General features: G+C 70.3%; 55 protein-coding genes and 1 pseudogene (1 of these 56 only partly in view). 28 read left to right on the top strand and 28 right to left on the bottom strand.

Annotated features, from left to right (window positions below; translation table 11 throughout):
• The 4 genes from CW359_RS45420 to CW359_RS24400 all read right to left on the bottom strand — a co-directional run.
• Positions 1-867, bottom strand: partial view of a hypothetical protein gene (locus tag CW359_RS45420; RefSeq protein WP_157968630.1) — the 5' portion only. It extends 411 nt beyond the left edge of the window; 867 of the gene's 1,278 nt are visible here — the first part of the coding sequence; the start codon lies at positions 865-867; the stop codon falls past the left edge of the window.
• Positions 864-1,445, bottom strand: a complete 582-nt coding sequence (locus tag CW359_RS24405) for an RNA polymerase sigma factor (protein ID WP_157968629.1) — start codon at positions 1,443-1,445, stop codon at positions 864-866. Before CW359_RS24405 ends, CW359_RS45420 begins: the two co-directional genes overlap by 4 nt.
• Entirely contained in the window at positions 1,442-1,693 is a 252-nt protein-coding gene (locus CW359_RS45415; RefSeq protein WP_157968628.1) for a hypothetical protein, read from the bottom strand. The genes CW359_RS24405 and CW359_RS45415 overlap by 4 nt, the downstream gene beginning before the upstream one ends.
• A 119-nt stretch (positions 1,694-1,812) precedes the next feature.
• Positions 1,813-2,274 carry a hypothetical protein gene (locus tag CW359_RS24400; protein WP_105972246.1) on the bottom strand — a complete coding sequence of 154 codons (462 nt, stop codon included), beginning with the start codon at positions 2,272-2,274 and terminating at the stop codon, positions 1,813-1,815.
• A gap of 478 nt (positions 2,275-2,752) precedes the next feature.
• Here CW359_RS24400 and CW359_RS24390 point away from each other — a divergent pair, with 478 nt between their 5' ends.
• From CW359_RS24390 to CW359_RS24375, 4 genes are all read left to right on the top strand, one after another.
• Positions 2,753-3,694, top strand: a complete 942-nt coding sequence (locus CW359_RS24390) for a DUF4232 domain-containing protein (protein WP_105972244.1) — start codon at positions 2,753-2,755, stop codon at positions 3,692-3,694.
• Between the two features lie 252 nt (positions 3,695-3,946).
• A complete protein-coding gene (locus CW359_RS24385; protein ID WP_232838571.1) occupies positions 3,947-4,324 on the top strand; it encodes a DUF6281 family protein in 378 nt (125 codons plus the stop codon).
• A gap of 139 nt (positions 4,325-4,463) precedes the next feature.
• Positions 4,464-4,988, top strand: a complete 525-nt coding sequence (locus CW359_RS24380) for a P-loop nucleotide/nucleoside kinase family protein (protein ID WP_105972243.1) — start codon at positions 4,464-4,466, stop codon at positions 4,986-4,988.
• A gap of 70 nt (positions 4,989-5,058) precedes the next feature.
• On the top strand, positions 5,059-5,454 hold the full coding sequence (locus tag CW359_RS24375; protein WP_105972242.1) for a type II toxin-antitoxin system RelE/ParE family toxin: 396 nt from the start codon (positions 5,059-5,061) through the stop codon (positions 5,452-5,454).
• 212 nt (positions 5,455-5,666) lie between these two features.
• Here CW359_RS24375 and CW359_RS24370 read toward each other — a convergent pair whose 3' ends face one another.
• From CW359_RS24370 to CW359_RS24355, 4 genes and pseudogenes are all read right to left on the bottom strand, one after another.
• A complete protein-coding gene (locus CW359_RS24370; RefSeq protein WP_105972340.1) occupies positions 5,667-6,257 on the bottom strand; it encodes a TetR/AcrR family transcriptional regulator in 591 nt (196 codons plus the stop codon).
• A 51-nt stretch (positions 6,258-6,308) separates the two neighbouring features.
• The gene (locus CW359_RS24365; RefSeq protein WP_232838570.1) at positions 6,309-7,391 is read right to left on the bottom strand and encodes an SMP-30/gluconolactonase/LRE family protein; all 1,083 of its coding nucleotides are present in this window, start codon (positions 7,389-7,391) and stop codon (positions 6,309-6,311) included.
• Between the two features lie 126 nt (positions 7,392-7,517).
• Positions 7,518-8,333: an oxidoreductase gene (locus CW359_RS24360; RefSeq protein WP_105972241.1), complete on the bottom strand. Its 816-nt coding sequence runs from the start codon at positions 8,331-8,333 to the stop codon at positions 7,518-7,520.
• A 391-nt stretch (positions 8,334-8,724) separates the two neighbouring features.
• A pseudogene (locus CW359_RS24355) lies at positions 8,725-8,937 on the bottom strand (prevent-host-death protein); the annotation flags it as partial.
• A gap of 178 nt (positions 8,938-9,115) precedes the next feature.
• Here CW359_RS24355 and CW359_RS24350 point away from each other — a divergent pair.
• On the top strand, positions 9,116-9,988 hold the full coding sequence (locus tag CW359_RS24350; protein ID WP_105972240.1) for an IclR family transcriptional regulator: 873 nt from the start codon (positions 9,116-9,118) through the stop codon (positions 9,986-9,988).
• 51 nt (positions 9,989-10,039) lie between these two features.
• Here the strand turns inward: CW359_RS24350 and CW359_RS24345 are convergent, their stop codons facing one another.
• Positions 10,040-10,543, bottom strand: coding sequence for a cupin domain-containing protein (locus CW359_RS24345; protein ID WP_105972239.1), 504 nt, complete (start codon positions 10,541-10,543; stop codon positions 10,040-10,042).
• 99 nt (positions 10,544-10,642) lie between these two features.
• Here CW359_RS24345 and CW359_RS24340 point away from each other — a divergent pair, with 99 nt between their 5' ends.
• A complete protein-coding gene (locus CW359_RS24340; RefSeq protein WP_232838569.1) occupies positions 10,643-11,125 on the top strand; it encodes a cupin domain-containing protein in 483 nt (160 codons plus the stop codon).
• 40 nt (positions 11,126-11,165) lie between these two features.
• Here CW359_RS24340 and CW359_RS24335 read toward each other — a convergent pair whose 3' ends face one another.
• A complete protein-coding gene (locus tag CW359_RS24335) occupies positions 11,166-12,608 on the bottom strand; it encodes an aromatic ring-hydroxylating oxygenase subunit alpha (RefSeq protein ID WP_232838568.1) in 1,443 nt (480 codons plus the stop codon).
• 54 nt (positions 12,609-12,662) lie between these two features.
• Positions 12,663-12,950: a ferredoxin gene (locus CW359_RS24330; protein ID WP_105972238.1), complete on the bottom strand. Its 288-nt coding sequence runs from the start codon at positions 12,948-12,950 to the stop codon at positions 12,663-12,665.
• Positions 12,951-13,181: 231 nt separating this feature from the next.
• Between CW359_RS24330 and CW359_RS24325 the strand changes: the two genes are divergently transcribed.
• Together CW359_RS24325 and CW359_RS24320 are read left to right on the top strand one after the other, a co-directional pair.
• Positions 13,182-14,765 carry an MFS transporter gene (locus CW359_RS24325; RefSeq protein ID WP_105972237.1) on the top strand — a complete coding sequence of 528 codons (1,584 nt, stop codon included), beginning with the start codon at positions 13,182-13,184 and terminating at the stop codon, positions 14,763-14,765.
• A 72-nt stretch (positions 14,766-14,837) separates the two neighbouring features.
• The gene (locus CW359_RS24320; protein ID WP_232838567.1) at positions 14,838-15,848 is read left to right on the top strand and encodes an NAD(P)/FAD-dependent oxidoreductase; all 1,011 of its coding nucleotides are present in this window, start codon (positions 14,838-14,840) and stop codon (positions 15,846-15,848) included.
• A 49-nt stretch (positions 15,849-15,897) separates the two neighbouring features.
• Here the strand turns inward: CW359_RS24320 and CW359_RS24315 are convergent, their stop codons facing one another.
• Positions 15,898-17,487, bottom strand: coding sequence for an FAD-dependent oxidoreductase (locus CW359_RS24315; protein ID WP_105972236.1), 1,590 nt, complete (start codon positions 17,485-17,487; stop codon positions 15,898-15,900).
• A complete protein-coding gene (locus tag CW359_RS24310) occupies positions 17,484-18,017 on the bottom strand; it encodes a VOC family protein (RefSeq protein ID WP_105972235.1) in 534 nt (177 codons plus the stop codon). The genes CW359_RS24315 and CW359_RS24310 overlap by 4 nt, the downstream gene beginning before the upstream one ends.
• A gap of 303 nt (positions 18,018-18,320) precedes the next feature.
• On the opposite strand from CW359_RS24310, the gene CW359_RS24305 reads away from it, so the two are divergent.
• The 5 genes from CW359_RS24305 (at position 18,321) to cpt (ending at position 21,670) form a co-directional block, all read left to right on the top strand.
• Positions 18,321-18,716, top strand: a complete 396-nt coding sequence (locus CW359_RS24305) for a DUF86 domain-containing protein (RefSeq protein WP_232838566.1) — start codon at positions 18,321-18,323, stop codon at positions 18,714-18,716.
• 22 nt (positions 18,717-18,738) lie between these two features.
• A complete protein-coding gene (locus tag CW359_RS24300; protein WP_105972233.1) occupies positions 18,739-19,440 on the top strand; it encodes a class I SAM-dependent methyltransferase in 702 nt (233 codons plus the stop codon).
• Positions 19,441-19,524: 84 nt separating this feature from the next.
• Complete coding sequence (locus CW359_RS24295; protein ID WP_105972232.1) at positions 19,525-20,106, top strand: carboxymuconolactone decarboxylase family protein; 582 nt, start codon at positions 19,525-19,527, stop codon at positions 20,104-20,106.
• The gene (locus tag CW359_RS24290; RefSeq protein ID WP_105972231.1) at positions 20,103-20,969 is read left to right on the top strand and encodes an RNA polymerase sigma-70 factor; all 867 of its coding nucleotides are present in this window, start codon (positions 20,103-20,105) and stop codon (positions 20,967-20,969) included. Before CW359_RS24295 ends, CW359_RS24290 begins: the two co-directional genes overlap by 4 nt.
• A gap of 86 nt (positions 20,970-21,055) precedes the next feature.
• Positions 21,056-21,670, top strand: a complete 615-nt coding sequence (gene cpt / locus CW359_RS24285; protein WP_105972230.1) for a chloramphenicol phosphotransferase CPT — start codon at positions 21,056-21,058, stop codon at positions 21,668-21,670.
• Here the strand turns inward: cpt and CW359_RS47150 are convergent.
• The 3 genes from CW359_RS47150 to CW359_RS24270 all read right to left on the bottom strand — a co-directional run bounded on the left by CW359_RS47150 (position 21,633) and on the right by CW359_RS24270 (position 25,714).
• Positions 21,633-22,190 (bottom strand): hypothetical protein, encoded by a 558-nt coding sequence (locus CW359_RS47150; RefSeq protein WP_105972229.1) that lies wholly within the window; start codon positions 22,188-22,190, stop codon positions 21,633-21,635. The genes cpt and CW359_RS47150 overlap by 38 nt on opposite strands.
• A 120-nt stretch (positions 22,191-22,310) precedes the next feature.
• Positions 22,311-24,515: a glycoside hydrolase family 3 N-terminal domain-containing protein gene (locus CW359_RS24275; RefSeq protein ID WP_198655371.1), complete on the bottom strand. Its 2,205-nt coding sequence runs from the start codon at positions 24,513-24,515 to the stop codon at positions 22,311-22,313.
• An 86-nt stretch (positions 24,516-24,601) separates the two neighbouring features.
• A complete protein-coding gene (locus CW359_RS24270; protein WP_105972227.1) occupies positions 24,602-25,714 on the bottom strand; it encodes a BadF/BadG/BcrA/BcrD ATPase family protein in 1,113 nt (370 codons plus the stop codon).
• 97 nt (positions 25,715-25,811) lie between these two features.
• Here CW359_RS24270 and CW359_RS24265 point away from each other — a divergent pair, with 97 nt between their 5' ends.
• Positions 25,812-27,047 carry a glycoside hydrolase 5 family protein gene (locus CW359_RS24265; protein ID WP_105972226.1) on the top strand — a complete coding sequence of 412 codons (1,236 nt, stop codon included), beginning with the start codon at positions 25,812-25,814 and terminating at the stop codon, positions 27,045-27,047.
• A gap of 126 nt (positions 27,048-27,173) precedes the next feature.
• Here the strand turns inward: CW359_RS24265 and nagZ are convergent, their stop codons facing one another.
• Positions 27,174-28,664, bottom strand: a complete 1,491-nt coding sequence (gene nagZ / locus CW359_RS24260; RefSeq protein WP_105972225.1) for a beta-N-acetylhexosaminidase — start codon at positions 28,662-28,664, stop codon at positions 27,174-27,176.
• Between the two features lie 202 nt (positions 28,665-28,866).
• On the opposite strand from nagZ, the gene CW359_RS24255 reads away from it, so the two are divergent.
• The 3 genes from CW359_RS24255 (at position 28,867) to CW359_RS24245 (ending at position 31,338) form a co-directional block, all read left to right on the top strand.
• On the top strand, positions 28,867-30,234 hold the full coding sequence (locus CW359_RS24255) for a histidine-type phosphatase (protein WP_105972224.1): 1,368 nt from the start codon (positions 28,867-28,869) through the stop codon (positions 30,232-30,234).
• A 71-nt stretch (positions 30,235-30,305) separates the two neighbouring features.
• Positions 30,306-30,731, top strand: a complete 426-nt coding sequence (locus CW359_RS24250) for a DUF6153 family protein (RefSeq protein WP_105972223.1) — start codon at positions 30,306-30,308, stop codon at positions 30,729-30,731.
• A gap of 58 nt (positions 30,732-30,789) precedes the next feature.
• Positions 30,790-31,338 (top strand): DUF305 domain-containing protein, encoded by a 549-nt coding sequence (locus CW359_RS24245; RefSeq protein ID WP_105972222.1) that lies wholly within the window; start codon positions 30,790-30,792, stop codon positions 31,336-31,338.
• Between the two features lie 212 nt (positions 31,339-31,550).
• On the opposite strand, the gene CW359_RS24240 is transcribed toward CW359_RS24245, so the two are convergent.
• The 4 genes from CW359_RS24240 to CW359_RS24225 are packed head-to-tail and all read right to left on the bottom strand — an operon-like array spanning position 31,551 to position 35,464.
• On the bottom strand, positions 31,551-32,951 hold the full coding sequence (locus CW359_RS24240; RefSeq protein WP_105972221.1) for a HAMP domain-containing sensor histidine kinase: 1,401 nt from the start codon (positions 32,949-32,951) through the stop codon (positions 31,551-31,553).
• Positions 32,952-33,686 carry a response regulator transcription factor gene (locus CW359_RS24235; protein WP_105972220.1) on the bottom strand — a complete coding sequence of 245 codons (735 nt, stop codon included), beginning with the start codon at positions 33,684-33,686 and terminating at the stop codon, positions 32,952-32,954.
• A gap of 54 nt (positions 33,687-33,740) precedes the next feature.
• Positions 33,741-34,337 carry an FMN reductase gene (locus tag CW359_RS24230; protein ID WP_105972219.1) on the bottom strand — a complete coding sequence of 199 codons (597 nt, stop codon included), beginning with the start codon at positions 34,335-34,337 and terminating at the stop codon, positions 33,741-33,743.
• Positions 34,334-35,464, bottom strand: a complete 1,131-nt coding sequence (locus CW359_RS24225) for an LLM class flavin-dependent oxidoreductase (protein ID WP_105972218.1) — start codon at positions 35,462-35,464, stop codon at positions 34,334-34,336. The genes CW359_RS24230 and CW359_RS24225 overlap by 4 nt, the downstream gene beginning before the upstream one ends.
• A 148-nt stretch (positions 35,465-35,612) precedes the next feature.
• Here CW359_RS24225 and CW359_RS24220 point away from each other — a divergent pair, with 148 nt between their 5' ends.
• Positions 35,613-36,374, top strand: coding sequence for an SDR family oxidoreductase (locus tag CW359_RS24220; RefSeq protein WP_198655366.1), 762 nt, complete (start codon positions 35,613-35,615; stop codon positions 36,372-36,374).
• Between the two features lie 22 nt (positions 36,375-36,396).
• On the opposite strand, the gene CW359_RS24215 is transcribed toward CW359_RS24220, so the two are convergent.
• Positions 36,397-36,825: a hypothetical protein gene (locus CW359_RS24215; RefSeq protein WP_105972334.1), complete on the bottom strand. Its 429-nt coding sequence runs from the start codon at positions 36,823-36,825 to the stop codon at positions 36,397-36,399.
• Positions 36,826-36,983: 158 nt separating this feature from the next.
• Between CW359_RS24215 and CW359_RS24210 the strand changes: the two genes are divergently transcribed.
• The gene (locus tag CW359_RS24210) at positions 36,984-37,319 is read left to right on the top strand and encodes a YnfA family protein (protein ID WP_105972217.1); all 336 of its coding nucleotides are present in this window, start codon (positions 36,984-36,986) and stop codon (positions 37,317-37,319) included.
• Positions 37,320-37,442: 123 nt separating this feature from the next.
• Positions 37,443-38,225 (top strand): SDR family NAD(P)-dependent oxidoreductase, encoded by a 783-nt coding sequence (locus CW359_RS24205; RefSeq protein WP_105972216.1) that lies wholly within the window; start codon positions 37,443-37,445, stop codon positions 38,223-38,225.
• A gap of 48 nt (positions 38,226-38,273) precedes the next feature.
• On the opposite strand, the gene CW359_RS24200 is transcribed toward CW359_RS24205, so the two are convergent.
• Positions 38,274-39,467, bottom strand: a complete 1,194-nt coding sequence (locus CW359_RS24200) for an RtcB family protein (protein WP_105972215.1) — start codon at positions 39,465-39,467, stop codon at positions 38,274-38,276.
• Between the two features lie 224 nt (positions 39,468-39,691).
• Between CW359_RS24200 and CW359_RS45410 the strand changes: the two genes are divergently transcribed.
• From CW359_RS45410 to CW359_RS24185, 3 genes are all read left to right on the top strand, one after another.
• Positions 39,692-40,534, top strand: coding sequence for a DUF3558 domain-containing protein (locus CW359_RS45410; RefSeq protein ID WP_157968627.1), 843 nt, complete (start codon positions 39,692-39,694; stop codon positions 40,532-40,534).
• A 151-nt stretch (positions 40,535-40,685) separates the two neighbouring features.
• A complete protein-coding gene (locus CW359_RS24190; protein ID WP_232838564.1) occupies positions 40,686-41,606 on the top strand; it encodes a DUF3558 domain-containing protein in 921 nt (306 codons plus the stop codon).
• Positions 41,607-41,685: 79 nt separating this feature from the next.
• Entirely contained in the window at positions 41,686-43,038 is a 1,353-nt protein-coding gene (locus tag CW359_RS24185) for a DUF2637 domain-containing protein (RefSeq protein ID WP_105972213.1), read from the top strand.
• Positions 43,039-43,142: 104 nt separating this feature from the next.
• Here the strand turns inward: CW359_RS24185 and lysS are convergent, their stop codons facing one another.
• A complete protein-coding gene (gene lysS, locus CW359_RS24180) occupies positions 43,143-44,888 on the bottom strand; it encodes a lysine--tRNA ligase (RefSeq protein ID WP_105972212.1) in 1,746 nt (581 codons plus the stop codon).
• A 261-nt stretch (positions 44,889-45,149) separates the two neighbouring features.
• Between lysS and hemB the strand changes: the two genes are divergently transcribed.
• Positions 45,150-46,139 (top strand): porphobilinogen synthase, encoded by a 990-nt coding sequence (gene hemB, locus CW359_RS24175; RefSeq protein WP_105972211.1) that lies wholly within the window; start codon positions 45,150-45,152, stop codon positions 46,137-46,139.
• Here the strand turns inward: hemB and CW359_RS45925 are convergent.
• Positions 46,106-46,270 carry a hypothetical protein gene (locus CW359_RS45925; RefSeq protein WP_198655365.1) on the bottom strand — a complete coding sequence of 55 codons (165 nt, stop codon included), beginning with the start codon at positions 46,268-46,270 and terminating at the stop codon, positions 46,106-46,108. The genes hemB and CW359_RS45925 overlap by 34 nt on opposite strands.
• 355 nt (positions 46,271-46,625) lie before the next feature.
• Here CW359_RS45925 and CW359_RS24170 point away from each other — a divergent pair, with 355 nt between their 5' ends.
• Positions 46,626-47,528 carry an SAM-dependent methyltransferase gene (locus CW359_RS24170; RefSeq protein ID WP_105972210.1) on the top strand — a complete coding sequence of 301 codons (903 nt, stop codon included), beginning with the start codon at positions 46,626-46,628 and terminating at the stop codon, positions 47,526-47,528.
• A gap of 107 nt (positions 47,529-47,635) precedes the next feature.
• Here CW359_RS24170 and CW359_RS24165 read toward each other — a convergent pair whose 3' ends face one another.
• Positions 47,636-48,388, bottom strand: a complete 753-nt coding sequence (locus tag CW359_RS24165) for a dienelactone hydrolase family protein (RefSeq protein WP_105972209.1) — start codon at positions 48,386-48,388, stop codon at positions 47,636-47,638.
• A 180-nt stretch (positions 48,389-48,568) separates the two neighbouring features.
• Positions 48,569-49,387: a DUF4253 domain-containing protein gene (locus CW359_RS24160; RefSeq protein WP_105972208.1), complete on the bottom strand. Its 819-nt coding sequence runs from the start codon at positions 49,385-49,387 to the stop codon at positions 48,569-48,571.
• 380 nt (positions 49,388-49,767) lie between these two features.
• On the opposite strand from CW359_RS24160, the gene CW359_RS24155 reads away from it, so the two are divergent.
• From CW359_RS24155 to CW359_RS47145, 3 genes are all read left to right on the top strand, one after another.
• Positions 49,768-50,136 carry a DUF805 domain-containing protein gene (locus CW359_RS24155; RefSeq protein WP_105972207.1) on the top strand — a complete coding sequence of 123 codons (369 nt, stop codon included), beginning with the start codon at positions 49,768-49,770 and terminating at the stop codon, positions 50,134-50,136.
• 283 nt (positions 50,137-50,419) lie between these two features.
• Positions 50,420-52,393, top strand: coding sequence for a P-loop ATPase, Sll1717 family (locus CW359_RS24150; protein WP_105972206.1), 1,974 nt, complete (start codon positions 50,420-50,422; stop codon positions 52,391-52,393).
• 165 nt (positions 52,394-52,558) lie between these two features.
• Complete coding sequence (locus CW359_RS47145; protein WP_112410742.1) at positions 52,559-54,160, top strand: serine/threonine-protein kinase; 1,602 nt, start codon at positions 52,559-52,561, stop codon at positions 54,158-54,160.
• 33 nt (positions 54,161-54,193) lie between these two features.
• On the opposite strand, the gene argS is transcribed toward CW359_RS47145, so the two are convergent.
• Positions 54,194-55,972, bottom strand: a complete 1,779-nt coding sequence (gene argS / locus CW359_RS24140; protein ID WP_105972205.1) for an arginine--tRNA ligase — start codon at positions 55,970-55,972, stop codon at positions 54,194-54,196.
• Between the last annotated feature and the right edge of the window lie 437 nt (positions 55,973-56,409).

Below are 56,409 nucleotides of genomic sequence, written 5' to 3'. Positions count from 1 at the left end.
GTCGACGACGCGGGCGGACGCGCGGGCATGGGCTCGGTCGAGGGCACGGGCGAGATCGTGGGCGCAGGGGCGAGCCAGGGCGTGCTCGTGGTCGAGGGCGTGATTGAGATCGTGGACGAGGACGCGGGCACGGGCGAGGTCGTCGGCGCGGGTCAGGTCATACGTGCGGGCCAGGTCGAGGGCGTGGGCCAGCTGGAGGGCATGGGTCAGGTCGAAGGTGCGGGCACGGATGCCGGCGAGGTCGTGGTCGAGAACGCGTACGTGGGCGAGGTCGAGATCCTCGGCGAGGTCGTGGGCGAGGCTGCGGGCGAGGTCGAGGGCGCGGGCGTGCGCCAGGTCGAGGTTGAAGACCAGGGCGTGGGCAAGGTCGCCCATGTGGGTGACGTCGAGGGCGAGGCCACGGGCGAGGACGAAGGTGTGGAACGCGCGGGTGACGTCGGGGTGGGTGCGCAGTTGCAGACGGGTCTGCGGGCTGACGGACAGCAGGAGTTGCTCGGCCGCCGAGGAACCGGTGCCGGTTTCGGTGCCAGTGTCCGCCGTGCTCGGCTCCGGTCGGGCGGGAGGCTCGGGGGGAGTTGGAGACTCGGGCGGAGCCGTGGGAAGCACCTCGCGCAGACCCGCCTCGACGTCGAGGACGGCGTCGAGGTCGTCGGTCATGGCGGCGGGGCGGGACTGGAGCAGCACCTCGCGCAGCCCGGCTTCGACATCGAGGAAGGCGCCGAGGTCGTGCGTGAGGACACGCTGCCGGTCGAGCCAGCGGTCCACGGCCTGATCGTCGATGACCTGATCGCCGGTGCCGGTCTCAAGGCGCTCGTGCAAGTGCTCGTACTTGTGCCCATGCTCGTACTCATGCTCGTGCTCGGTCACTGCTCCTCCTCCCCGTGGGCGATCATCGCGGCGATCGCGCGACGGGCCTTCTTGAGGCTGGCCCGTACCGCGTCGGAGGTCAGTCCGAGCTGCTCGGCGATCTCCGAGGGGGTGAACTCGCTGATGGTCCAGGCGAGGACCTGCCGTTGCCGGGGCGGCAGCGCCGGGAGCTGCCGCAGCACGTCGTGCCTGGCCTCCCATTCCGCCACGGCGTTCGGCCGCAGCAGCGGCGACAGCGGATCGGGCAGCGGATCGGCGGGCTCCTCCCGGACCCGGGTGGCCTGCCGGATGTACGCGCGTGAGGCGACCGTATGGACCCAGGCCCGGGGCGTACGAATCCCGGTCCAACCGCGGTACGCCTTGGTCATGGTGTCCTGGGCGATGTCCGCGGCCTCCGGCAACGAGGCGCCCTGGTTGACCAGGAACCCGGTCAGATCGCGGATGGTCCGGCGGTAGAAGTCGGAGAACTCCTCGTCCAGGGTGAGGCGTTCGTGGATGCGCCGGTCGAGGGCGGCGTGGTCGGCCTCCGGTGCGGCGGCGCGGGGATCGACACCGTCCGCCGGTTCGTGGGTGTTCACTCGTCCCCCTCCCGCGTGCGGGCCGGTCCACAGGTCAGCTCCACCCTCAACCGGCCCCCGTCGTCCCGATGTTCGTCGACCTTGAGCTGGCCTCCCGCGGCCACCGCCTCGACGGTACCGGCGAGGTACTGCCGTTGCGCCTGCTCGTGCCGTACCCGCCAGCGCAGCCGCAACCACAGGCTGAACAGGGCACATGCCTGGCTGACGACGATCGAGACGACGGTGACAGCGGCGGTGGCCGGGTCCATGGATGTCTCCCCACTCGTACGGGTCCCGGGGCCGGACGTCCGGCCCGTCATGGGGGAGAGCCCGGAACCCCCGACTCCGTGAACCCGTTCTCGGCAACCGTCGCCGAGCAGCGAGGCCGCTACCGCCGTTCCTCGTGGACAGTCATGTCACCGGCGGACTGGAAGACCCGGCCGTGATCCCTGGCGTGCGCGTTCATGACGACCGTGGCGGCGCCGGAGGCGTCCCCACCCTGCGCGCGCTGCGCGGCTGCCCACTCCAGGAGAGCCTCCAACTGGGCGGCTGCTTCCTCACGTTCGACGTCGTCGAGACCGTCGAGAAAATCTTCGATACGGGTCTGCCACACGGTCTCCTGCCGCGCGACCGCCCGTGCGTCCCCGGAGTCACCTGCGGCCCCGGCGGCCTGTTCGAGTTCCGTACGGGTCCGGTCGAGCCGTTCGAGGACGGCTTGCTGCGACTGCCCTTCCCGGCCCAGGAGTTGAGCCACCCGGGCCCGCAACCCCTCCCAGGCATCACTGCCCGCCGCCTGCACGATCGCCCCGCCCCCGGCCGCGGCGAGCGCCGCCAACGCTTCGGCCAACATGAATGTCCTCCTCAGCAGTGAACAGCCGAGCCGCAGAACTACAGCCCCGCTGAACGGACCGTAGCGTCCGACCAGTCGTCCCCACCGACCTTCGGCGAAATCGCGCATACAACCCGAATTCGGCTCCCGCCGGTTCGGGTACGGCCGCGAGACACGGCCGCGAGCTACGGCTCCGACGGGCTACGACGCATACCGCGTCACCTCGGTCACCCGGCACTTGATCTTCACGTCGATCGTGTCCAGGCCCTGCGCCGTCTCCTCCGCCCGCTGCCCGGGCGCGAGGTTGTCGACCGCCGCGAAGCACGACGAACACCGCGAACACTCCGAGACAACTGAACCGATGATCTTCCCCGCGCTGCAAGACCCCGCACGGGCCCGCACTGCTGCTGACTCGCGCCGTCGAACTTGTGACACCCCCGTGGCCGGAACTATGGCCTCCATCACACACAGAGAGTTCGCGCACTGATCGGATGACCGGATGCGCAGACCCACCCCCCTCCGCCCGTCCTTCGCCAGCACCGCCCCCCTCCTGTCGGCTCTCGCCGCCACCGCTCTGCTGCTCACGGCCTGCGGGACGGAGAACTCCGGCGCCGGGAACTCCGGCGCCGGTACGGCCGTACCGCCGTCTGCCGCGCAGGTCGACGATCCGGGCAAGGACGGCGTACGTATCACCTCGCTGACCCTCCCGTCGCCCTCGCCCTCGCCCACCCGCAGCTACTCAGTCTCCGCCGACAGCCTCGCCACGGACTCGGGGGTCGTCGCCGGCTACGAGGTCACCAACACGGGCACCGAGGCCATGACCTACTCGGTCGTCTTCACCTTCATGAGCGGTGACGGCGGGGCCGTGACCAACCAGACGGCGACCGTGCGCGACGTCGATCCCGGCAAGACCGTGCGGGGCACTGTCCGAGCGGGGCAACTGCCGTCCGCCGCACCGCGGGTGACGCAGGCCAAGGTGCTCCAGGTGACCAAGGTCCCCGCGGGCGAGGCGCCGACCGAACCGGGCACCTGCCCCGCGTCCGGGGTCCGGGTCAGCGCCGACGAGGGCGACGCGGCCATGGGGCTGCGTCTCGACAACTGCGGCACGCGTGACTACACCGTCAAGGGCTACCCGCTGCTGGAGCTGTTGGACAACGACCTCAAGCCTGTCGACAGCGTCGAGATCCTCGACGGCAGCGGCGAGATCACCACCGGCGCCGGGCCCGACGAGCAGCCCCGTCCCGTCACGCTCGGACCCGGCGAGTCGGCCACCGCCGCCCTGGTCTGGCGCAACACCACCGGGTCCGGCACGCCGGTGAACGTGCCCTATGTGCGGGTCCGGGCGAAGGCCGGTGCCGCCCCGGTGACGGTGACCCCGAACCTCGATCTCGGAACCACCGGAAAGCTCGGGGTCAGACCGTGGGAGAAAGCGGAGCGCTAGGTGTTCTGTCCTCGGCATCCCCCAGCCAAGAGGCAAGAGGGGAGGAACCAGAGGAACCGGACGAGGGCGTTCACAACACACTTGCCGCGGCCTCGAAGCCGGCGTCCGTCCGCACGAACGAAAACATCCTCCGCTCCGTCGGTACTCATGAGGAAGGTGGGGACAGTCGGCAGGAGCCGCGTCCTCACGTCTCGTCTCTCGCCTCTCGCCGCATTCATCCGGAGGATGTCAATGAGCTGGGTCGGACGATCCATGAGCGTTGTACTGGCAGTCGCCGCCATGGCGTCGGCCGCGTGCACATCGCAGGGAAGCAGTACCGATGAGGGGTCGTCGTCCTGCGCCTACCAGATCCTGTACGAAGGCCGCACCTACCAGGACGTCGCCGACGCGGAGTTCACCATCGGCGAGCAGCTCGGCAACGCCACCCTGCCGGCGTGCGACGACACCGGTGGCCAGGACGAAACCGGCGGGTCAGGCACAAAGCTGACCGTGTACGCGGTGGACGGCATCTCCCCGAAGACGGCCGTCGCGGTCGGAGAGACACCGGAGGGAGCCATACTCGTCGCTGTCCCCTCCGGCACCGAGCTTCCGCCCGCCGTGAGGAAGCTGATCGACGGCTCACGACAGTGACGGTGACGGTGGCAGTGAGGCGAGGTCAGGTGAGACGAGGTCGCGCTCGTCGCCATGCCGTCGAGGCGCGAAAAGGTCCCGACGATCTTCGCGTAAGAAAGCAGTTGCCCTCCCTTTCGTTTCCTTGAACGATCCGTGCGTGACGACGTTGTTCCTGATTGTCGGCCTGCCAGGGGCCGGAAAGACCACGAGGGCTCGGCAACTGGCCAAGGAGCACAACGCGCTGCGGCTGACGCCGGACGAGTGGATGCTCCCGCTGTTCGGCGATCCGCAGCCTGCCGGGAAGCGCGATGTGCTGGAAGGACGGCTGCTCTGGCTCGGCCTGGAGGCGCTGAGGGTCGGCACCGACGTGATCCTGGACTACAGCTGCTGGTCCCGTGACGAGAGGTCCGCGATCCGCTGGCTGGTGGGGAACGCGGGTGCGTCCTGTCGCATGGTGTACATGCCGGTGTCCCCTGAGACCCAGAGCGCTCGGGTCGCCCATCGCCAGTCGACCGCCCCGGAGCAGACCTTCCGGATGAGCGAGGCGGACCTCTCGCACGGGAGAACGCTGTTCGAGGAACCCGACGTCACGGAACTCGACGGACACGAGGTGGGCGATCCACCTCCTGGCTGGCCGGGTTGGCCTGAGTGGGCCGCGGATCGGTGGCCGTCGCTCGCGTGACTGTCGGCCCCACTGTCGACCTGCGGCGCATCCGCTTGCCCGAAATATTAGGACGTGCTGATTTTCCGATGTGGCCGGACCCTATGAGCTGAGGTTCTTCGAAGATGCACTGGACTGGATCAAGACGCTCGCGAAAGAAGACCCGGACAGTCATCTACACGTGATAGCCGCACTGGAACGGCTCCAAATGGTGGGTCCAGCGCTGCGCCGCCCGACTGTCGGCGCGATCGAAAGAAGCCGTTACCGCAGCATGCGGGAACTGCGTCCACGCAACGGCGGGACGGTCAGCATTCGGATGCTGTTCGTGTTCGGCCCCGAGCGTCGAGCCATCTTTCTTGTGGTCGCGAGATGGACCTGCTCCGCCTGGATGCGCGCCGCATCCAGCTCGGACGGGGGATTCTGGCCTGTGGCCAGCGAGTCCACGAATGCGATCGCTTCCGGGCTCAGTTCAACAGCAGCGCGGTAAGACATTTAGCACCTCCATGGCGCTATTTGGGTATACCGGCCCGCCAGGACCAGTCTCGCCAGGGTTTGTCAGCGGTGTTAGTGGAGTGGTCGGCGTGGCCGATCTCGTCTGCCACGGCGCGGGCGACCTCGACGGCGAAGCGGATGCGGTTTCGAGGGAGCCGCCGACCTCGTTCGACCGAACCAGCTGCTGATCGGTACGCGGATGGCGTCTCAGTTGTGCTGCTCGACATCCAGCAGTGCGAGGGCGTTGCGCACGCCCTGTTCGAGGAGTTGGTCGGCGAGCCGCCGGTCGGTCAGGGCACGGGAGAGCTGCAGCGTCCCGGCCATCATGCCGAGGAGGCCCAGTGCCCGCAGACGTGCCGATGGTGGATCGTGGGGTGCCAGGCGGGCGGCGAAGCCGTCGATGAGGACCAGCGCGCCGTCGGTATAGGCCTGCCGGGTGGGATCCGTGGAGCGTGCGATCTCGTCGAGCAGGGCGGCGTTGGGGCAGCCGTCCTCGATGTTGTCGCGCTGCTCGGGGGAGAAGTACCAGCGCACGATCTGTTCGAGTCCGGCCCGGCCGGGTGCCGCCTGCGCGACGATGCTCTCGTGCTGGGCGCGCATCTGGTCGGCGACCGCGGTGGCGACGAGTTCGTCCTTGGAGGGGAAGTAGGCGTAGAAGGTGCCGTTGGTCAGGCCCGCGTCCTTCATGAGCGTGGCGACGCCGGAGCCGTCGATGCCGTTGCGCTTGAGTCGGCGGCCGGCCGTCGCGATGATCCGCTGCCGTGTCTCCTGCTTGTGTTCTTTCGTGTACCGCACGATGTGTTCCTCCATGGCAGCCGGGTTTGTGCCCCGGCTGCCGTGCTGGTCGGGTCAGTGGGCCGCGCCTGCGAGGAGAGCGGGGAAGTTGATCCTGGCGGTCTGCAGTTTCGGGTCGTGGGGCTCGGGGACTCCGCCGTCGGTGATGTACAGCTTGTTGCCGCGGACCGCGGTCGCGGAGGGCGAGGCGAGACCGTCCGCGCTGGTCATGACGGGCTTGTAGGTGCCGTTGGGGTAGATGACCACGACCCTGTCGGGGCCGTTGTTCGAGGAGGAGCCGTTCTGCGCCGCGAACACGACGTCGGAGTGGGGGGTGAGGAAGCTGATGTCGTCGATGTTGGGCAGGCCGCCGGTGACCTGTCGGATGGGGCCTGCCGTGCCGGTGGCGGTGACCGGGATCCGCAGCAGGGTGCCCTTGTTGAAGTTGGTGGCCCACAGGGCGCCGTTGTGGAACCTGAGCCCGTTGGCGCCGATCGGCAGGGCTTCGGTGGGTACCGGCGCGAGAGCGGCGTCGGTCAGCCACGGGGTCGGTGATCCGCCCGAGACGGGAACGGACCAGATGACGCCCTTGAGGCTGTCCGCGATATAGAGGGTGCGTCCGGCCGTATCGATGGCCAGCCCGTTGGGGCCCGCGTCGGCCGGCAGAGCGGCGATCCGCCGCGGAGTACCGTCCGCACCCAGCGTGTACACGCCGTTCCTGGCCGCGTTGCCCGGGGCCCACACGCTGTAGTAGACGCTGCCGTCACTGCCGCGGGTGTTGCCGCTGATCGCCTCGCCCACCTGCCCGCCGGCCAGCACCGTGCGCTCTCCGGACACGGAGATACGCATCAGCTGCGGCCCGTGGGTGCGCTCGCACACCGCGCAGCTGCCGAGCAAGGACAGGGTCACCGAGCCGTCGGGGTTCACGGTGATGTTCTCCGGGATCTCGCCGGCGGCGAAGTCGAACGTCGCCGCGGTCCGGACGTCGGTGACAACGGATCCGCGGTTCGAGTGGCCCGTCCACGCGGACGCGGACGGCGCCGACACCAGGACGGCAGCCGTCGCGGTGACCGCCAGCGCGATGCCGACGTTCCTCTTCAGGAAACGCCGAGCGCGCGATGCACTGCGCCGGGCCGTTTGCTGGTGCTGCTGCTGCATGACTCTCCTCGGTGATTCAACGAGTGACTGATCGATGGACTTGCGGGGACATCAGGGATGTCAGTGACGTCGCGCACGGCGGAGACATCCGGGTGGAATCGGCGCCTTTGAAGCCGGACCGGGATGTCAGTCGGGCAGGCGGTTGTTCTTGCGGATCTGCTTGTCGAACACTCCGGCGGGGACGAGGCGGCGCGCCGTGGTGACGCGTGAGGCCAGCGGGCCGGCGGTGTAGCGCAGCTTCGGCTTCTTGTCGGTGGCCGCGGTGACGATCACCTTGGCGACGACGGCGGGGTCGTCGCCGTCCTTCATCGCCTGCGCCATCACCTCGTCGAAGACGCGCCGCCGCTCCGCGTACAGGGCCAGCGGGGTGTCGGGCTGCGCGGCGTTGGTGTCGAAGCTGGTCCTGGTGTAGGCGGGCTGGACGAGGAGGACCCGAACGCCGTACTCGCGGACCTCGTGGTCCAGCGACTCCGAGTAGCCCTCGATGGCGTGTTTCGCGGCGACGTAGAGGGCCATGAAGGGCTGGGGGGCGACCCCGAGGACGGACGAGATGTTGATGACGCGTCCGCCACCCTGGGCACGCATGTGCGGCAGGACGGCCTTGGTCATACGGATGACACCGAGGACGTTGATGTTCAGGACGTTCTGGGCCTGGGCGACGGAGTTCTCCTCGACGGCGCCCGCCGAGCCGATGCCCGCGTTGTTGACCAGGACGTCGATGCGTCCGAACCGTTCGATCACCTCCGCGACCGCGGCGGTGGCCGAGCCGTCACTGCCGACGTCGAGATCGAGGTACGTCACACCGGCGGGCGGGGTGAGCCCGGAGGCCCTGCGGCCGGTTCCGATCACCTCGAAACCCGCCGCGACGAAGGCGCGGGCCGTCTCCTTGCCGATCCCCGATGAGGCACCTGTCACAAGCGCCACCGGTCGAGTTGCCGCCATCACGAGCTCCCTTGTTTTGAAGTACGTCCGTATGTCTTACGTTCGTACGACCATATGGCGGTCGCCGGTCGATGGCAAGTCGTCACGGCCGGCGATTCGAGAAGGATCCGGGAAACGTGAGGTGCAGCACGGGAAAGGCCATGAGCGGACGACGAGCCGGAACCGTCGGCCGACCTCTGCACGCGGTCTCTTTTGATGCGCTTTGCTAAATTTTCTCTTTATGTGCATATCTGGCTACCGCGCCGGCGAACCGCGGGCCCCGGTCCTGCATGCATCGCAAGAGACCCCTGCCGCCGGGAAACAAGGGCGGCCTGCCGCGCATATCGCATGTTCGAAGCTGGTGGCGCACAGGGCCCAGACGGCCGCGGCGAGGGGTCGGCGTCCTCGGACGTCAGGCGGATGAGTTCGTGGAAGATCGCGGCGCCTTCCCAAGCTGCGCGATCACCGTCGCCGCGCCCTCACCACGCTCAGTGAACAGGTCGGCAAGCAGGTCAGCCATGGTCACGATGGGGCCGTTCTCGGCCAGAACGACTTCGGCCTCGCGCGCCGGCAGTTCGTCGGCCGCATCCTCCAGCGCGTTGAAGTCGGCGATGGGGACAACCTCCACCCCGTCGACCCCGCCCCCGCCAGGACGCGCACGACCCTTGACGCACGCACACCGTCAGGGCGATTCTGATTAGAGGATACTCATTAGGTGATGAACATGGTGTGGCCTGGCAATTCGTCCATTACGTGGCGGAATTGAGGAGGGCAATGGTGCCCTGAACAGGAAGGTGGCAGCCATGGCGTGGAGTTCGGGGCGTGGGGTGTCGGTGGCGTCGGTGGGAGCCGTCAGCGAGCCTCCGCGTGAATGCGTCCTCTCGATGGGAACCGGCGGCCACGACGAGGAAGTCGGCGAGCGGCGCAGCCCGGAGCGGACCGTTCTTGGGCGGGTCGCCACCATCATGGACGCCTTCAACGGCGGTCAGCAGGTGCTCGGGCTCGGTGATCTCAGTGAGCGCACCTCGCTGCCCAAGTCGACCCTGCACCGGCTGGCCGACCAGCTCTGCCAGGTCGGCTGGCTTGAGCGTGATCCGGGCGGCTACCGGGTCGGTATGCGGCTGTTCGAGCTGGGGGGACTCGCCGTCGAGGGGAACAGGCTGCAGGAGGCCGCCTTCCCGCATCTGCAGGCCCTCGCCGCCAAGACCGGGATGTCCGTGCAACTCGGCATCCTCGACGGGACCGAGGTCGTGTATCTCGAACGTATCGTCGTGGGCCCGGTCCGGCTGCCCACCCGGCGCGGTGGACGCCAGCCCGCCTACTGCACCGCGCTCGGCAAGGCCATGGCCGCCTTCGACGGCGAGGCCATGCGCGCGGTCGTCTCCTCGGAGATGCCCAGGAGAACGGCGAACACCATCACCGAACCCTTCGCCCTGTGGACCGAGTTGGACCAGATTCGTAAGGTCGGCGTCGCGTTCGACCGTAGTGAGGCGTACGAGGAACTCGTCTGTGTCGCCGCCCCGATCCGCAGCGCGGGGCGCGCGATCGGGGCGGTGTCCGTCACCGGGTCCGCCGGTCGGATGAGGTGGCGGATGGCGTCCGATGCCGTGCGCGGTACGGCCGCCGCCATCTGGAACGCCAGCTTCAGGATCGGGAGCGCCGGCATCCGGATGTGACAGACCTCCGACAGGCCTTCAACACACCTCCAACAGGCCTCCAACAGACCTTCAGCTGTGGATCCAGCCCTCGTCGTGCCAGTACGTCAGCAGCTTCTCCATCGGTTCCGGCCACGTCTCCACGTACGTCACGCCCTCCGGACCCGCCGTCATCAGGTACGGCGTGCCGGCCGTGCTGATCCAGAACTCGCCCGGCCCGACCGTCCTGCTGCCCTCCTCGCCGTCCTTGCCCCACGTCACGTGGAAGCTGCCGGCGAAGACGATGATCAGCTCGTCGAGGTTGTGGTGGTGGCGGGGCACCGCGAAGTTCGGGGCGCAGCGCAGGCCGTTGAGGTTGAACGAGCCGTCGACCCTGGTCGCGAACCACATGTTGCCCTCGAAGGTCTTCGCCATGTCGACCGGGGCGTCGGCCAGGAGGCCGCCCTCGGCCCAGAGGTAGGTGGGGGCGGACTGGTCGACCGGCAGGTCGATCCAACCACCGCCCCCGCCACCGCCCCCGCTCCCGTCGTCCCCACCCTCGTCGTCGGACAGCAGACTGAAGAATTCGATTGCCATGAATCGATTCTGGGGACCTGCGTCAGGGGTGTCATCCGTCAGTCCCATTGGACGGAACAGGGCGACGACAGCGTCCGCGGCCGTGCCTACGGTTGCCGCATGACACTTGTTTTCGATGATCTGGTGGCCGACTCGGACTGGCTCCCGATGGACCTCGACCAGCAACACTTTCCCAGCTACTTCTGGCACGCGGGCGGTCTGCTGCGCGACGCGCCGGTGGACTTCCGGGCGACCTTCGACGGCGCGATGTGGGTGACCAGCAAGCCGATCGACATGCCGCGCTTCAACCGCAACCCCCTGCGCGTACGAGCCCACTTCACCGTGCCCCGGCACCACCACAACATGGACGAGATGCTCTTCGTCCTCGCGGGCGAGTACAGCATCGAGTACGACGAGGACGAGGACCAGGGGGGCGGGACGCGGACCGTGCGCGTCGGGCCCGGCGACTTCTTCCTCAGTCGCGCCGGTACGCCGTACACGATGACCGCCGGGCCGGAAGGCGTCACCTACATCGAGACCTGGCCGAAGCCGGTCACCGAGCTTCAGACGTACTGGCACGACGTCGGCTGGGTCCGGCGCTGAGGTGACGCGCCGGACCCAGCCGTTCCACCAAGAATGCGACTCAGTCGGCCCAGAGGAAACGGTCCGCGACCCGGTGGTGGTTGTAGATCGTCATCTCCTGCTCCTCGCTCAGCCGGTGGCCGTCGAAGCTCGGGGAGTGCATGCCTACGGTGACCTCCTTGGCGTTCATCAGGTCCTGGGTGAAGATCTCGCCCAGGTCGGCCTCGCGGAAGTCCTCGAAGAACTGGGGCTGGAAGTCGCGCTTCTTGTCGTAGTCGGCGACGGGGACCTGGTCGAGGCTGAAGATCTCGAACAGGCAGCTGTCCGGGTCGAGGCCGTTGGGGCGGGCCCGGTAGCCGAACACCGAGCCCTGGTTGGGCAGCAGGATCGTGTTCGGGAAGACGTTCCACGCCGTTCCGGCCTCCGCCCACTGCTGGGCGGTGATCTGCGGCCAGTCGTAGCCCTCGGCGAGGGACAGCTCGCGGTACAGCTGGAGGTAGTGCTGGCCGGCGGTCGTACCCTCCGGCACCTCCGCCGTCTTGAGCGCCTCGGCGGCCCGCCAGCTCCGCTCGTTCTCCAGGCCCCGCATGTCGTCGGCGATGTACTGCACGCTGAGCGCGACGGCGAGCCGTTCGTCGGTGATGGCCTCCGTGCTGCCGCGGTCGCTCGGGTCCTTGGCGGCGTTCTCGGCGACCACGTTCTTCTTCTGGCCGACGCTCGAATAGTGCGCGTGCCGCTCGTAGACCGTCGTGGGCGCCCACATCCGGTTCTCGAGTTCCTTCAGCGAGGCGATGTTGGTGTTCGACTTGTCGAACCGGAAGAGCTGCGGATGCGTCCCCGCCACGTGGTACGCCTCAAGGAAACCGTCCAGCGCCGTCTTCCAGTTGCACGGCAGCAGCACGCTCTTGAACCACCGGTACCGCATGTGCTCGAACTGGAACGGCTCGAAGATCCTCGGGATCGGGTCGAGGTATTCGAGCAGCGGCCTGGCCTCCGGGTCCATGTTGATGAACACGAACCCGCCCCACTGCTCCGCCCGCACCTGTACGAGGCCGAGGTCGTCGTCCGAGCGGGGCACGAACTCCTCGCGGTCGAGGACCAGCCTGATCGAGCCGTCCAGATTCCAACGCCAGCCGTGGAAGGGGCAGATGAGCGAGCCGACACGGCCCCGGCCGCGCGCGAGGCGGGTGCCCCGGTGCCGGCACGCGTTGAAGTAGGCGCGGATCGAGTCCTTGGCCTCCCGCACGATCAGGATCGAGTGACCGCCGATCTCGTACTCCACGAAGCAGCCGACGCCCGGGAGTTCCTCGACTCGGCAGGCCATCAGCCAGGCCTTCGTGAACACCCGCTCCAGTTCCAGTTTGAGGAACTCGGGGTCCAGATAACGGCCCTTGGGCACGAACGCACGCGAGAGCCGGTACTTCTCCGGGACCTTCTCGGGGGGTACATCACCCTCGAACCAGGGAACGCGCCGCTCCAGCCGGGGTTCGGTTTCCACAGACACCAGAAATCACTCCTTCGTGAGGTCAGGCACTCATGACGTCAGGCACTCATGAGGTCAGGCCGCGTCGGGGCCCGCGATCTCGACCCCGTCGGAACTCCGCACCACGTGGATGCAGTTGCCCGGGCATCCGTCGGCGGCGTCGATCACGTCCAGGCGCAGCTTCTCCGGCACGTCGGTCTGCGAGCCCTCCGCCATCAGCAGTTCCCCGTCGGCGTCCTTGACGTAGGCCAGCCCGTCGCCGCCGAACTCGAAGACATCGGGCGCGTACTGGGTGCACAGGCCGTCCCCGGTGCACAGCTTCTGATCGATCCACACCCGTACGTCATCTGAGTCATCGCTCATGAGACTTCGGCCTCCTCCTCCGCGGCACGCTCCGGTGTCGCCGTCGGTCGCCACCGCAGCGGGGCTGAAAACGACTCTCCCCGGGGGGTCTCCGGCCGTCCACCGACCGTCCCACCAAGCGGAATCCGCGCTCACGGAGGGCATCGATCGCGCCATACGCTCGACCGGCCGCTCCCCCTCCCCCCTCTCCCCCTCTCCCCGCAATCCCCCCTTTCCCGCCGGAGGATTCCAATGACGGCAATACCTCACGCAGCGAACGGAAACGGACCCGCGAACGGCCCCACAGGTGGACCGCCGAACGGCCCGGGCTGGACCCCACGGCTCGTCTGGTCGACGGTCTTCCTGGCGATGGTCCTGGAGGCGCTGGCCCTCGGCGCGTCCATGGTCGCGATCGGACTCCCCAGCATCCTCAAGGAGTTCCCGACGACCCAGGGCGGCTGGCTGACCACCGTCTACTTCCTCGCCGGGGCCGTCTGCGCCCCGCTGCTCGGCAAGGCGGCCGACCTCTACGGCAAACGACGGGTACTGCTCTTCACCATGCTCGTGTCGGGCGTAGGCGCCGTCGTCTGCGCACTCGCCCCCAGCTTCGCCGTCATGGTGGTCGGCCGGACGCTCCAGGGCCCGATCCTGGCGACGATCTCGCTGATCCCGTCCCTCGTCCGGGACGTCTATCCGCCCCGGCAGGCCGCCTTCGCCGCCAGCATCACCATCACCGGCATGGGCGCGCTCTCGCTCTTCTCGCCCCTCCTCATCGGGTGGCTCATCGAGAACGTGGGCTTCCGGGGGATGTTCTGGTTCGACGCGGTCTGGACGTTCGGGCTGTGCGCGGCGATACGGCTGACCACGGCGGAGTCGACCCTGCGCCGCACCGCCCGCCCGGACGTCCTCGGCGCCACCCTGCTGGCCGCCGGTGTCCTCGGCGTGCTGCTCTACGTCAGCTGGGGCAACTCCTGGGGCTGGACAGCGAGTTCCGGCGTAGCCCTCCTGGTCGCCGGGCTCGTACTGCTCACGCTCTTCTTCTGGCGAGCGCGCCGGACGCCGGAGCCGATCGTCAACCTCTCCCTCTTCCGCCGGAAACAGCTCCTGTACGTCTCTGTCGCGGGCGCGACCGCGTACGCCATCTCCGCGTGCGTCTTCCAGATCATCCCCATGATGGCGATGACCCCACGGGTGGCCGGCCAGACGTACGGGCTCGGCCTGACCACCCTGGGATACGCCTCCCTGGAGACCCCGAAGGCACTGGCGACCGTCGCCTGCGGTCTGCTGGTCGGCTACCTGGCCGCCCGTGGCCGCAACCCCCGGCTCTTCATGACGCTCGGCCTCGGCGCGTGGGCGATCGGCACGACACTGCTCGCCTTCCGCAACGACACCTTCGGCGAACTCGTCGTCTGTGCGCTGATCGTGGGGGTCGGCGGCGGTCTTACGACGGCTGCCGTGCCCGGTCTCGTGATGCGCGCGACGCCCGTCGGCGACCAGGGCTCGACCGCCGGCACCGTCCAGCTGACCCAGACCGGCTTCTCGGCGGTCCTGCCCGTCGTGATGTTCGCGGTGCTGACTCCGTACGCCACGCTCGTGCCCGGGGGCGGGGTGATCTACGCGGAGGACGGTTTCCGCAAGTGGCTGCTCATCTCGTCCGCGCTGGCGGTCGGGGTGCTCGTGATCGTGGTGACGCTGCTGCGGGAGCGGCGCGAGGAGGCGGTGGAGGAGTTCACGGTCGAGGCGCGCGTCCCGGTCACGGTGTCCGCCGGGGACGGGGACGGGGTCGGGGCGATGACGAACCCGTCCGCCCCGCCGGTCGTAACACCCAAGAACTGAAAGCCGGTTGACGCGGCGCCCCGCCCGTACCGACGGGCGGGGCGCGCACCACACCCACAAGGAGGTCGGCCCGTGGCCGAGACAGCGACCACAGTGACCGCAGCGACCGCTGTGACCACAGACATCCTCGTCGTCGGCGCCGGGCCGGTCGGGCTCTTCGGCGCCTACTGCGCGGGCTTCCGCGAGCTGCGGACCGTCCTGGTCGACGCGTTGCCGCAGGTCGGCGGCCAGATCACCGCGCTGTACCCGGAGAAGGAGATACGTGACATCGCGGCCGTCCCCGGCGCGCGCGGCCGTGATGTCGTCGCCGCCCTCAAGGCCCAGGCCGACGCCTTCGACCCGGTCTACCTGCTCGGCCGGCAGGCCGTCGAGCTGGCCCGCTCGCCCGACGGGCGCCCGCAGGTCACCCTCTCCGACGGCACCGTGGTCGACGCGGGCGCGGTCGTCCTGACCGCAGGGATCGGCGCGTTCACCGCACGTACCCTCCCGGCCGGGGAGGAGTTCCTCGGCCGTGGACTGAGCTACTTCGTCCCCGCCCCGGACGACCACGCCGACCAGGACGTCCTCGTCGTCGGCGGCGGGGACAGCGCGGTCGACTGGGCGCTCGCGCTCCACCCGATCGCCCGCTCGGTGACCCTCGTACACCGGCGCGGTACGTTCCGGGCGCACGCGGCGAGCGTGCGCGAGGTGCGTGAACGCGGCGTCGAGATCGTCACCGAGGCCCAGGTCGAGGCCCTGCTCGGCGACGAACGGCTGCGTCTGGCCCACCTCAGGGTCGACGGCGAGGACGAGGTGCGCGTGCTGAAGGTCGACGCGGTCGTGGCCGCCCTCGGCTTCATCAGCAACCTCGGCCCGCTCGCCGACTGGGGCGTGGAACTGGACCGGCGTTCGATCGTCGTCGACAGCAGGATGCGTACCGCCGTGGACCGGGTCTACGCCGCCGGGGACATCACCGCGTACCCCGGCAAGGTGAAGCTGATGTCGGTCGGCTTCGGGGAGGTGGCGACCGCCGTCAACAACGCGGCGGTCGCCCTGGATCCGGCGCAGTCCCTGTTCCCCGGCCACTCGACGGAGTCCGCCTGACCGGAGAACCTGCGCCGAGCGGCCCGCAGGAGACCGACCAACTAGCCGACTACCGGCCCCCGTCGGCCATGTCGAGCGCGGCGATATAGGAGAACGCCATCGACGAGCCGACCGGGGCGCCCGCGCCGGGATAGACCCGGCCGGACATCGGCGCCATCGTGTTCCCCGACGCGTACAGCCCGGCGATCACCGAACCGTCGGTCCGCAGGACACGCGCGTGGTCGTCCGTCCTGAGGCCCCCCTTGGTGCCCAGGTCGGACAGCACGATCGTCGCCGCGTAGAACGGCGGCTTGTCGATCACGCCGAGGCACGGATTGGGACCGTCGGTGTGCGCCCCCGCCATCCCCGTGATCATGAGGTCCCAGGGATCCTCGCCCCGCCCGAACTCCGCGTCCTTGCCCTCCCGGGCGTACCCGTTGAACCGCTCGACGCTCTCGGTCAACGCGCCTTCGGGTACGCCGATCAGCGCCGCCAACTCCTCAAGCGTCCCGGCCCGTTGCAGCACCCCCGCCTCGACGAACTCGTCGACGTCGAACCAGCCCGGGACCTGCGGCGCGACGGGCAGCCCCGCGAAGGCACGCTCGTTGTCGAGCTGGCGCTGGTCGAACACCCAGTGCGTGGGGATGTGTTGCACATCAGAGGCCCTCTGCGCTCGCAGCATCTCGTGACCGGCCCGGTCGTACGGCAGACGCTCGTTCATGTACCGCCGCCCGTCGGCGTTGACCCAAATGCCGCTCCACACCGATGTGTAGAAGACCGGACGCGTACGCGGTACGACGAGGCCGGGCGCGTACCAGGACTCGTCGAGCAGGTCGGTCGCGGCGCCGACGGCGATACCGGCGGTGAGCGCGTCGCCGGTGTTCCCCTCGCAGCCCTGGGTCCACTCGTCGTCGACCCCCGGCTGGAGCCGCTCCCGAAGGGTGCCGTTGCGCTCGTATCCGCCCGCCGCGAGGAGTACGCCCCGACCCGCGCGGAACGTCACCAACTCGCCCTCCCGCACCGCCTCCACCCCGACGACCGCGCCGTCCTCGACGAGGAGCCGCTCCAGCGCGGTGTTCGTCAGGACGGTGCCGTTGCCGGTCTCCGTGAACGCGAGGAGGGCGCGGGCGATGAGGGCCTGGCCGCCGACCAGCACCGTGCCGGGGTCGACACCCCAGCGCTCGGTCCACAGCGGCCTGCGCACCAGGGGCTCCAGGTCGCCGAGTTCGGCACGGTCGAGGTTCTGCGGGAAGACGGTCCGCCCCTGCGGCAGGCTTCCCGGACGCCCGGCGAAGTAGTCGGGCACGCCCTGCCAGACGAACCGGTCGAACCTTGGATTGGCCTCCAGTTCGTCGATCAGACGGGGCCCCGCCTGGAGGAACGCCTCCCGCACTGCGGCCGGCGAGTCGTCGCCGACGATCGCGTCGAGATAGGCGCGGGCGAGGTCGGGCCCGTCCTCGACACCGGCGCGCAGCTCGGCGGCGTTGCCGGGGAGCCAGATCCCGGCCCCGGAGTAGGCCGTCGTGCCGCCGACGTACTCCGTCTTCTCGATGACCAGCGTGCGCAGTCCGCGGGAGGCGGCGGCGTACGCGCCGACGAGCCCGGCGCCCGAGCCGACGACGATGACGTCGTAGGCGTCATCCGTTTCCTGGCCGCTCATGCCTGCGCCCCGTCCCGGACCGCGTCGGACGCGGCCTCCAGGTGGGCGAACCCCTGGGCGCTGGCCTCGTCCAGCTCCATGACCTCGACGAAGTGGCCCAGTTCGGCCGTCATGTCGAGGTACCCGAACCGGATGCCACCGCTGTCCCCGTACTGCTTCCAGGCCCTGCCGCTCGCGGCGACCACGGCGGACGCCTCGTCGAAGTCGTCGACGCGGAAGCCGAGATGGTGCAGTGTCGCGGGCTCTCCGGGCCGGATGGCACCCCGGTAGAGGCCGACGGCGCCACCGACCGGACGGATGATCTCCAGGTTGGTCGGACCGGCGTTGACGAGAGCGACGTCGATGACCCATTCATCGGCGGGCTCACCGTCCACCACCACGAAGGGCACCCTCGGCCCTCCGGGGTCACCCGGTGGCCGACCGCCGCCCAGGGAGGACTTGTAGTGCCGGACGCAGTCCACCGTCCCGAGCCTCGACTCCAGGTAGGACGCGGCGGCGTCGATGTCGTCGGTCACGTATCCGAGCTGCATGAAATTACGGAAGAGATCACTCAACGACCGCATTTCCGGACCCCCTTGTCCTGTGCCGCTGCTGTCCTGCGGCGCCCTCGCCGACCGGCACGCGAACCGACTCTTCACCCGGCCGTCCGGGTCGTCCACCGCGCGTCCCATCAGACGGGATCGACGATGCGCGGCTGCCGGACGACGCGCGACGATGCGCGGGTGACCCCGTCGAGCAATGGCAGGCCCGCGCCCGTGAAAGTGCCCGTGCCCGTGCCCGTGACTGTGTTTCCGCGCCTTGACCGGGCCGCGATCGAGCACAGGCTCATCACCATGCGCAGATCGGTCGATCACCTCGGCTCCTTCGGCCCGATGGACCGCGCGCGCCTGGATAGCGACCCGGCGGCCGGGCTCGTCGCCGAGCGGATCCTGGCCCTCCTCGCCGACCTGGCCGTCACGATCAACAGCCATGTCGCCACGGCGGTACTTGGCGAGGTCCCTGGTTCGCCCGCCGCCTCCTTCGGCGCGGCCGAACGGGCCGGGATGATCGACACGGAGCTGGCCGCAGCCCTCGTACCGCCGGAGGGCCCGCACAACGTCCTCGTCCAGCTGTACCTGGACACCGAACCCGAGGAGGTCGCGGCGATCGTGTCCGCCGCGCTTTCCGGATACGGGGAGTACGTACGGCAGGTGGCGGCCTGGACGACGCCCCAGGCCCCGGAGAGCTGACCCGCCCCCCTAAGGTCACCGCATGACCGACAAGGCCCCCGCTCCCGTCTCCCCCGCCTACCTCACCGCGATCCGCACCTCCTACGACACGGTCGCCGCCGACTACGTCCAACTAGTCATGAGCCCGGCGGAGTTGGACCCCCTGTCCCGCTCGATGCTGACGGCGTTCGCGGAGTCCGTACGGGCGGCAGGCCCCGGCCCGGTCGCGGACCTTGGCTGCGGCCCCGGCAGGGTGACCGCGCACTTGTCAGCCCTCGGGGTGCCCGTGTTCGGCGTGGACCTGTCCCCGAAGATGGTCGAGTCGGCGAGCCGGGCGCACCCGGACCTCGGCTTCACCGTGGGCTCGATGACAGCTCTCCCGATCCGCGACTCCGCACTCACCGGCGTCCTCGCCTACTACTCCACCCACCACACCCCACCGGACCAACTCCCCACCCTGTACGCCGAGTTCCACCGCACGCTCGCTCCCGGCGGCCTGCTGATGCTGGCCGGTCACGTGGCCGTCGACGAGCAACTGCACCTGCGCCCGACGCAGGCCTACGGCAGCCACCCCGTGTCCTACGAGACCCACCTGGTCCCCACCGAGCGCATCGCCGCACTCCTGGAGCGGGCCGGATTCGTCGTCACCGCGCGGCTGGTGCAGAAGCCCCACGAAGGAATGGACCCGAGGAGGGCCTTCGGCACCGTCCTGGCGCGGAAGCCCGAACCGCCCCTGCCCTCATAGCCGTTGTCACGTTCGCGAGCCGAGCGGTGTCTCCATGTCCAACAGGCCGACAGGCCAACTGGAGACAAGAACAAGGAGACCACCGTGACCCTGCGCATCCCCAAGGCCGAACTCCCCGCCGAGATCCGCGAGAGCCTGCTCAAGCAGTTCGGCGCCGTCCCCGAGCCCTTCGAAGTCACCGCGCACAACCCCAAGGTCGCCCAGGACTCCACGGACCTCGGGAGCAAGGTCGGTCAGTGGGACATGGCCGACGAGGGGCTCAAGATCTTCGCGCACATGGCCGTCGCCGCGCAGGTCGGCTGCAGTTGGTGCCTCGACATCAACTACTTCCAGGCGCTGCACAAGGACCTGGACCTGGCCAAGGCCAGCCAGGTGCCGCGCTGGCGCGAGTCGGAGGCGTTCACGCCGCTGGAGCGGGACGTGCTGGAGTACGCCGAGGCCATGACGAGCACGCCGCCCACCGTCACCGACGACCTGTACGCGAGCCTCCTCGACCGCCTCGGCCCGGCCGCGCTGGTCGAACTCACCGCCGCCATCGGCTTCGCCAACCTGTCCACCAGGAACAACACGGCGCACGGCATCACCTCCCAGGGCTTCTCCGACGCGTGCGGCATCCCACTCGCCGCAGGCACCCGGACGCCGGGCGCGACAACCACGGCGCCATGACCGACGACCCCTTCATCACCCACCGCAGCCTCCTCTTCACCGTCGCCTACGAACTGCTCGGCTCGGCCGCCGACGCCGAGGACGTACTGCAGGAGTCCTGGCTGCGGTGGTCCGGCGTGGACCGTTCGCAGGTGCGCGAGACACGCGCGTACCTCGTCCGGATCGTCACCCGGCAGGCCCTCAACCGGCTGCGCACGCTGTCCCGCAGCCGTGAGGAGTACGTCGGTGAGTGGCTGCCGGAGCCTCTGCTGACCAGCCCCGATGTCGCCGAGGACGTCGAACTCGCGGAGAGCGTGTCGATCGCGATGCTGACCGTCCTCGAAACCCTCGGGCCCACCGAGCGGGCCGTGTTCGTGCTGCGCGAGGTCTTCGCGATGCCGTACGGCGAGATCGGCGAGGCCATCGGGAAGTCCGCGGCGACGGTACGGCAGGTCGCGCGGCGGGCCCGTGAGCACGTGGCGGCCCGGCAGCCCCGGGTCCGGGTGAGCCGGTCCGAGCAGCGGGCCGTGGTCGAACGCTTCCTGCTCGCCCTGCGCACCGGGCAGTTGCAGGAGCTGCTGGAGGTCATGGCACCGGACGTCGTCCTCGTCGCCGACGGCGGCGGGATCGTCGCCGCCGTACTCGCGCCGATCCACGGCGCCGAACCCGTGGCGAGGCTGCTCACCCGCGCGAACCAGGTGGCCACCGCCTTCGAGATGTCGACCGTCTGGCTCAACGGCGCCCCCGCGGCCCGGATCGAGATCGACGGCGAACCGACCACGGTGAGCGTCGCGGTGGAGAACGGCCGGGTCACCCGCGTCTACGTCATGCGCAACCCCCGCAAGCTGACCCGGCTCGACGACCCGGCCGAACTCACGAGGTAGAGGAGGTAGAGGAAGTAGAGGAGGTAGAGGTAATTCGTTTCGTGCCGCGCCGAGAACCGCCCTACCTTGGCACGGTGACGACCCAGATGATCATTCTCAACGGTGGCTCCAGCTCGGGGAAGTCCGGGATCGTACGGTGCCTGCAAGCCGTCCTGCCCGAGCCGTGGCTGGCGTTCGGGTGCGACTCGTTCGTCGACGCCCTGCCCGCGAGGATGCGGGAGTCCGACGGCGACGGGATCGTGTTCGCGGCGGACGGCGGGGTGAGCCTCGGGGCGGACTTCCTCGCGCTGGAGGCGGCCTGGCGGGAGGGCGTCGCGGCGATGGTCCGGGCGGGCGCCCGGGTCGTCATCGACGACGTCCTCCTCGGCGGAGCCGCCTCCCAGCAGCGATGGCTGAAGGCCCTCCGCCAATCAGGCGAACCGGGGAAATCGGGAGAACCGGGTGACCTGGACGTGCTCTGGGTTGGCGTCCGCTGCGAGAGCACCGTCGCCGCCGGTCGCGAGGTCGCCCGGGGAGACCGGGTCCGTGGAATGGCCGTCGCGCAGGCGGAGTTGGTGCACGAGGGCGTGGTGTACGACCTGGAGGTCGACACGACCCGCACCGAGTCCCTGGAGTGCGCACGCACCATCGCCGCCCACGTCCACACCACCGCCCCGCCGGAAGCTACGCCTGTACGACGCGCTCCGCGATCCCCTTCTTGATGGTCACCTCGACCGTGAGGTTGCCGCCCTGTGCCGCCGCGTCCAGTTCGTCGGGGGTGCAGGCCTCCGCCGACTGGCTCTCGGGGTCGCCGCAGATGTCGCCGCCCCGGATGTCCGTGTCGACGGCGACGTAGAAGGGCCGGCCGCCGACCTCCAGCTTGCCCGGCGCCAGGTAGGTCAACGTGCCGGTGACCGTGCCGTCCACCCGGTTGTCGACGGTGGCCTGCTCGCCGCCGGAGGTGCCGACGGAGGCTTCCGGGGTGGACCCTTCCGGGGTGCCGGAGGAAGGCGTCTCCGAGCCGGAGTCACCGTTGGGGTCGGTGGTGGCCGCGATGCTGGCCTCCGCACTCACGGAAGCAGAAGCCGAAGCGGAAGCAGGGGTGGAAGCCGGGGTGGAACTGGCCGTCGGCTCCGGGCTGTCGGAGTCGCACGCGGTGAGGAAGAGTCCGGAGGCGAGCAGGAAACCGACCGCGGCGATCGTACGGGAGTGCGTGCGGGTGCGGGTGCGGCTGAAAGACATGTCAGGTTGCCCTCTCGGCGTCGTTCCTTGTGGATCTCAACCTGTTAAATGCCGTACGCCGCAAGCCGGTTCACCGACACCCCACCCTGTTGCACGCCCGAGATGAACCGCCGGGTTCTGTTACAGATCAAGGACGGCCGGTACGGAGTCCAGCGCCTCCCGAGCCGACTCCGCGACCCTGATCTCCACACTCCCCGGCAGCACCACGGTCGCCAAGTCGCCCCCGACCTGCGCGAGTTGCTCCTCCCCGAGGGCGAACACGACCGTACGCCGCTCCCCCGGAGCCAGCTCCACGGCCTGGAAGCCACGGAGTTCGAGAGTGCGCGGCCAGACGGACGTGCGCACCCGCCGCACGTACAGCTGGACGACCGAACGCCCCGCCCGTCCCCCGGTGTTGGTGACCTCCACCTCACAACTGCCGCCGCCAGGGCGGATGTTCGGAACGCCGTACTCGAAACTCGTGTAGGTCAGACCGTGCCCGAAGGAGTACAGCGGCTCGGCGTCCTCGTCGACGTACGTGCCGTACTCCGTGTCCTTGTGGTTGTAGTAGACGGGGAGTTGGGCCGCCGAGCGCGGGACCGAGACGGGGAGGCGGCCGGTCGGGGCGGTGTGGCCGAGGAGGATCTCGGCGATGGCCTCGCCGCCCCAGGGGCCCGGGTACCAGGCCGTCAGCAGGGCGGCCGTGTGGCCTGCCGCCTCCGGGACCGCGTGCGGGCGGCCCTGGATCAGGACGACGACCGTGGGTGTGCCGGTCGCGGTCACCGCGTCCAGCAGGGCGTGCTGGGCCCGGCCAAGGCGCAGGTCGGCGAGGTCGACGCCCTCGCCGCACGTCATCTCCGAAACCACCGCCCGCGCCGCGCCGTTGGCGTCGAACTCCGTGTCGGGCGTACGGGCGCTGCTGCCGCCCAGCACCAGCACGGCCAGGTCGGAGGCGGCTGCCGCAGCCACCGCCTCGGGGATGCCGGACAGGTCGTCGCCGGTGAGGGCACAGCCCTGGGCGTGCCGTATCTCCGTTCCCGGGAGGGCGAGTTCGCGGAGGGCGGCCAGAACGCCGGTCCCGGTGCCGGGGCGCTGCGGGGCGGTGTAGTCGCCGAGTTGGTGGGCCGTGGTGGCGGAGTGCGGGCCGAGGACGGCGATACGGGAGACCCGCGCCGGGTCGACGGGCAGGGCGCCGGCCCTGTTGTGGAGGAGGGTGACGGCCGAGCGGGCCAGGGCGGTGCTCAGGGAGCGGCCGGTCTCGGCCGACGGCAACTCGGTTGCTGGGCAAGGCCGTTCGAACAGGCCCAGGCGGAACTTCAGCGCCAGCACCCGGGACACGGCCGCGTCGACCACCGACTCCTTCACCAGCCCGCGTTCCACCGCCTCCTCCAGGTGCGTGAACCCCGCGTCCCACAGGCTCAGATCGATACCGGAGTCGAGCGCCAGCGCACCGGCGGAGACCTTGTCGCCGGTGATACGGGCGAGGCGGTCCACCGCCAGGCCGTCCGCCATGACCAGGCCCCGGAACCCCCAGCGGTCGCGCAACAGCCCGTTCAGCAGCGAGCCGTTGGCCGAACAGGGCAGGCCGTCCACCTCGTTGTACGCGGCCATGACCGCGGCGGCGCCCGCCCGTACACCGGCCCGGGCCGCCGGGAGGTGGATCTCGTGGAGTTCCCGGGGCCCCAGCTCCGACTCGGCGGAGTTCCGGCCGCCGACCGTGGCCCCCTGCCCCGCGAAGTGCTTGAGCACGACCGGGGCCTTGTCGGGCGCGAACTCCCCGTCCACTCCGGCGAGTTCACCCTGCATGCCGCGCACCAGCGCCTCCGTGAGGCGGGCGGCGAGATACGGGTCCTCCCCGAAGCACTCCTCCGTACGGCCCCAGCGGGGGTCGCGGGCGATGTCCAGTGCCGAGACCAGGGCCAAGTGGCCGCCCCGGGCCCGGAGTTCGGCGGCGGCGTGGGAGGCGGCCCGCTCGTAGAGGTCCGGGTCCCAGGTGGCGCCCACCGCGAGGTTGACGGGGAGGACCGTGCCGTCGAGGGCCATGAGACCGTGCGGCACCTCCTCGACGAACAGGGCGGGGATGCCCAGGCGGCTGCGTTCGAGGACGTGCCGCTGGACCAGGTCGGCCAGCAGCGGGCCCGCCTCCGCACCGGCGCCCGTGGCGTGGTCGACGCCGGACCAGGCGTCGGCGCGCAGCAGCCCGTACAGGGCGCCGAGGCCCTCGAAGCGGTCGGTCTCGTCGTACAGGGCCCGCGTCAGCTCGAACTCCCCGTCCGGGCGACGACGGTAGGCGTCCCAGCCGTACATCCGCTGGTTGAGCTGGCCGACCTTCTCGCGCAGGGTCATCCGGGCGAGGAGGTCGGCGACACGGGCGTCGACCGGGGCGGCTGGGTCCCGGTAGAGGGGCTGAGGGCGGGGATGGGGGGTCACTGTCACTGGTCCTTCTCCGGGTGCGTGCCTGGGACGGCGTCGGCGTCGGCGTCATGGAGGAGGCGGGCCAGGGCCACCGCGCCCCGGCTGCCGTCGGGGACCCAGTGCGCCGTCAGGCCGAGGGCGTTGAGGTGCCGGTCCAGGGGCACGGTCAGCGGGCCGTCCGGACCGAGCAGCCCGCCGGTCGCGACCACGGCCTCCCCCGGCCTCGGCTCCAACGCCCGTACGCAGTCGGCGAGATGACCGGCGGCCTCGTCGAGGATCGCCCCCGCGAGCGCGTCCCCCGCCCGGGCCGCCCCGGCGACCAGCGGGGCGAACCTGGCCAGCCGGACCGGCGGTTCGCCCATGACGGCGGGCAGGACGTACCGGCGATAGGCCTCGCGTGCGGCCCGGGACCAGGGCAGACGAGCGCCGCTCTCACCCTCGTACGAGAGAACCGCCTCCGGCAGAACCTCCTCCAGCACCCCCAACTCCCGCCCCACCAGCGCCGCCAGAGCCGTGTCGTCACCCCGTCGGTCCGCCATGCGGAGCGCGACCCGGACCGCCTCCCGTCCGATCCAGAAGCCGCCGCCGTCGTCGCCGAGGAGCCAGCCGTCGCCGCCGACGGTCTTCTCGCAGCGGCGGGCGGTGATCCGCATCGCGACGGCGCCCGTGCCCGCGACGAGGGCCAGACCGTCCGCCGGGGCGTCCGGCGCGGCGGCGAAGGCGGCCTCGATGTCGCTGCAGATCCGGATGCCACGCGGGGGAATGCCCAGTCGGCGCAGCGCCTCCGTCAGTGCCGTGCGGGCGTTGACGCGGCCGGGTTCGTCGGCCGTACCGGCGGCGCCCGCGAAGCCGCCCGCGACGGCGGTGACCCTGGGCCGGTCCGACACCGGAACAGCCTGGGCGATGGCCTCGACGAGATGCTCGGTGAGCTGCGGTACGGGCACGGTCAGGGCGTTGCCCGGCCCGGCGACGCCCTCGCCGAGGGGGCGCCCGTCGGCGGCGGACGCCAGCACCGCGCGCGTACGGGTGCCACCGGCGTCGAGCCCGACGACGAGGGCGTCGCCCACAGAAGGAGCGCCCTCGCCACAGTCGGAATCCCGAACCGAATCCTGGTTCAATTCATTGCTCATCGCGCACTATGGTGGTTCATACATTCGCCGAGGACAAGACCCGACTCGCGGCCCGGCGCAGTCACGCACGTCCGAGCAGGACGTCCGAGGAGGACCCGTGAGCACACCCCCCGCCCCCAGTTCCGCCCCTCGCTTCGGCGTCAACTACACGCCGCGCCGGGGCTGGTTCCACTCCTGGTACGACTTCGACCCGGCGCTGGCCCGCGAGGACCTCGACCAGATCGCCGGGCTTGGCCTGGACCACGTACGGATCTTCCCGCTCTGGCCGCTGCTCCAGCCGAACCGCACGCTGATCCGCGCCTCGGCCGTCGACCAGGTGGCGCAACTGGTGGACGTGGCGGCGGAGGCGGGCCTCGACGTCATGGTGGACGGCGTGCAGGGCCATCTCTCCAGCTTCGACTTCTACCCGGAGTGGACCCGCAGCTGGCACCACCGCAACGTCTTCACGGACCCGGAGGCGATCGAGGCGCAGGCCACCCTCCTGCGCACCCTCGGCAGCGCCCTCACCGGCCGCCCCAACCTCCTCGGCCTCCAGCTCGGCAACGAGCTGAACAACCTGGTCGAACACAACCCCGTGACCGTGGCAGACATCGACCACTACCTGGACACCCTGCTGGCAGCGGCCCGCGCGGGACTCGGAACGACAGGTCTCGCGACGCACTCCGCGTACGACGCCGCCTGGTACAGCGACGACCACCCCTTCACCCCGGAGGCCTCGGCCCGCAAGGGCGATCTGACGACCGTCCACCCCTGGGTGTTCTCGGCCGACTGCGCCCGCCGCTACGGCCCCCGCTCCCCGCAGGTCCGCCATCTCGCGGAGTACGGCGTCGAGTTGGCCACCGCGTACGCCGAGGACGCCGCCCGGCCCGTCTGGGTCCAGGAGACCGGCGCCCCCGAACCGCACATCCCGGCGGCCGACGCCCCCGACTTCGCCCGCGCGACCGTACGCAACGCCGCCGAGTGCGCCAACCTGTACGGCGTCACCTGGTGGTGCTCCCACGACGTGGACCGTTCCCTCGCGGACTTCCCCGAACTGGAGTACACGCTCGGCCTGTTCGACTCCACCGGCCGCCCGAAGCCGATCGCCGAGGCCCTCGCGGAGACGGTCGCCGACCTGCGCACCACACCGCCCTCGCCGGAGCCCCGTACGACCGCCCTGGTCCTGGACTGCACCCCGGGGAACCGTTCGATTTCCGGCCCCGGCGGCGCGTACTTCGAGGCGTGGACGCGACTGCGGGCGGAGGGCGTGCGCCCGGCGGTCGTACTGGCGGAACGGGCCGAGGACGAGGGGTACTTGGCGGCGCGGGGCATCAAGGAAGTCGTACAGCCCTGACGAACGGGCGGCGGGCCCGCGTTCTCAGGGGCGCGGGGTACTGCGCGAAGAGCCCCACCGGGCCCGCAGCCTCACTCCGCGCCCCCGCCGACACATCACCCGGCCCCACACACCCCAGCCGACACCTCACACAGCGCTCCCGGCAACGCCCCCCACCAGCACCTCGGCCAGCGCCCGCAGATTGACCTTGCCGCGCCCGTACGAACACAGCGCGCCGCCCTCCGGCAGTCCCGTGTCGACGCGGACCGCGTCCGCGCGCCCCGCGACCAGCGCCGCGCGCAGCTCCGCCTGCCAGGGAGACAGCCCGGCGTCCGACGTGGCGACGACCAGCGGCGCCCCGGCTGCCCGGCGCAGCACGCCCGCGACCAGGGCCTCCTGGTCCACCGGCGCCTCGTTCAGCACGACGCCCACAGCCGTGGGGTCGAGGGCGCGCACCTCGCTGAGCAGATCCTCGCCGCCCCAGTTCAGGGCGGGGTGCGGCGGCGGGAACAGATCGACGACGTAGGCACCCGGGCCCGGCGCCGGAGAGAAGCCCCCTCCTCCCGCACCCCGCACGGCCCGCCGGGCCGCGTCGAGCCCGGCCTCCGAGTCCCACCCCTCCCCCGCGCCCTCCGCCACGGCCCCCGCGTACCGCTCCGCCAGCTTCCGGACCCGCCCCGCCGCCTCCCGTACCCGCTCCTCCGAGAGCAGGCCCTCGTGCAGCGCGTCGATCACCGCGTCCCGGCAGGCCAGGGTGGTCGCCAGGTCCGGTACGGCCACGATCACCTGGTCGGCGCCCGCGGCGAGGGCGAGCCGGGCGCCGGCGGCCTCGCCGTACCGGTCGGCTATCGCCTTCATCTCCAGGGCGTCAGTGACGAGCACTCCTTCGAAACCGAGGTCGTGCCGGAGCAGGTCGTTCAGAATGCGGCGGCTGAGTGTCGCCGGGCGCTCGGGGTCGAGGGCCGGGTACACCACGTGCGCGCTCATCAGCATCGGTACGCCCGCCGTCACCGACGCCCGGAACGGCTCGACGTCGGCGCGGATCTCGTCGTACGACCGCGGGTCGACCGCCATCTCGTGGTGGCTGTCGGTCACCGTGCCGCCGTGGCCCGGGAAGTGCTTGGCGCAGGAGGCGACCCCGCGGGCCTCGGTCGCCGTGATCCAGGCGCGGAGGTGCCGGGAGGCGAGTTCCGGGTCGGCGCCGAAGGAGCGGGTGCGGACGATCGGGTTGTCGGGGTGATGCTGGAGGTCGGCCACGGGGGCGTACGAGACGGTGATGCCGAGCGAGACGAGGTGCCCGGCGAGGGCGTCGGCGCAGCGGGCGGTGAGGTCCGGGTCGTCGACGACGCCGAGGGCGTAGGAGCCGGGGACCTCGGGGGCGCCCGCGGCGACGAGATGGCCGATTCCGCCCCCCTCGTTGTCGATGGCGACGAGGAGGTCGGGGCGCAGGGCGCGCAGTTCGTCGGTGAGGCGGCGGACCTGGTCGGCGTCGCGCACGTTGCGGGTGAAGAGGATGACGCCGCCGAGGCCGCGGTCGATGAGCCCCTTGAGGGTGTGCGGGACGCCGTCGGTGCCGTCGAATCCGGCGACGAGGCACCGGTGGACGGCTTCGTCGAGGGAGTACTCATGCTGCTGCATCGGGCGCCTCTGGGGTCTCACGGGGGTCTCACGAACAGGACTCGGACTGGACTTAGATGATAGAAGTCACCAATTCTTCAACACAAGGTGAATCAATCAACCAGAACTCTCCGTGGCCATTTGCCCCGCACATGCCCATTACGCCCCGCCCCCGCCATTCCGTGGTCGCCCCCGGTTCATCCGGGCCGCACACGATGCGCGCATGAAACGCGCCACCCTCGTCCTCGCCGCCGCACCTCTGTGCGCCCTGCTGGCAGCCACCGCGCTGCCCGCGCACGCAGCGGAGCGCTCCACCACCGCCGACAGCTACGGCACCAAGGGCTCCTACGCCCCCCAGCAGAACCTCCGCACCTACCAGAAGCCCCCGAAGGGCTTCGTCCCGGTGTTCACGGAGAACGTCTCCCGGCACGGCTCCCGCGCCGCGACCGACAGCTCGGACGGCGACCTGATCCTCAAGCTGTGGGACCAGGCCGAGAGCGAGCGGCAGCTGACCGCGCGCGGCAAGGAGTTCGGGCCGAAGGTGCGGGCCCTGCTCGCCGCCATGTCGAAGGTCGGCTACGGCAACCTCAGCGGACGCGGCAAGAGCGAGATCGCGGGCACGGCCGTACGGCTGGAGCAGCGGCTGCCGGGGCTCTTCGACAGCATCGCCGCGAAGGGCGAGAAGATCGACGTCGTCAGCTCGGGCCAGGGCCGGGCCGTCGACAGCGGCCAGCTCTTCGCGGACACCCTCGCGGCCGGCGACCCGGCGCTCAAGCCGCTCATCGGCACGCCCCGCACGGACAAGGACCTGCTCTACTTCCACAAGGCCGCCGGCGGTGCCGCCTACCGCGACTACATCGCGAACGACACGCGTCTCGCGGCGACCCTCAAGTCGATCACCGACCAGCCGGCCACCCACCGCGCGGCCTCGGACGTACTGCGGAAGATCTTCACGCGGTCGTTCACGCAACGCATAGTCGACGGCGAGTTCGCGACCACCGCCGGCAGCGCGGTGGACGCGGCCGAGGCGGTCTACAACCTGTACGGGATCGCCCCCGCGATGAGCGCCGAGAGCCCCGGCGGCAAGGGCTGGGAGATGAACCGGTACATCTCGCAGCACGACGCCGCGTGGTTCGGGTACCTGAGCGACGCCGAGGACTTCTACGAGAAGGGTCCCGGCTTCGCCGACAGCGACATCACGTACAAGATGGCGAACGTCCTGCTCGACGACTTCTTCAAGAAGGCGGAGGGGGCGGAGAGCGGCACCGACACCCTCGGCGCCGAACTGCGCTTCACGCACGCCGAGGAGATCATCCCGCTGGCCGCCCTGATGGGCCTGCCGGGCAGCACGCAGGGGGTGACGGCGGCGAAGCCGTACACGTACGCGAGCAACCCGTGGCGGGGCGCGGCCGTGGCGCCGATGGCCTCGAACATCCAGTGGGACGTCTTCCGCAAGGGCGACACCACGCTCGTACGCATGCTCTACAACGAGAAGGAGACGGCCTTCAAGGCGGGCTGCCGTCCGGTGTCCAAGGGCAGCAAGTTCTACGACCTGGATGAGCTGGAGCGCTGCTTCGGCCGTACCTCCTGACGTACGGCCGAGAGGGTACGAATATACGGGTACCCGGTATCCGTATGCTTCCGCCGGGCTAACATGGCCGGGTGACAGCCCGCCCACAGCGAACGCGCCGACCACGACGCCCGCACCCACCGCACTGGTGGGCGCGTGCGTGCGTCGTGCTGGGGCTGCTGGCGGGCGTACTGGCGATGCACGGCCTGGGGCCGGGCGGCGGGACGACGGACAGCGCCCATCACGGCCACCGGGCCCAGGCGATGACCATGCGGCAGGCGGGACCGGCCGAGGAGTCGGTCTGCCACGGCGGCGACTCGCACGGCGGTCACAGCGCGCACGCCGACGCGACCTGCGCGTCCGGCGCGGTCCCGGCGGGCCACACCTTCCCCGCGCTCACCCCCGACCCGTCCGGCGCCCCGAACCCGGCCGCCTACGCGGCCCACTCCCTTCCCCGGTCCCCCGAGGGCGCCCGGGCACCACCGTCCCTGGCGGAACTCCAACTCCTGCGGATCTAGAGGCACAGGCCCCACCTCGCCTCGGTTCCATTCCCTTCCCCACAGCAGGAGTTCCAGCATGCGCACAACCCGCAAGACCGTCATCGTCCTGGCCACGACGGCCGCGCTGGCCCTCACGGCGTGCGGCGCCGAGAAGAGCACCGGTACCGCCACCGAGGACCACAACGCCCAGGACGTCACCTTCGCGCAGGGCATGATCCCCCACCACAAGGGCGCCCTGGAGATGGCGGAGGAGGCGACGGCCAAGGCCTCGTCCCCCGAGGTCAAGTCCCTGGCGGCCCGCATCGAGAAGGCCCAGACAGCGGAGATCGCGAAGATGACCGCCTGGCTGAAGAGCTGGGACGAGAAGGTCCCGACGTCGACGGAGTCGATGCCCGGCATGGAGTCGATGGAGGCGATGCCGGAGATGAACCACGGTTCGGCGGCGGAGGACTTCGACAAGGCGTTCCTGGCGATGATGATCGAGCACCACAAGGGCGCCGTGAAGATGGCCACGACAGAGAAGACCAAGGGCGCCTACGCCCCCGCGACCGCCATGGCCGACGACGTCATCCGCACCCAGAACGCGGAAATCACCGAGATGACCAGCCTCCTCACCAACAGCTGACCCGCCTCACGCAGCGTCCCCGCGCCCCCGCCCACCCAGGGGCGCGGGGCTGTATCCAATTTGCGGCTCCGCCGCGTGGGCGCGACCAGCCACAACGCACCCGCACCCAAAACGCACCCCCGCACCCCCACCCACCCAGGGGCGCGGGGAACTGCGCGACCAGCCCCCACCGGCCGCAAGCCGACAACGCACCCCGCACCCCCTACCACCCCTCACTCCCCACCCCCCAAAGTGAACCCGACAACCGCCCCACCCCCCTCCCGCCGATTGGCGAACGGCGCTCCCCCATGCGCAAGAGCCACCTCCCGCACGATCGACAACCCCAGCCCCGACCCCGGCAGGCTACGAGCGTCAGCAGCCCGATAGAACCGGTCGAACAACCGCAGCAGATCCCCCTCCGCGACCCCCGGCCCCCGGTCGAGCACCTCCACCCGAATCACCCCCTGCCGCACCCGCTCCACCCCGGTGACCGCGATCTCGATCGGCGCGGTACCCCCCCGATCGAACTTCGCCGCGTTCTCGACAAGGTTGGAGATCGCCCGCTGCAGCGCGGCCGGACGCGCGTCGGCGACCGTGTCGCCGCTGACCCGCACGACCACCTCCCGCCCCGTACGCCGCCGAGCCACCACCGCCACCTCGTCCGCGATGTCCGCGATGTCGAGCCGCTGCTTGGGCTCGGTGTCGGACTGGCCGGCCGCGAGGTCGACCAACTCGTTGACCAGGTCGGTGAGTTCGCGTGCTTCGAGGGCAAGGTCGGAGACCAGGTCCTCCCGGGTCGCGGGCGGCAGTTCGTCGATGCGGCGCAACAGGGAGATGTTGGTACGGAGGGAGGTGAGCGGCGTACGCAGCTCGTGCCCCGCGTCCTGGACGAGCCTGCGCTGGTCGTCCTCCGACTGCGCGAGCCGGCCGAGCATGCGGTCGAAGGACCGCCCGAGGCGGCCCACCTCGTCGGACCCGGTGACCGGCACCTGGATGCCGAGCCGACGGGTCCGGGCGACGTCCTCCGCGGCGGACGCGAGGATGCGCAGCCGGTGTGTGATCCGCCGGGCCAGCCACCACCCGAACAGCCCGGCGGCGACGACGACCGCCGCCATCATCAGGATCGTCCGCTGCTGCAGCTCCCGGAGCAGATCCTCTGTATCGCTGAACTCCTGCGCGACCTGCACAGCCCCCCTGCCGTCCCCAAGGGCGACGGTGGCGATGCGGTAGACGTCGGCTCCGACCTCGACGTCCTTGTGCTGTAAGGCGAGCCCGGGGACCGGGGACCCGGCGATCTCCCGGTCCTCGGCGGTGACCGGCAGCCCCGGGCTGCCCTTGTCGAGCACCTCGCCGCCCGGCCCCAGCACCTGCACGTCGGTACGGCTCGGCCGGACGATGTCGTGCCCCGGCTCGGACGACGAGAAGTCCTGCGGGGTCATCGTGTTGTGCCGGACCTCGTCCTGAAGGTCCTGCACGACCTCGGCGAAGGCGGACTGCTGGTCGACCCGGACGAGCCGGGCGGCGGCGTCGTACGAAAGGAAGCCGACCAGGACCGTCACCCCGGCCGCGACTGCGGCGAAGGACACGGCGAAGGTGGTCCGGAGCGAGGCCAGTCCCGCCCTCCGCAGGGTCACTCAGTCCTCCCGGAGGACGTAACCCACGCCCCGCACCGTGTGGATCAGCTGCGAGGCGCCCGGCTCGTCGAGCTTGCGGCGCAGGTAACCGACGTACACGGCGAGGTTCTTGGAGCCGGGGCCGAAGTCGTAGCCCCAGATACGGTCGTAGATCGTGGAGTGGTCGAGCACGATGCCGGCGTTGCGGACGAGCAGCTCCAGCAGCTCGAACTCGGTCCGGGTCAGCTCCAGCTCCCGTGCCCCGCGCCACACCCGCCGCGCCTGGAGGTCCATCCGCAGCCCGGCGGCGGTGAGCTGCCGCTCGGGAACGGCGGGTTCCTTCGGTGCGGGTGATGTGCGTACGCCGACGGGAGCGACGCCCTTGGGCAGGCTCTCGCCGGTGCCCGTGCGGCGCAGGAGCGCCCGCAGCCGGGCGAAGACCTCCTCGACGTCGAACGGCTTGACGACGTAGTCGTCGGCGCCCGCGTCGAGGCCGGCGATCCGGTCGGCGGTCTCCACCAGCGCGGTGAGCATCAGGATCGGCGTACGGTCCCCCTCGGCGCGCAGCACCCGGCAGACCTGGAGTCCGTCGATGCCGGGCATCATCACGTCCAGGACGAGGATGTCCGGCGGGGTGCGATGCGCCTGGGCGAGCGCCTCGACCCCGTCGGCGACCGCGGTGACCCGGTAGCCCTCCAGGGTCAGGGCCCGCTCCAGGGCATGTCGGATGGCACGGTCGTCCTCGGCGAGCAGCACAGTTTGGGACACCCGCCCAGTGTGCCAAGGGGGGCTCTTACTCGCCTCTCACTCTCAGCCCCGCAGGGCGTTCAGCTGCTGCTCGAACGGGACCACCTCGAACCCGCCCACCACCTGCTTCGGTACCGGCCGCTGTCCGGACAGCCCCGACATCAGGGCCGTCAGCTCCCCCGCGGCCCGCTCGACCCGCTCGGGCAGCCCCTCCGCACCCCAGTCCTCGGAGGCGGCGTAGACGGCCGTCGGCACGACCACGGCCCGCAGATAGGCGAACAACGGCCGCATCGCGTGCTCCAGCACCAGCGAGTGCCGGGCGGACCCACCGGTCGCGGCGACGAGCACCGGCTTCCCGACGAGCGCGTCCTTCTCCAGTACGTCGAAGAACGACTTGAACAGCCCGCTGTACGAGGCGGAGAACACCGGCGTGACGACGATCAGCCCGTCCGCCGCCGTCACCGCGTCCAGCGCGTCCGAGAGCTTGCGCCCCGGGAACCCGCTGGTGAAGTTGTGCGCGATCTCCACGGCGAGGTCGCGCAACTCGACGACCTGGACGTCCACCGGAGCCTGCGCGGCGACGGCAGCCGCCAGCCGGTCCCCCAGCAGCCGGGTGGACGACGGAACACTCAGCCCGGCCGAGACGACGACGAGCTTCATACGCCTGCCTCCTCCTTCTCCTGCTGCTCCTGCTGCCCCTGCTGGTCCTGCCGCTTGCGCGCGGCCGTCAGCAGGGAGGCGTGCGTGGGCGCGTCCGGCACGTCCGCCGGGCGACCCTTCGCGAACTCCTCGCGCAGCACCGGCACGACCTCCTCGCCGAGCATGTCGAGCTGCTCCAGGACCGTCTTGAGCGGCAGCCCCGCGTGGTCGATCAGGAACAGCTGGCGCTGGTAGTCACCGGCGTACTCCCGGAAGGCCAGCGTCTTCTCGATGACCTGCTGCGGGGACCCGACGGTCAGCGGGGTCTGGTCGGTGAAGTCCTCCAGGGACGGCCCGTGTCCGTACACCGGCGCGACGTCGAAGTACGGCCGGAACTCCCGTACCGCGTCCTGCGAGTTCTTCCGCATGAACACGTGCCCGCCCAGCCCGACGATCGCCTGCTCGGCCGTCCCGTGCCCGTAGTGGGCGTACCGGGAGCGGTACAGCTCGATCATCTGCCTGGTGTGGTCGGCCGGCCAGAAGATGTTGTTGTGGAAGAAGCCGTCGCCGTAGTAGGCGGCCTGCTCGGCGATCTCGGGCGAGCGGATGGAGCCGTGCCAGACGAACGGCGGTACGTCGTCCAGCGGGCGGGGCGTCGACGTGAACCCCTGCAACGGCGTCCGGAACTTCCCCTCCCAGTTGACGACGTCCTCGCGCCACAGGCGGCGCAGCAGGGCGTAGTTCTCGACGGCGAGGTTGATGCCCTGCCGGATGTCCTGCCCGAACCACGGGTACACCGGGCCGGTGTTGCCGCGTCCCATCATCAGGTCGACGCGCCCGTCGGCCAGGTGCTGGAGCATCGCGAAGTCCTCCGCGATCTTCACCGGGTCGTTGGTGGTGATGAGGGTGGTGGAGGTGGAGAGGACCAGCTTCTCGGTCTGCGCGGCGATGTACCCGAGCATGGTGGTCGGGGACGAGGGCACGAAGGGCGGGTTGTGGTGCTCACCCGTGGCGAACACGTCAAGGCCGACCTCCTCGGCCTTGAGCGCGATGGCGACCATGGCCTTGATGCGCTCGCGCTCGGTCGGCGTACGTCCCGTGGTCGGGTCCGGTGTGACATCGCCGACGCTGAAGATCCCGAACTGCATGGTCGCTCATCCTCCAGGTTGTTAACTCTTCAACTATAGCGTCCGAGTGCGACAACCGCGCCCCCTCCAGAGGTATTCCACAGGCATTCCGTGCCGTGCTACAAAGCGATGGAGGATAATTTCCATCTCACGAGAATGAGGTTCTCAAATGGCTCGAACGGGCGCGCTGAGAACTGTGGTGGTCGGGGCGTCGAGCGGCCTGGGCCGTAGCGCGGGGATCGACCTGGGCAGCCGGGGCAACCGCGTCGCCCTGCTCGCCCGCAGACACGACCGGCTGGCCGAGGCGGCGAAGGAGGCGGGCCCGGACGCGCTCGCCATCGCCTGCGACGTGACGGACGAGGAGTCCTGCCGGGCGGCGATGGCGGAGGCGGCGGCCGGACTGGGCGGCATCGACGCCCTCGTCTACACGACCGGCATCGGCCCCCTCGCCCCCGTCGAGAGGACCGACGCCGACACCTGGCGCCGGGTGATGGACACGAACGTCATCGGCGCCGCGCTCGTCACGAACGCCGCGCTCCCGCACCTCACGGAGTCCGCAGGCACCGCCGTCTACCTCTCCACGGTCGGCGCGTCGATCACGCCCGCCTGGCCGGGGTTCGCGGGCTACCACGTCAGCAAGGCGGCCCTGGAGAAGCTGGTGGAGGCGTACCGGGTCGAGCACCCGGAGGTGGGCTTCACCCGGTTCGTGGTCCGGGACTGCGGCGGCGGTGAGGGCGACTCCCGCACCGAGTTCAACAACGGCTGGGACATGACGTACGCGGCCGAGGTGGTGCCGGTCTGGCGGCAGCGCGGCTATCTGACCGGCGACCTGCTGGACGTGTCCGAGTTCCTGCACACGCTGGAGGCCGTACTGCGCTGCGGGGGCACGATCCCGGAGGTGACGGTGGCGCCCCGCGCCACCCAGAGGTAGCGCACGTCAGAAGTAGTACGGGTCAGAAGTAGTACGGGTCGCCGGTGTCGAGCACGAGAACACGCTGCCGGTCGTTCCGGTGATTGCGGTCCACGACCCCGCCGCTCCAGACCGTGCCGATCTCCAGCGTCACCTCGGAGGGCGCACCCCGGAGCCGCGCCCTGAGCCCGATCTGCTCGCCCACACCGTCGGCGGCCAGCGCCCCCGTACGGCACACCACCACCCGCGCTCCCAACCGCGCGCACCCGTCCGGCAGTTGCTGCCGGGCGGCCAGCGGAGCCGACCAGCTCAGCCGCACGGTCGCGTCGGCGACGGCGGACGGCCCGTGGTTGCGCGGGGTGACGCGCAGATCGATCCGCCCGCGGTCCAGCGAGACGGCCCCGTGGTAGGCGAGATCGGCCTCGGGGCCCCCGCTGTCGGCCCTGGCGAGCCCCGCACCCCCGACGACCATCGCACCCGCCACCAGCACCCGCGCCCACATCCTGGAACTCACGTCACCACTCCCAGCCCGGAAGACCATCACCGTCGTCGAAGCGATGTATCCCACCTGAGGCGCGCGACAGGCGCCCTCCAACAGGTGACGGTGAGCGGTCGTGCGAGGCTGCGGGCATGTCCTTCCTCCGCTCCGCAGCCCTGTTCGTCGTGGCCGCCCTGTTCGAGATCGGCGGCGCCTGGCTGGTCTGGCAGGGCGTACGGGAGCACCGCGGCCGGCTGTGGATCGGCGCGGGCGTACTGGCCCTGGGCGCGTACGGCTTCGTCGCGACCCTCCAGCCCGACGCGGAGTTCGGGCGCATCCTGGCCGCGTACGGCGGTGTCTTCGTCGCCGGTTCACTGGCCTGGGGCATGGCGGCGGACGGCTACCGCCCGGACCGCTGGGACGTGACGGGCGCGCTGATCTGCCTTGCGGGCATGGCGGTGATCATGTACGCCCCGAGAGGCGACTGAGCCCCGGGAAGGGCGCGGGCCCACCCTGCGGACACCTCAGGACCGGCCGCCCGGGCCGACCTATCCTGGGCAGCGCGAGCGAGCCCCCTCGTTCGCGCGACAACCAACCCGAGGAGCAGTGCCATGGCAACCGCCGCCGCCCCGTCCGCCGCCTCCCGCATCGCCGTCGTCACCGGCGCGAGCAGCGGAATCGGTGCCGCGACGGCCCGCCGGCTCGCCGCGGCCGGCTACCGGGTCGTCCTGACGGCCCGCCGCAAGGACCGGATCGAGGCGCTCGCCGAGGAGATCAACGCGACGGGCGGCCAGGCGACGGCGTACCCCCTGGACGTCACCGACCGCACGGCGGTGGACGAGTTCGCGAGCGCGTTCAAGACGATCGGCGTGCTGATCAACAACGCGGGCGGCGCACTGGGCGCCGACCCGATCGCGACGGGCGACCCGGCGGACTGGCGCCAGATGTACGAGACGAACGTCCTCGGCACCCTCAACCTCACCCAGGCCCTCCTCCCCGCCCTGACGGCCAGCGGCGACGGCACGATCGTGATCGTCTCGTCGACCGCGGGCCACGGCACGTACGAGGGCGGCGGCGGCTACGTGGCCGCCAAGCACGGCGCCCACGTCCTCGCGGAGACCCTGCGCCTGGAGATCGTGGGCACACCGGTCCGGGTGATCGAGATCGCCCCGGGCATGGTGAAGACGGACGAGTTCGCCCTGACCCGCTACTCCGGGGACACGGAGAAGGCGGCAAAGGTCTACGAGGGCGTGGCGGACCCCCTGACTGCGGACGACGTGGCCGACACGATCACCTGGACGGTGACCCGCCCGAGCCACGTCAACGTGGACCTCCTGGTCCTGCGCCCCCGCGCCCAGGCGTCGAACACGAAGGTGCACCGGGACGCCCTCTGAGTCCTCCGAGTGCTGCGAGTACTCGCAGCACTCGGAGCCAGACCCGGGCTAACCCTTCACGCAGACGACCTGCTTGAGCTTCGCCACGACCTCCACCAGGTCCCGCTGCTGCTCGATGACCTGCTCGATCGGCTTGTAGGCGCCCGGGATCTCGTCCACGACGCCGGAGTCCTTGCGGCACTCCACGCCACGTGTCTGCTCCTCCAGGTCCTGCGTCGAGAAGCGCCGCTTGGCCGCGTTGCGGCTCATGCGCCGACCGGCGCCGTGGGACGCCGAGTTGAAGGACTTCTCGTTGCCGAGGCCCTTCACGATGTACGAACCCGTGCCCATGGAGCCCGGGATGATCCCGTACTCGCCGGAGCCGGCCCGGATCGCGCCCTTGCGGGTGACGAGCAGGTCCATGCCCTCGTACCGCTCCTCGGCCACGTAGTTGTGGTGAGCGCTGATCTCCGGTTCGAAGGTCGGCTTGGCCTTGCGGAACTCCTTGCGGACCACGTCCTTCAGGAGCGCCATCATGAGCGTGCGGTTGTACTTCGCGTACTCCTGCGCCCAGAAGAGGTCGTTGCGGTAGGCCGCCATCTGCGGGGTGTCCGAGATGAAGACGGCGAGGTCGCGGTCGACCAGACCCTGGTTGTGCGGAAGCTTCTGGGCCACGCCGATGTGGAACTCGGCCAGTTCCTTGCCGATGTTGCGGGAACCGGAGTGCAGCATCAGCCAGACGGAATCGGTCGTGTCTACGCAGATCTCGACAAAATGATTGCCCCCGCCGAGCGTTCCGATCTGCTTCACGGCGCGGTCGTGACGGAACTTGACCGCATCGGCGATGCCGTCGAACCGCCCCCAGAAGTCGTCCCACCCGCCGGTCGCGAACCCGTGCAGCCGCCCCGGATCGACGGGACTGTCGTGCATCCCGCGCCCCACCGGAATCGCCTCCTCCACCTTCGACCGCAGCCGCGACAGATCCCCCGGCAGGTCGTTCGCCGTCAGGGACGTCCTGACCGCCGACATACCGCAGCCGATGTCCACGCCCACCGCAGCGGGGCACACGGCCCCCTGCATCGCGATGACCGACCCGACCGTCGCCCCCTTGCCGAAGTGGACGTCCGGCATGACCGCGAGGCCCTTGATCCACGGCAGCGTCGACACGTTCCGCAGCTGCTGCATCGCGACGTCCTCGACCGACGCCGGGTCCGCCCACATACGGATGGGTACCTTCGCGCCCGGCACTTCCACGTACGACATCTCGTCCTCATTCCCCCGGAGTTATGGCAAACAAAACAGAAGTCTCTAATCGCAATACCGGCGCCAAGGTCAACGAAAGGGATGCCGGACCGGCGTTCACGGTGGTGCGTGCGATAGACATTGTCTGCCGGAGGCGCCCCTGTGCGGCAAGCGATTAACCAGCGGGGACACTGGTACCGGCACACCACGCAAAGATCGTCCGCATCGTCGAGAGGAACCTGACCGTGCAGCGGAAGGCGTACGTACCCGGCGTCGCCGTGCTCCTCGCGGCGTTGCTGGCCGGCTGCACCGGCGGCTCCGGCGGCGACGACACCGCCGAGGACGCCAAGCCCGGCGACACCGGCACCACGACCGCCGCGGCCCAGCCCGGCCGGTACGACACGCTCCCCGAACCCTGCGGCGCGGTCAGCCACAGCACCCTCGACTCCCTCCTCCCCGGCATCACCCAGCTCACGGACGAGGAGCAGCGGGAGCAGGCGTACGAGGGCGAGTCGACCCTCACCTACAACACGGACCGCAAGGTCGGCTGCCGCTGGAAGGTGGAGTCCACGGACGCCACCGACCACCTCCTCGTCGACTTCGAACGGGTCGTGTCCTACGACAACTCCGTGAGCGACGACAGCCAGGCGACCGACCTCTTCGCGAACAAGGTGGTCGCCGCCGACCTGCCGGAGCCCGTCGCCTCCCCCACCCCCACCGAGTCCGCCTCCCCAACCGCCTCCGCCACCCCCACGGACGCGGCCTCGGCGTCGGTGTCCACCTCCACAGCCCCCTCCACCTCCACGTCCGCCTCTCCCGACGCGAGCGAGGACGCCGAGGACGCCGCCGCCCTCCAGCCCCGTCTCCTCGACGGCCTCGGCGACGAGGCGTTCCTCGACGACGAGCTGAGCGGCGCCGCTTCAACGGCCCAGCAGCGCACGGTGACTGTGGCGTTCCGCACGTCCAACGTGATCGTGACCATCGAGTACGTCGAGCAGCCGGCCACGCTCGGCACCGTCCCGGACAGCAAGGAAATGCAGGACAGGGCGCGGAAACTGGCCTCCCAGCTCGCCGGCGCCTTCGACTGACGGGCGTCCCGCGGACCCCCGTACCGCCCCTCCGCAAAGGGAGTGAAGCTGGGCGACGCGCGCCCCTCACCGCGTACCGTGGCCCCTCGGACCCGATCCGACCGCAGGAACCGAGAGCCGCAGGAACCACCGCGCGATGAGTGAAGGAACCATGCACCGACCCGCACAGCGAGACCACCGAGACGCCCGGCCCGGCCGGACCGCCACCGTGACGCCGAGGCGACTGCACCGAACCCTCGCCACCCTCGCAGCCGTCCCCGTACTGCTCCTCGCGGCCGTCGGCTGCTCCTCCGACTCGGGGTCGGACTCCGGCTCGGCGGCCGGTTCCGCCGACAACGCGGCGAAGGACACGGACGCCACCGGCGCGGGCGAGACGGTCAGCGCGTCGCCGACCGTGCAGGCGGCGGCGTACCAGAAGATCCCGGAGCCGTGTGCGGCGCTGACGACGAAGACGCTGAAGGAACTCGTCCCGAAGGGGGTGAAGTCGGGCAAGGAGGGCTCGTCCAACGACACCTCCACGCGCGGCAGTTGCTCCTGGACGAGCCTCACCAACAACGGCGTGAAGGGCTCCCAGTTCCGCTGGCTGAACGTGTCCCTGCTGCGCTTCGAGTCGACCGCGGCCCGCGGCTCCGGCGACGAGCTGGCGCAGGCGTACTACGAGAGCCAGGTGGACGACGCCCAGTCGGTGGCGGGCGCGAAGAACGTCAGTTCGCAGCCGGTGCCTGGCACGGGCGACGACGCGACGTCGGTGCGCTACGACCTGAAGAAGAAGGAAGGCGCCTTCCGGCAGCAGACGGTGGTCGTCCGGGTCGAGAACGTCGTCGTGACCCTCGACTACAACGGCGCCGGACTCGCGGGCGAGAAGACGCCGACCGCGGACAGCCTGTCGAAGGCGGCGGTGAAGGCGGTCAAGGAGGCGGTGACGAAGGTGTCGGCGGCGAACGACGACGCGGCGACCCCGGCCCCCACCAACTCCCCTACCTCCTCGGCGAGTTCGTCGGCGAAGCCGAGCGCGACCCCGTCCGGGTCGGCGTCCGCGTCGGCCAGTCCTTCCGCATCGAAGAAGAACTGACTTTGTCTCGGCAATACGTACGCCGCACACATGTGCCACCCTGTTGCGCGCAACAGCACGCACAGGGAGGGGAGTACGGGTGGCCGCGCCAATCCAACTGACACGAACGCACCGGGTGCTCATCGGCGTGGTCGTGTTCGGCGCCGTGATCATCGCCGGGATCGGCTTCGCGGGGTCGTACGCGGCCGTCCGCGAACTGGCGATCCAGAAGGGCTTCGGGAACTTCAGCTACGTCTTCCCGATCGGCATCGACGCGGGCATCTGCGTCCTGCTCGCCCTCGACCTTCTCCTCACCTGGATCAGGATCCCCTTCCCGCTGCTGCGCCAGACGGCGTGGCTGCTGACGATGGCGACCATCGCCTTCAACGGCGCGGCGGCCTGGCCCGACCCGCTGGGCGTCGGCATGCACGCCGTCATCCCGGTCCTGTTCGTCGTCTCCGTCGAAGCGGCCCGGCACGCCATCGGCCGCATGGCCGACATCACCGCCGACAAGCACATGGAGGGCGTCCGCCTCACCCGCTGGCTGCTCTCCCCCCTCCCCACCTTCCTCCTCTGGCGCCGGATGAAGCTGTGGGAACTGCGCTCCTACGACCAGGTCATCAAGCTGGAGCAGGAACGCCTCGTCTACCAGGCCCGCCTGCACGCCCGCTTCGGCCGCGCCTGGCGCCGCAAGGCCCCGGTCGAGTCCCTGATGCCCCTGCGCCTGGCCCGCTACGGCGTCCCCCTCGCGGAAACGGCCCCCTCGGGCCTGGCGGCGGCGGGCATCGAACCGGCCCTGCTCCCCCCGGCGCCGGCCCCGCAGCCGGAACTGGCCTCCGCCGCACCGGCGGTCGTGTCCCCGGTGGAGCAGCGCCGCCCCGAGATCGAGGCCGAACCGCGGCAGCAGCAGCCCGTGCAGCCGCAGGAGGTCCCGCCGGAGGAGAGCCCGTGGTTCGCCGCGGCGGCCTCCCCCCAGGAGGTCGTGTACGAGGGCGGCTACGACCCGACGTACGACCCCGAGCAGGACCAGATGTGGGCCCAGTACGAGGCCCAGCAGGCGCAGTACGAGGCCCAGCAGGCCCAGTTCGAGGCGCAGCAGCAGTACGAGCAGCAGCCGTTCCCGCAGCAGGTCTTCCCGCAACGCTTCGAGGAGGATCCGTCGGCCCTCGACCCGGAGCCCTCTCCGGAGGACACCGGCACCTTCCCGATCCCGGCGGGACCGGGCCGCACCCGTGAGATGGGCGCGGGCGGCGGCCCCCCGGAGCCGACCGAGGACGACTTCTACCTGGTCTTCAAGAAGTCGATAGACGGCAGCTACCCGACCTCGGGCCAGTTCAGGGGCGATGTCGAGGCGACGTACGGCACGAAGCTCCCGCAGCGCGAGGCCGACCGCATGGTCAACCGCTTCACCAACCGCCACACGGCGGAGCTGCAGGAGGACCACATCGCGTAGTGGCACCCAGGTGCTACGACGAAACACATACCCCAGTGCTACGACGAACGGGGCGCCCGGAGAGCTGACTCCGGGCGCCCCGTCCTCGTACGCACGACTGGCCGCTACTCCCCCAGCAGGGCCCGAACCCGCTCCTGCCCCACGGCCAGCAGCAGCGTGGGCAGCCGGGGCCCGGTGTCGCGGCCGACGAGCAGGACGTACAGCAGGGCGAAGAACGTCCGCTGGGCGACCTTGATCTCGGCGGGGAGTTCCTTGGCGGTGGCGTCGGCGGGGAATCCGGCCTGGACCTTGGGCACGCCGTACACGAGATCGGTGAGCCCGTCGAGGGACCAGTTGTCCGCGAGCCCATCGACCAGCAGCCGAAGCGACTGCCGCCCCTGCTCATCAAGGGACTTGATCAGCTCGCTGTCGGGCTCGGCGCGCACGACGGTCCGCTGATCGGCCGGCACCTGGGTGTTGATCCAGGCCTCGGCCTTGTCGAGCCGGGGCCGCACGACGTCGAGCGAGGAGAGCGGGTCGGAGGGGTCCAGCTCGCTCAGGATCCGCAGCGTCTGGTCCTCCGCCCCGGCGGTGATGTCGGCGACGGAGGCAAGCGTCCGATACGGCAACGCCCGCGCCGTACGCGGCAGTTCGCCCCCCGCGGTACGCACCGCACGGGAGTGCGCCGCGACGTCGGCGGGCAGCGCGGAGCCGTCGGCGACCTTGGCGTCGAGCTTGTCCCACTCGTCGTACAGCCGCTGGATCTCCTGGTCGAAGGCGATCTTGAACGACTGGTTGGGCCGGCGGCGGGCGTAGAGCCAGCGCAGGATCTGCGGCTCCATGATCTTCAGCGCGTCACCGGGCGTGGGCACACCGCCCTTGCTGCTGGACATCTTGGCCATGCCGCTGATGCCCACGAAGGCGTACATGGGCCCGATCGGCTGCTTGCCGCCGAAAACACTGCCGACGATCTGCCCACCGACCTGGAAGCTGGACCCGGGGGACGAGTGGTCGACACCGGAGGGCTCGAAGACGACGCCCTCATAGGCCCACCGCATGGGCCAGTCGACCTTCCAGACGAGCTTGCCGCGGTTGAACTCGCTGAGCAGCACACTCTCGGAGAACCCGCACTCCGTGCAGACGTAGGTCAGCTCGGTGGTGTCGTCGTCGTAGGCGGTGACGGTGGTGAGGTCCTTGCCGCAGCCACCGCAGAAGGGCTTGTACGGGAAGTACCCGGCGGACCCGGAACTCCCGTCGTCCTCACCGGCGGCACCGGACCCTTCGGCGGCGGAGATCTCGGCGTCGTCAACGGCCTTCTGCTGAGGCTTCTTGGCGGGCGCCTTCTTGGTCCGGTACTGCTCAAGGATGGCGTCGATGTCGGCCCGGTGCTTCATGGCGTGCAGGATCTGCGCGCGATAGACCCCGGAGGTGTACTGCGCGGTCTGGCTGATCCCGTCGAACTCGACGCCCAGCTCGGCGAGGGCGTCGACCATGGCGGCCTTGAAGTGCTCGGCCCAGTTGGGGTGGGCGGACCCGCGGGGAGCGGGCACGGAGGTGAGGGGCCGCCCGATGTGCTCGCTCCAGGACTCGTCGACCCCCTCGACCCCGTTGGGCACCTTCCGGTACCGGTCGTAGTCGTCCCAGGAGATGAGATGACGGACCGAGTACCCCCGCCGCCGCACCTCGTCGGCGACCAGGTGTGGGGTCATGACCTCGCGGAGATTCCCCAGGTGAATGGGCCCGGAGGGAGACAGCCCCGAGGCGACGACAACAGGTTTGCCGGGGGCTCGGCGCTCCGACTCCTCGATGACCTCATCCGCGAAACGGGAGACCCAGTCGGTGGTCTCGGTGCTCTGAGCCACGATCGGCACGTCCTCTTTATCTAAGAGTTCCTCAAGGCCAGCCGGAACGGTCCCCCGACTGACCACTACATTCTCCCAGCTCCCCCCAGAACAACGAAAACGCCTTTCCAACCAGCCACCTTTTCCTCGCCCCCGCCGCCCCTACCCGTACCCATCCCTGGCGGCTGCGCCCCCAGGGATGGGTACGGGTAGGGGCGGCGGGGGCGAAGGAAAGTCGGTTCGACGGTACGTCGGTAAAGGCCCACACCCCCCAGGCGTAGCGTGGGAACCATGTCGAAGTACGGATCCTTTCCCGGCACCCGCCCCCGGCGCCTACGCACCACCCCCACCATGCGCCGCATGGTCGCCGAGACCCGACTCCACCCCGCCGACTTCATCCTCCCCGCCTTCGTCCGCGAGGGCGTCCCCGAACCCGTCCCCATCTCCGCGATGCCCGGCGTCGTACAGCACACCCGCGACAGCCTCAAGAAGGCCGCCGCGGAGGCCGTCGAGGCGGGCGTCTCCGGGATCATGCTGTTCGGGGTGCCGGAGGAGCACAAGAAGGACGCCCTCGGCACCCCCGGCACCGACCCGGACGGCATCCTCCAGGTAGCCATCCGCGACGTACGGGCCGAGGTCGGCGACGACCTCCTCGTCATGTCCGACCTGTGCCTGGACGAGACCACGGACCACGGCCACTGCGGGGTCCTGGACGCCGAGGGCCGCGTCGACAACGACGCGACCCTGGAGCGGTACGCGGAGATGGCCCAGGTGCAGGCGGACGCGGGAGCGCACATCGTCGGGCCGAGCGGGATGATGGACGGGCAGATCGGCGTCGTCCGCGACGCCCTCGACCAGATCGGCCGCGAGGACGTGGCGATCCTCGCGTACACCGCCAAGTACTCCTCCGCCTTCTACGGCCCCTTCCGCGAGGCCGTCGGCTCGTCTCTCAAGGGCGACCGCAAGACGTACCAGCAGGACCCGGCCAACGTCAGGGAGTCCCTCCGGGAGCTGGCGCTCGACCTGGAGGAGGGCGCCGACATCGTGATGGTGAAGCCGGCGGGACCGTATCTCGACATCCTCGCCCGGGTCGCCGACGCCGTGGACGTACCCGTGGCCGCCTACCAGATCTCCGGCGAGTACTCGATGATCGAGGCGGCGGCGGAGAAGGGCTGGGTCGACCGGGAGCGGGCCATCCTGGAGACCCTGACCGGCATCAAGCGGGCCGGCGCGCAGAACATCCTCACCTACTGGGCCACCGAGGCGGCACGCATGCTGTGAACCGTCGAGGGCCCCTCGTCCCGTACGCCCTCCCCGTCCTCGCACGCCGTGAGTGCGCCGAGCGCGACGAGCACGACCACCACGCCGGCGAGCAGACGCCTGCGGCGGGTACGGGGAACGCGTACGGACATGGGGGTGCCCTTTCCGAGAGTTGCCGAGGGAGGGAGCGGTGACCGACACGGAGCCGGAGCGGGAGCCAGAACCAGAGCGGGAACCGAAGCCGAACGCGAAGCGGAACCCGGAGCCGAAGCCGACTCCGGAGCCGTTCGACGGGCACCAGCTTGTGCCGCGATCCGTCCCAACGCCATGTTTTACCGGCACTCTGGGACGCCGCTCGACCCATCACCCACCTGACCTGCAAGGATGCCGTCCCGTTCAGGGACGGTCCGGGACGGCATGCTGTGGGTTTTCGATTCTCGAACATCAACTCCGGTCGCCAGCTAGGTTGTTGTTCGTTGAAGTTACTGCCCTCCAGGGAGAGGCCACATGAGCGGCGATGCTCTCAGTCAGGACCCCGCCGAGCTGAGAAGGAGGATCGACACCACGAAGGCCCACCCGGCCCGGGTGTACGACGTCTTCCTCGGCGGCAAGGACAACTACCCGGCCGACCGCAACGCGGCAGCCGCGGCGCTCGCCGCCAACCCGCGCGGGTACCTGGACGTCCGGCACAACCGCGACTTCATGCGCCGCGCGGTGACCGCGATGTCGGCGGACGAGGGCATCCGGCAGTTCCTGGACATCGGCACCGGACTGCCGACGCAGGACAACGTCCACCAGATCGCCCAGCGCGTCACCCCGGACACCCGGGTCGTGTACGTCGACAACGACCCGATCGTCCTCGCCCACGCCCGCGCCCTGCTCACCAGCGGGCCCGAGGGCCGTACGGACTACATCGACGCCGACCTCGCCGACCCGGCGCAGATCCTCGACCAGGCCCGCAAGACCCTGGACTTCGACCAGCCGATCGCGCTCGTCCTCGCGGCGATCCTGCACTTCGTGGCGGAGCCGGAGGCGTACGACATCGTGCGCGAGCTGGTCGCCGCGCTGCCGCCCGGCAGCCGTCTGGTCCTCAGCCACCTCACCGAGGACCTGAACCCGGAGAACATCCGCGCGGTCCAGCGGACGTACACGGAGCGCGGGTTCACCTTCGTGCTCCGTTCCAAGGCGGAGGTGGAGCGCTTCTTCGAGGAGAACGGCCTCACCCTCGACGAGCCGGGCGTTGTCCCCGCCCACCACTGGCGCCCGGACGGCAACGCACCGGTCCCGGAGGAGGTCGAGGCCTCGTACTTCGAGTCGCTGGACGACATCGAGAAGGTCCGCTACCGCGACATCAACGACGTCACGGACGCGGACATCAACGTGTACGGAGCGAGTGGCCGCAAGGCCTGACGACGGTACGGCAGGCGGGTGGCGCCGCCGGGAGACCTCCCCGCCCGGCACCACCCGCCACCAACTACCTGCCCGTCCCCTGCCGACTACCGGCTACCAGCTACCGGCTACTGCCGCTCGCCGTCCACCCGCTTGAGATGCCGGTCGAAGAACCGGTTCCCGTCGGCCACCTCGAACCACGGGGTGCCGGTGTGGCCGCCCGTGTTGGCGTGCAGGGTCTTCTCCTTGGTGCCGAAGGAGTCGAACAGGTCCAGGGCCCGCTCCCGGGGATTCCCCTCGTCGTCCCACTGCAGCAGGAGCAGCAGCGGAATGGTGACCTGGCGGGCCTCCTCGCGCTGGGCGAGCGGCACATACCCCCCGGCGAAGAACCCGGCGGCAGAGATACGCGGGTCCGCCACCGCCAGCCGGATGCCCACGGCGGTCCAGCCGGAGTAGCCGACCGGGCCGCCGATCTCGGGGAGTGTGAGCAGGGCGTCCAGGGCGGTCCGCCAGTCCGGGACGGCCTTCTCGACCAGCGGGCCGATGAACGACTCGAAGATCCCGTCGACCGGCTCACCGGCCTGCATGGCCCGGCGGATGTCGGCCCGGGCCTGCTCGTCGGCGGCGGAACGGGGCCGGTCCCCGCACCCGGCGGCGTCGATGCTGGCCACCGCGTAGCCGGACGCCACGGACTGCCGGGCCCTGGCCACCAGCCGGGGTTCCCGCTTGGGCAGGCCGTTGTTGTGGGCCATCAGGATCAGCGGAACCGGAGCGGCGGCCGAGGCGGCCTCGGGCGTCCAGAGGGTGCCGGGAATCTCACCGAGGACGAACTCGCGTTCGAGGGCGCCGTCGTCGAGGTGTTGTTCGGAGATGAAGTCCATGATCGTGCCTTTCGGGAGGCTCGGAGAACGGCGCTCCCGGACGACGACCTGTCTATCGCCCGACCGTGACCCCGGAGGGGAGCACCCACGTCGAAACAGCGTTCACGGGTACCACCTCCTCGTCCTGTCGCACGGCCACCCGCAAGCTAGCAGTGGCAGCCGACAGTCCGCCAGCGGATTTCAGTCCCACCAGAAGGACCAGGTCTCACTGGCCAGCAACTCGTGCTCGGCGTAGGCGCGCAGGGTGTCGTGCGTGCCCTGCGTGATGTTGTCCGGGCAGAACGCGAAGTGCTCGGCGGCGACCGCCTCGGCCTCGGCGAGAGTGGCCGGCGGGGCCGCCACCGACAGCGTCAGCTGGTTGAAGGTGAGCGCCAGGACCCGTATGCCGAAGCGGTCCTCCCAGGAGCGGAGTACGGCGCAGAGCCGGGCGGTGTCGCTCTCGTAGTTGGCGGGCCCCGACCAGCCGATGGCGGCGGGGATGTCGGCGGAGCGCCGGGCGGGCACGAGGGCGAGACGGGGCTCCTTGAAGGAGGACCCGGCGGCAAGGAGGGAGTCGGCGAGCCGAGCGACCAGGGCATCGGCCCCCACCCGCACAGTGGCGGAGTCGTCAGCGGAAGCAGCAACGGGACCGGGAACGGCAAGACCGGGCCAGTCCTCACCCTCCCCCGCGTACTCCTCCCAGAACCCGACGAGCACATCCTCGGGATCATGGTCCCCCGGGTAGGAACTGTCGGCGGGCATCAACTCCCAGCCCTCCGGCCCCCCTTGACCCCCACCCACCTCGACGACCACCGGTACGAGCCCTGCGGCCCCGCACGCGTCGTGCTGCGCGGCCCAGTCCCCGGGCGCGGACGGCGCGTCGGCATGCCAGAGCAGCGGCTCGTGCCAACGCCCGTCGTCCGTCGTGTCGATGAGCCTCCCGGCGGGGAGGGCGAGACCGAGCGTGCCGCCGGTCGGGTCGGCCGCGATTCTGGGCAGCGGATTGGGAAGTGTCGCCATGTCCGTGACTGTAGGGCCTGCCACTGACAACGCTCCCGGAAGCCTCTGGAAGCCCCTGGAAGCGGACGAGCGGGACGTGACGGGAGCAACGGTTCGAGATCGGTACGGTGTCGGCGCGGCCTCGAACTTGCGTCGGACTGGCAATGGAACGGCCATGGTTCGGGGGCCAGTTGGTGTCGATGCCGTGTGCAACCGGCGATCTTGCGCGGATCTGTCCTGAAATCGACGGCCACGGACGGCCGCCAACCCCGCCCACCGGACTCCGAACAGCCTACGACCTGCAACGAGCAACCGGATTGACGAGTTCCCGCCAGGCTCCGTAGCTTCTGCCCCTGGCCTAATCCGCTCGGTTGGCCCATATCGTTCCCTGGGGGGATCTCATGAACTACTACGTCGACATGCTCAAGAACTACGCGGTGTTCAGCGGGCGCGCGCGCCGCAAGCAGTACTGGATGGCCGCGCTGGTCTCCATCATCATCAGCATCGTGCTGACGGTCATCGACAACGCCATCGGCGTGCAGCTCCTCAGCACCGTGTACAGCCTGGCGGTCGTCGTCCCCGGCCTGGCCATCACCGCGCGCCGACTGCACGACACGGGCCGCTCGGCCTGGTGGATCCTGATCGCGTTCACGTTGATCGGCGCGATCGTGCTGCTGGTCTTCGTCTGCCTCGACAGCGACCCGGGCGACAACCAGCACGGCCCCAACCCGAAGGGCATCCCCTTCGACGGCGCGACCGCGAAGCTCTGACGCTCACCCCGAGGGCACAGTCCCCATGCCCAGGCCGCCCGGTACCTTCCGGGCGGCTTTCGGTGTTGCGGGGGTGGTTCAGCGGGCGGCGTAGGCGGTGAACCGCGCGCGGCCGTGCACGACAGCGGCCCGGGCACCCGCGCACTTCCCCGCCTCCCCCTTCGCAGTAGGGGAATCCTGCCGTTCAGGAAGTCCTGCCGTTTGGGGAGTCTTGCCGTTTACGGACGGTATGTCAGTCCCTGTCGCTACCTTGGTGTGCCAGTGATGACATCAGGGGGGACTGATGGCGGAGGGAGTCGCACGGCTGCCGGTGCTCGCCGACCTGCACTTCGGGCGCGAGGACGCCGAACGGGACGTCACCGAGGGCCTGTTGCTGCGCGGCGGGTTCCTGCCGAACGCCGCCTACCGTGCCGCCGTGGCCGGGCGGAAGATGCTGATCATCGGGCGCAAGGGCTCCGGCAAGAGCGCGATCCGCATGCAGTTGATGGCGGACGCGGACGCCGACGGCGGCTACGGCGGGGGAAAGGCCCTGGTCAGCCCGGACGAGGCCGCCGGAGAGGAGATCCGGCGGTTCGAGCTGCAAGGCCTGCCCGGGGACTCCGCCAAGGCGCTGATCTGGCGGTACCTGTTCGCCGTGCACGCCGCCCGGTATCTGGTGAGCCATGTGAAGGACGACGGCGCGCACGGCCGCCGGACTCCCGACTCGGTCAAGGCGGTGCACCGGTTCCTCAGGCAGAACGGGGAGTCGGCGGACGCGGGGCGCCTCGGCGAGCGGCTCGCGCAGGGCGCCAAGGGGCTCCAGACGTCGCTGTCCCTGGAGGCGTTCGGGGTCAAGGCGGCGGTCGACATGACCCGGGAGGCGTCCGAAGGGGCGCGCGCGGCACGGCAGTTGGACGTCGTCGAGGAGGGAGTCGCCCGCGCCTTCGAGGAGTTGGGGTGCGCGGGCGGTCGCGACGGCGCCGCCGGACATGAACCCCTGCTGCTCATGGTCGACGAGCTGGAGGTCGTGTGGTCGGCCGAGCCCGACAGCAACTCCATGGTCATCGGCCTCCTGTTGGCGGCCAAACACGCCGCCGGCCGCTACGGCCGGGCCGTCCGCCTGCTGCTGTTCCTGCGCGCCGACATCTACGACTCCCTGACCTTCGGGGAGGGGGACAAGTTCCACGGTGACGAACTGCGGATCACCTGGACCGAGCAGGCGTTACGGGACCTCGCGCTGGCCCGGGCCCGGGCGTCCGCCGGGGCGCGGCTGACCGAGACGGAGCTGTGGCGGGGGATCTTCCCGGAGCGCGTGGCCGATGAGGACACCGCGAGCCATGTGTTCGGCCGCTGCCTGCCCCGGCCGCGCGACGCCATCCAGTTCCTCAACCTCTGCCAGGAGACCGCCTGGCTGACGCATGGCCGAGAGCGGATCACGGAGGGGGACGTACTGCGGGCGGGCCGCCAGTTCTCCGCGTGGAAGCTGAAGGACCTGGCACTGGAGTACCTGGTCGCACACCCCTTCCTGAAGCAGCTGTTCCCGCTGTTCCAGAACACGGGGTACGTCGTCACCCGCAGCACGCTCGGCGGCCGTTTCGACGCGGCGGCCGGCACCCTGCACGGCCGGTTCCCGGCGTACGCGGAGGCCCTGACCCTGGAGGGCGTCGTCGACATCCTGTACGGGGTGGGCTTCCTCGGCGTACGGCGCGGCAACGACGTCGTGTTCGCGGCGGACGACCACCTGCCGGTGCAGCCGCACGAGACGGAGTTCCACGTCCACCGCTGCTTCCGGGAGGCGCTCGGCGCGACCAGCGCGATCGACATCCGGCGGTACGAGCCGCTGGCGGCGTTGAGCGCACGCATCGCGTCCGGCGCCCACGGCCCCCAGTCCTCGGGGACGACCCCCCGCAACCGTGACGACCTGCTGCTGGGCGAGCTGAGCCGCTCCTGCCACTCCATCCTGGCCCAGGTCAGCCGGGCGGTGACCCTGACGCCGGACGCCGGGGCCGAGATCACCCGGCAGATCGGCCGCGTACTCGACGACGCCCAGCGCATCCCGCCGGGTGCCGCCCTGTCGCTGGGGGTGCATGTGGACGGCCATCTCCTCTCCACCGCCCACTACTTCGAGGCGCTCGCCGCCCGCATCCTCGCCAGCGGCCTGGACGACGGCACGACGGGCGCCGGAGGCGTCGCCCACCGCATCGAGGAGGAGGTACGGCGACTGCGGCGGGTGGCCGGGGGCTCGTACGGCAGTTCGGGCAACTCGGGACGCTCATGACCCGCCCGCACACACACCCGCGGGGTGCGGGGCGATGTGCGGCGAAGGGCCACTCGCCGGGTCGCCGGAAAGCCATACTCGTAGCGGATATTCCGGACCGGACCACCGCACTGCGGCGGAAATCCGTCTACGCCGGAAATCCGGCTGACGAGGGGGAGGGAATCGGTGCGGGGAGTACTGCTCGCCGAGCGGTTTCGGATCGACGAATGGCTCGGCGCGGGCGGCATGGGCCAGGTCTGGTCCGCACAGGACGTGCGGATGCGGCGGAACGTCGCGGTCAAGGTGGTCCATCCGCAGTACGGCACGGTCGAGGCGGACGCGGAGACCCGGGCCAGATTCGAACGCGAGGTGCAGCTGGCGGGACGGCTCTCCCACCCGAACATCGTCACCGTCCACGACTGGGGCGAGGTGCTCGTCGACGAACGCCGCACCCTCTTCCTGGTCATGGAGCTGGTGGACGGGGAGTCGGTGGACCGGCGCCTCAAGCGCTGCCTGCCGCCCTGGCCGGAGGCGGTCTGCTGGGCGGCCCAGACGGCCGACGCGCTGCACGCCGCGCACCGCGAGGGAGTCGTCCACCGGGACGTCAAGCCGGCCAATGTGCTGATCACCCCTGAAGGTGATGTGAAAGTCGTCGACTTCGGAGTGGCCAAGTTCATGGGCGAGACCCTCGGCGCCCGCCGGCTCACCACCACGGGCTCCCGGATCGGCACCCTGTCGTACATGTCCCCGGAGCAGGCCGAGGGCCACCGGGACATCAACCACAGCAGTGATCTCTACTCCCTGGGCTGCCTCCTCTACGACGCGGTGACCGGCCGGCCGCCGTTCGTGGACGCCCGCAACCGCGACTGGGTGGTGGCCCAGAGTCACACGGAGGAGACCCCGGAGGCACCGTCCGTCCACGCCAAGGACATCCCCGCCGAGCTGGACGACCTCATCCTGCACCTGCTCGCCAAGAAGCCGGAGGACAGGCCGGCGGACGCGGCCGACGTCCACGAGACACTGTGCGGAATCCTGGTCGACCACGCCCTGACACCGGACGGCGAGTACTTCCTCGCCGACACCCGCCTCGGCCACGCCCACTCCATCACCAGGCGGGTGGTGACGCGGACCCGGCGGGCCTGGCAGGCGACGGCCTGGCAGGACCAGCCGGACGTCGTCCTGGAGGCGGCCCGCGCGGAAGCCGACAAACGCCGCTCCGAGGCGGCCGACCAGGCCGACGCCCTCCTCGCCCGGGCCGCCGCCGAGATCAGGGACCGGCACGAACAGGCCCGCCGCGAGACCGCCGAGACGATGAGGTCGGCGGGCGAGCGCTGCGACGCGCTGGTCACGGCGGCCGAGGAACAGCTCGAAAAGGCGAAGCTGAAGGCCAAGAACATGGTGTCGGAGGCCAACTCCGAGGCGGTACGGATCCGGATCGCGGCGGTCAAGAAGGCCGAGGGGCTCATGCAGGAGGCCGGCCAGAAGAGAGCCACGCTGATCCAGGAGGCGGAGGAACTACGGGCCGAGGCACTCCGCTACTCGAAGAACACGGCGGAGGAGAGCCGCCGCGAACTGGAGATCCTGGCCCGCCGCCGCGAGGACATCGGGGCGGAGGCCACCCGGGTCCAGGACGTCCTGGAGGCACTGGAGTCCTTCAAGATCCCGTCGGCAACCGCCGCAACCTCCGAAAGCACCGAGGCGAGGACGGAGGTAACCGAGGAAATCCCGGAGTACCCCCACCCCCACCTCCACCCCCGCAAGAAGCCGGGCAGACACCGAGCCGACTAGACCCCAAGAGGATCAAACTGGACCCCAAGGGGGTCAAAGCCTCTCAGGCGTCCTGATGCCCAGCAGGGCCATGCCCTGGTGAAGGGTCTTGGCGGTGACATCGGACAGGAACAGCCGGTTCTCGGCGATGTTCTGCGGCGGAGCCGGCTTGATCACCGGGCACTTGTCGTAGAACGTCGTGAACAGCGAGGCCAGTTGGTAGAGATAGGCGGCCATCTTGTGCGGCGCGTACTCCCCCGCCGCCTCCGCCACCGTCTCCGCGAACGCGTCCACGTGCAGGGCCAACGCCCGCTCCGCGTCGGCGAGTTCGAGTTCCGGATGAGCCTGCGGCCGTACCTCACCGGCCTTGCGCAGGATCGACTGGATCCGGGCGTACGCGTACTGCAGGTACACGCTCGTGTCGCCGTTGAGCGAGACCATCTGGTCCAGGTCGAACTTGTAGTCCCGGTTGGCGGAGGTGGACAGGTCGGCGTACTTGACGGCCCCGATACCGACCTGGGCGCCGCGCTCGGCGACCTCGGCGTCGGAGAGCTGCCCGAGGACGTCCTTCTCCCGTACGACGGTGGTCGCCCGGTCGACGGCCTCGTCCAGCAGATCCACCAGCCGTACGGTCTCGCCCTCACGCGTCTTGAACGGCTTGCCGTCCTTGCCGAGGACCGTGCCGAAGGCGAGCTGATACGCCTTGACGTCCTCGCCGTTGAGCCAGCCGGCCCGCCGCGCGGTCTCGAAGACCATCTTGAAGTGCAGGGACTGCCGGGCGTCGACGACGTAGATGAGGTTGTCGGCCTTGAGGTTGAAGACCCGGTCGCGGATGGCGGAGAGGTCGGTGGCGGCGTAGCCGTAGCCGCCGTCGGACTTCCGGATGATCAGCGGGACGGGATTGCCGTCGGGCCCTTTGACGTCGTCGAAGAAGACACAAAGAGCACCCTCGGAATGAACCGCGACCTTCTTCTCTTCGAGAATCCGGCAGGTCTCGTCAAGCATGTCGTTGTACCCGGACTCACCGACGATGTCGGCATCCCGGATCTCCATGTCGAGTTTCTCGAACACGGAGAAGAAGTAGATCTTCGACTCGTCGACGAACTTCTGCCAGGCGGCGAGGGTGGCGGGGTCACCGGCCTGGAGGTCGACCACCCGCAGCCGCGCCCGCGTCTTGAACTCCTCGTCGGAGTCGAAGAGTTTGCGGGCGGCCTTGTAGAGCCGGTCGAGGTTCGACATCGCCTCCTCACCGCTCGCCTGGGCCTCGGCCTTGTGGTCCAGCTCGTGCGGGTGCTCGTCGAGGTACTGGATGAGCATGCCGAACTGGGTGCCCCAGTCGCCGATGTGGTGCCGCCGGACGACGTTCTCACCGGTGAACTCAAGGAGTTGAACCACGGCATCACCGATGACAGCCGACCGAAGATGCCCGACGTGCATCTCCTTGGCCACGTTGGGCTGGGCATAGTCGATGACGGTGGTACCCGGACTGTCGGAGAAGGGCACACCGAGCCGCCCGTCGGAATCAGCACTCCGAGCGGCCAGATTCTCGATGATGGCCGTATCGGTAAGGGTGATGTTGAGGAACCCGGGCCCAGAGACCTCGATCTCCTTGATGACACCCCCGGAATCAACATTCCCGACGACCTGCGTGGCCAGCTCACGGGGATTGGCCTTGGCCTTCTTGGCGAGGGCGAGAATGCCGTTCGCCTGGAAGTCGGCCCGGTCACTGCGTCGCAGCAGCGGGTCCACGGGGGCTGCCTCCGGCAGGGTTGCCGAGAGGGCGTCCGCGAGTCGCTGATGAACGGAGGCGGTGAGGGACTTGACCGGGGCCATGGGGTTGGGTGCCGTTCTCCTGGTGGGTACGGATGGATGCCCCCAGTATCCCACGGGCAGCAAACGGGTTTCCGTCCCCATTTCCCTCGCCCCCGCCGCCCCTACCCGTCCCATCCTTCTGGGGGCTGCGCCCCCAGACCCCCGCTGGGTGGGTGGGCAAGGCGGGGGTGGGTGGGTGGTTGATCGGCCTTGACGGCCTCGTCCTCAAACGCCGGACGGGCTGAGGGGTGCCGGCCGGCGCTTGGCATTTCAGCCCGTCCGGCGTTTGAGGACGAGCGCGTTCAGCGCGACAACGGGGGTTCGGGGGCGGAGCCCCCGAAGGATGGGAACGGGTAGGGGCGGCGGGGGCGAAGAAAAAACCCCCCCCCCCCCCCCCCCCCCCCCCCCCCCGCCCCCCCCCCCCCCCCCCCCCACACCCCCCCCCCCCCCCCCCCCCC

Origin of the sequence: Streptomyces geranii, assembly GCF_002954775.1 — a bacterium.
Taxonomy (GTDB): Bacteria; Actinomycetota; Actinomycetes; order Streptomycetales; family Streptomycetaceae; genus Streptomyces; species Streptomyces geranii.
Note: the sequence above shows the minus strand (reverse complement) of the source record. Positions and strands in the feature narration are given on the sequence as shown.

Coding starts and splice junctions, on each gene's coding strand:
- CW359_RS45415 (WP_157968628.1), bottom strand. CDS start 1,693: ATGGACCCGGCCACCGCCGCTGTCACCGTCGTCTCGATCGTCGTCAGC.
- CW359_RS24165 (WP_105972209.1), bottom strand. CDS start 48,388: ATGGACTTCATCTCCGAACAACACCTCGACGACGGCGCCCTCGAACGC.
- CW359_RS24275 (WP_198655371.1), bottom strand. CDS start 24,515: ATGACCCTGCGCGAGAAGGTCGGCCAGCTCAACCAGCGGATGTACGGC.
- CW359_RS24325 (WP_105972237.1), top strand. CDS start 13,182: ATGACGGCAATACCTCACGCAGCGAACGGAAACGGACCCGCGAACGGC.
- CW359_RS24365 (WP_232838570.1), bottom strand. CDS start 7,391: ATGCAGCAGCAGCACCAGCAAACGGCCCGGCGCAGTGCATCGCGCGCT.
- CW359_RS45925 (WP_198655365.1), bottom strand. CDS start 46,270: ATGTCCGTACGCGTTCCCCGTACCCGCCGCAGGCGTCTGCTCGCCGGC.
- CW359_RS24255 (WP_105972224.1), top strand. CDS start 28,867: ATGAAACGCGCCACCCTCGTCCTCGCCGCCGCACCTCTGTGCGCCCTG.
- CW359_RS24160 (WP_105972208.1), bottom strand. CDS start 49,387: ATGGCGACACTTCCCAATCCGCTGCCCAGAATCGCGGCCGACCCGACC.
- cpt (WP_105972230.1), top strand. CDS start 21,056: ATGATCATTCTCAACGGTGGCTCCAGCTCGGGGAAGTCCGGGATCGTA.
- CW359_RS24400 (WP_105972246.1), bottom strand. CDS start 2,274: ATGTTGGCCGAAGCGTTGGCGGCGCTCGCCGCGGCCGGGGGCGGGGCG.
- CW359_RS24385 (WP_232838571.1), top strand. CDS start 3,947: ATGAGCGTTGTACTGGCAGTCGCCGCCATGGCGTCGGCCGCGTGCACA.
- CW359_RS24345 (WP_105972239.1), bottom strand. CDS start 10,543: ATGGCAATCGAATTCTTCAGTCTGCTGTCCGACGACGAGGGTGGGGAC.
- CW359_RS24300 (WP_105972233.1), top strand. CDS start 18,739: ATGACCGACAAGGCCCCCGCTCCCGTCTCCCCCGCCTACCTCACCGCG.
- CW359_RS24230 (WP_105972219.1), bottom strand. CDS start 34,337: ATGAAGCTCGTCGTCGTCTCGGCCGGGCTGAGTGTTCCGTCGTCCACC.
- CW359_RS24225 (WP_105972218.1), bottom strand. CDS start 35,464: ATGCAGTTCGGGATCTTCAGCGTCGGCGATGTCACACCGGACCCGACC.
- CW359_RS24315 (WP_105972236.1), bottom strand. CDS start 17,487: ATGAGCGGCCAGGAAACGGATGACGCCTACGACGTCATCGTCGTCGGC.
- CW359_RS24215 (WP_105972334.1), bottom strand. CDS start 36,825: ATGGTCGTCGGGGGTGCGGGGCTCGCCAGGGCCGACAGCGGGGGCCCC.
- nagZ (WP_105972225.1), bottom strand. CDS start 28,664: ATGCAGCAGCATGAGTACTCCCTCGACGAAGCCGTCCACCGGTGCCTC.
- argS (WP_105972205.1), bottom strand. CDS start 55,972: ATGGCCCCGGTCAAGTCCCTCACCGCCTCCGTTCATCAGCGACTCGCG.
- CW359_RS47150 (WP_105972229.1), bottom strand. CDS start 22,190: ATGTCTTTCAGCCGCACCCGCACCCGCACGCACTCCCGTACGATCGCC.
- CW359_RS24270 (WP_105972227.1), bottom strand. CDS start 25,714: ATGAGCAATGAATTGAACCAGGATTCGGTTCGGGATTCCGACTGTGGC.
- CW359_RS24190 (WP_232838564.1), top strand. CDS start 40,686: ATGCACCGACCCGCACAGCGAGACCACCGAGACGCCCGGCCCGGCCGG.
- CW359_RS24205 (WP_105972216.1), top strand. CDS start 37,443: ATGGCAACCGCCGCCGCCCCGTCCGCCGCCTCCCGCATCGCCGTCGTC.
- CW359_RS24350 (WP_105972240.1), top strand. CDS start 9,116: ATGGCGTGGAGTTCGGGGCGTGGGGTGTCGGTGGCGTCGGTGGGAGCC.
- CW359_RS24200 (WP_105972215.1), bottom strand. CDS start 39,467: ATGTCGTACGTGGAAGTGCCGGGCGCGAAGGTACCCATCCGTATGTGG.
- CW359_RS24390 (WP_105972244.1), top strand. CDS start 2,753: ATGCGCAGACCCACCCCCCTCCGCCCGTCCTTCGCCAGCACCGCCCCC.
- CW359_RS24150 (WP_105972206.1), top strand. CDS start 50,420: ATGGCGGAGGGAGTCGCACGGCTGCCGGTGCTCGCCGACCTGCACTTC.
- CW359_RS24210 (WP_105972217.1), top strand. CDS start 36,984: ATGTCCTTCCTCCGCTCCGCAGCCCTGTTCGTCGTGGCCGCCCTGTTC.
- CW359_RS24245 (WP_105972222.1), top strand. CDS start 30,790: ATGCGCACAACCCGCAAGACCGTCATCGTCCTGGCCACGACGGCCGCG.
- CW359_RS24290 (WP_105972231.1), top strand. CDS start 20,103: ATGACCGACGACCCCTTCATCACCCACCGCAGCCTCCTCTTCACCGTC.
- CW359_RS24305 (WP_232838566.1), top strand. CDS start 18,321: ATGCGCAGATCGGTCGATCACCTCGGCTCCTTCGGCCCGATGGACCGC.
- hemB (WP_105972211.1), top strand. CDS start 45,150: ATGTCGAAGTACGGATCCTTTCCCGGCACCCGCCCCCGGCGCCTACGC.
- CW359_RS24330 (WP_105972238.1), bottom strand. CDS start 12,950: ATGAGCGATGACTCAGATGACGTACGGGTGTGGATCGATCAGAAGCTG.
- CW359_RS24170 (WP_105972210.1), top strand. CDS start 46,626: ATGAGCGGCGATGCTCTCAGTCAGGACCCCGCCGAGCTGAGAAGGAGG.
- CW359_RS24360 (WP_105972241.1), bottom strand. CDS start 8,333: ATGGCGGCAACTCGACCGGTGGCGCTTGTGACAGGTGCCTCATCGGGG.
- CW359_RS24310 (WP_105972235.1), bottom strand. CDS start 18,017: ATGCAGCTCGGATACGTGACCGACGACATCGACGCCGCCGCGTCCTAC.
- CW359_RS24155 (WP_105972207.1), top strand. CDS start 49,768: ATGAACTACTACGTCGACATGCTCAAGAACTACGCGGTGTTCAGCGGG.
- CW359_RS24220 (WP_198655366.1), top strand. CDS start 35,613: ATGGCTCGAACGGGCGCGCTGAGAACTGTGGTGGTCGGGGCGTCGAGC.
- CW359_RS24340 (WP_232838569.1), top strand. CDS start 10,643: ATGACACTTGTTTTCGATGATCTGGTGGCCGACTCGGACTGGCTCCCG.